This is a genomic window from Actinophytocola sp., assembly GCF_036378875.1.
Taxonomy (GTDB): domain Bacteria; phylum Actinomycetota; class Actinomycetes; order Mycobacteriales; family Pseudonocardiaceae; genus Actinophytocola.
On sequence record NZ_DASUVO010000044.1, the window covers coordinates 1 to 56,637 of the forward strand.

At 69.5% G+C, this 56,637-nt stretch carries 59 protein-coding genes and 1 pseudogene (1 of these 60 only partly in view); 38 read left to right on the plus strand and 22 right to left on the minus strand.

What is annotated here, in order from left to right:
* Positions 1-106: 106 nt before the first annotated feature.
* A complete protein-coding gene (locus VF106_RS10910) occupies positions 107-616 on the plus strand; it encodes a DUF3558 family protein (RefSeq protein ID WP_330839644.1) in 510 nt (169 codons plus the stop codon).
* 327 nt (positions 617-943) lie between these two features.
* On the opposite strand, the gene VF106_RS10915 is transcribed toward VF106_RS10910, so the two are convergent.
* On the minus strand, positions 944-1,933 hold the full coding sequence (locus VF106_RS10915; RefSeq protein ID WP_414638927.1) for an Lrp/AsnC family transcriptional regulator: 990 nt from the start codon (positions 1,931-1,933) through the stop codon (positions 944-946).
* Positions 1,934-2,066: 133 nt separating this feature from the next.
* Between VF106_RS10915 and VF106_RS10920 the strand changes: the two genes are divergently transcribed.
* From VF106_RS10920 to VF106_RS10940, 5 genes are all read left to right on the plus strand, one after another.
* The gene (locus VF106_RS10920) at positions 2,067-3,305 is read left to right on the plus strand and encodes a CehA/McbA family metallohydrolase (protein WP_330839509.1); all 1,239 of its coding nucleotides are present in this window, start codon (positions 2,067-2,069) and stop codon (positions 3,303-3,305) included.
* Positions 3,306-3,400: 95 nt separating this feature from the next.
* Complete coding sequence (locus VF106_RS10925) at positions 3,401-4,801, plus strand: extracellular solute-binding protein (RefSeq protein WP_330839510.1); 1,401 nt, start codon at positions 3,401-3,403, stop codon at positions 4,799-4,801.
* A complete protein-coding gene (locus VF106_RS10930) occupies positions 4,791-5,666 on the plus strand; it encodes a carbohydrate ABC transporter permease (RefSeq protein ID WP_330839511.1) in 876 nt (291 codons plus the stop codon). The genes VF106_RS10925 and VF106_RS10930 overlap by 11 nt, the downstream gene beginning before the upstream one ends.
* Positions 5,663-6,484 (plus strand): carbohydrate ABC transporter permease, encoded by an 822-nt coding sequence (locus VF106_RS10935; protein ID WP_330839512.1) that lies wholly within the window; start codon positions 5,663-5,665, stop codon positions 6,482-6,484. Before VF106_RS10930 ends, VF106_RS10935 begins: the two co-directional genes overlap by 4 nt.
* A complete protein-coding gene (locus tag VF106_RS10940) occupies positions 6,481-7,527 on the plus strand; it encodes an ABC transporter ATP-binding protein (RefSeq protein WP_330839513.1) in 1,047 nt (348 codons plus the stop codon). Before VF106_RS10935 ends, VF106_RS10940 begins: the two co-directional genes overlap by 4 nt.
* On the opposite strand, the gene VF106_RS10945 is transcribed toward VF106_RS10940, so the two are convergent.
* Entirely contained in the window at positions 7,524-8,150 is a 627-nt protein-coding gene (locus VF106_RS10945) for a LysE family translocator (protein WP_330839514.1), read from the minus strand. The two genes, VF106_RS10940 and VF106_RS10945, sit on opposite strands and share 4 nt — an antisense overlap.
* 68 nt (positions 8,151-8,218) lie before the next feature.
* Between VF106_RS10945 and VF106_RS10950 the strand changes: the two genes are divergently transcribed.
* Together VF106_RS10950 and VF106_RS10955 are read left to right on the plus strand one after the other, a co-directional pair.
* Positions 8,219-8,722 carry a DUF6891 domain-containing protein gene (locus VF106_RS10950; protein WP_330839515.1) on the plus strand — a complete coding sequence of 168 codons (504 nt, stop codon included), beginning with the start codon at positions 8,219-8,221 and terminating at the stop codon, positions 8,720-8,722.
* A 31-nt stretch (positions 8,723-8,753) separates the two neighbouring features.
* The gene (locus VF106_RS10955) at positions 8,754-9,305 is read left to right on the plus strand and encodes a DUF6891 domain-containing protein (RefSeq protein WP_330839516.1); all 552 of its coding nucleotides are present in this window, start codon (positions 8,754-8,756) and stop codon (positions 9,303-9,305) included.
* Here VF106_RS10955 and VF106_RS10960 read toward each other — a convergent pair.
* The 3 genes from VF106_RS10960 to VF106_RS10970 all read right to left on the minus strand — a co-directional run bounded on the left by VF106_RS10960 (position 9,298) and on the right by VF106_RS10970 (position 11,028).
* Entirely contained in the window at positions 9,298-9,819 is a 522-nt protein-coding gene (locus VF106_RS10960) for a GNAT family N-acetyltransferase (RefSeq protein ID WP_330839517.1), read from the minus strand. The genes VF106_RS10955 and VF106_RS10960 overlap by 8 nt on opposite strands.
* Before the next feature lie 46 nt (positions 9,820-9,865).
* Positions 9,866-10,291, minus strand: coding sequence for an OsmC family protein (locus VF106_RS10965; RefSeq protein ID WP_330839518.1), 426 nt, complete (start codon positions 10,289-10,291; stop codon positions 9,866-9,868).
* Positions 10,292-10,401: 110 nt separating this feature from the next.
* Complete coding sequence (locus tag VF106_RS10970) at positions 10,402-11,028, minus strand: nucleoside/nucleotide kinase family protein (protein ID WP_330839519.1); 627 nt, start codon at positions 11,026-11,028, stop codon at positions 10,402-10,404.
* A gap of 130 nt (positions 11,029-11,158) precedes the next feature.
* Between VF106_RS10970 and dnaE the strand changes: the two genes are divergently transcribed.
* Positions 11,159-14,749 (plus strand): DNA polymerase III subunit alpha, encoded by a 3,591-nt coding sequence (gene dnaE / locus VF106_RS10975; protein ID WP_330839520.1) that lies wholly within the window; start codon positions 11,159-11,161, stop codon positions 14,747-14,749.
* A 1-nt stretch (position 14,750) separates the two neighbouring features.
* Here dnaE and VF106_RS51130 read toward each other — a convergent pair.
* A pseudogene (locus VF106_RS51130) lies at positions 14,751-15,125 on the minus strand (IS982 family transposase); the annotation flags it as partial.
* Between the two features lie 55 nt (positions 15,126-15,180).
* The gene (locus VF106_RS10985; protein WP_330839521.1) at positions 15,181-16,350 is read right to left on the minus strand and encodes a glycosyltransferase family protein; all 1,170 of its coding nucleotides are present in this window, start codon (positions 16,348-16,350) and stop codon (positions 15,181-15,183) included.
* Positions 16,351-16,506: 156 nt separating this feature from the next.
* On the opposite strand from VF106_RS10985, the gene VF106_RS10990 reads away from it, so the two are divergent.
* Positions 16,507-17,406 carry an NADP-dependent oxidoreductase gene (locus tag VF106_RS10990; RefSeq protein ID WP_330839646.1) on the plus strand — a complete coding sequence of 300 codons (900 nt, stop codon included), beginning with the start codon at positions 16,507-16,509 and terminating at the stop codon, positions 17,404-17,406.
* 424 nt (positions 17,407-17,830) lie between these two features.
* On the plus strand, positions 17,831-19,096 hold the full coding sequence (gene bioA, locus VF106_RS10995; RefSeq protein ID WP_330839522.1) for an adenosylmethionine--8-amino-7-oxononanoate transaminase: 1,266 nt from the start codon (positions 17,831-17,833) through the stop codon (positions 19,094-19,096).
* A gap of 320 nt (positions 19,097-19,416) precedes the next feature.
* Here the strand turns inward: bioA and VF106_RS11000 are convergent, their stop codons facing one another.
* From VF106_RS11000 to VF106_RS11010, 3 genes are all read right to left on the minus strand, one after another.
* Positions 19,417-20,445: a cellulose binding domain-containing protein gene (locus tag VF106_RS11000; RefSeq protein ID WP_330839523.1), complete on the minus strand. Its 1,029-nt coding sequence runs from the start codon at positions 20,443-20,445 to the stop codon at positions 19,417-19,419.
* Positions 20,446-20,456: 11 nt separating this feature from the next.
* Complete coding sequence (locus tag VF106_RS11005; protein WP_330839524.1) at positions 20,457-21,923, minus strand: cellulase family glycosylhydrolase; 1,467 nt, start codon at positions 21,921-21,923, stop codon at positions 20,457-20,459.
* Positions 21,924-22,140: 217 nt separating this feature from the next.
* Positions 22,141-22,425, minus strand: coding sequence for a glutaredoxin family protein (locus VF106_RS11010; protein ID WP_330839525.1), 285 nt, complete (start codon positions 22,423-22,425; stop codon positions 22,141-22,143).
* Between the two features lie 184 nt (positions 22,426-22,609).
* Here VF106_RS11010 and bioD point away from each other — a divergent pair, with 184 nt between their 5' ends.
* The 4 genes from bioD to VF106_RS11030 all read left to right on the plus strand — a co-directional run bounded on the left by bioD (position 22,610) and on the right by VF106_RS11030 (position 25,292).
* On the plus strand, positions 22,610-23,329 hold the full coding sequence (gene bioD / locus VF106_RS11015; protein ID WP_330839526.1) for a dethiobiotin synthase: 720 nt from the start codon (positions 22,610-22,612) through the stop codon (positions 23,327-23,329).
* A 91-nt stretch (positions 23,330-23,420) separates the two neighbouring features.
* Complete coding sequence (gene bioB / locus VF106_RS11020) at positions 23,421-24,443, plus strand: biotin synthase BioB (RefSeq protein WP_330839527.1); 1,023 nt, start codon at positions 23,421-23,423, stop codon at positions 24,441-24,443.
* Positions 24,440-24,637, plus strand: coding sequence for a biotin synthase auxiliary protein BsaP (gene bsaP / locus VF106_RS11025; protein WP_330839528.1), 198 nt, complete (start codon positions 24,440-24,442; stop codon positions 24,635-24,637). Before bioB ends, bsaP begins: the two co-directional genes overlap by 4 nt.
* Before the next feature lie 52 nt (positions 24,638-24,689).
* Positions 24,690-25,292 carry a DUF2567 domain-containing protein gene (locus tag VF106_RS11030; RefSeq protein ID WP_330839529.1) on the plus strand — a complete coding sequence of 201 codons (603 nt, stop codon included), beginning with the start codon at positions 24,690-24,692 and terminating at the stop codon, positions 25,290-25,292.
* A 46-nt stretch (positions 25,293-25,338) separates the two neighbouring features.
* On the opposite strand, the gene VF106_RS11035 is transcribed toward VF106_RS11030, so the two are convergent.
* Complete coding sequence (locus tag VF106_RS11035; RefSeq protein ID WP_330839530.1) at positions 25,339-26,043, minus strand: LON peptidase substrate-binding domain-containing protein; 705 nt, start codon at positions 26,041-26,043, stop codon at positions 25,339-25,341.
* Between the two features lie 67 nt (positions 26,044-26,110).
* Positions 26,111-26,848, minus strand: coding sequence for an NUDIX hydrolase (locus VF106_RS11040; protein WP_330839531.1), 738 nt, complete (start codon positions 26,846-26,848; stop codon positions 26,111-26,113).
* 70 nt (positions 26,849-26,918) lie between these two features.
* On the opposite strand from VF106_RS11040, the gene nadA reads away from it, so the two are divergent.
* From nadA to nadC, 3 genes are all read left to right on the plus strand, one after another.
* Positions 26,919-27,929: a quinolinate synthase NadA gene (gene nadA / locus VF106_RS11045; protein ID WP_330839532.1), complete on the plus strand. Its 1,011-nt coding sequence runs from the start codon at positions 26,919-26,921 to the stop codon at positions 27,927-27,929.
* On the plus strand, positions 27,926-29,536 hold the full coding sequence (locus VF106_RS11050; RefSeq protein WP_330839533.1) for an L-aspartate oxidase: 1,611 nt from the start codon (positions 27,926-27,928) through the stop codon (positions 29,534-29,536). Before nadA ends, VF106_RS11050 begins: the two co-directional genes overlap by 4 nt.
* A 162-nt stretch (positions 29,537-29,698) precedes the next feature.
* The gene (nadC, locus tag VF106_RS11055) at positions 29,699-30,544 is read left to right on the plus strand and encodes a carboxylating nicotinate-nucleotide diphosphorylase (protein ID WP_414638930.1); all 846 of its coding nucleotides are present in this window, start codon (positions 29,699-29,701) and stop codon (positions 30,542-30,544) included.
* Here the strand turns inward: nadC and VF106_RS11060 are convergent.
* Positions 30,541-30,804, minus strand: a complete 264-nt coding sequence (locus VF106_RS11060) for a hypothetical protein (protein ID WP_330839535.1) — start codon at positions 30,802-30,804, stop codon at positions 30,541-30,543. The genes nadC and VF106_RS11060 overlap by 4 nt on opposite strands.
* Positions 30,805-30,809: 5 nt before the next feature.
* The gene (locus VF106_RS11065; protein WP_330839536.1) at positions 30,810-31,382 is read right to left on the minus strand and encodes a TetR/AcrR family transcriptional regulator; all 573 of its coding nucleotides are present in this window, start codon (positions 31,380-31,382) and stop codon (positions 30,810-30,812) included.
* A gap of 50 nt (positions 31,383-31,432) precedes the next feature.
* Here VF106_RS11065 and VF106_RS11070 point away from each other — a divergent pair, with 50 nt between their 5' ends.
* The gene (locus tag VF106_RS11070; protein WP_330839537.1) at positions 31,433-32,740 is read left to right on the plus strand and encodes a cytochrome P450; all 1,308 of its coding nucleotides are present in this window, start codon (positions 31,433-31,435) and stop codon (positions 32,738-32,740) included.
* Between the two features lie 142 nt (positions 32,741-32,882).
* Here VF106_RS11070 and VF106_RS11075 read toward each other — a convergent pair whose 3' ends face one another.
* Positions 32,883-33,647, minus strand: a complete 765-nt coding sequence (locus VF106_RS11075) for a carbon-nitrogen hydrolase family protein (RefSeq protein ID WP_330839538.1) — start codon at positions 33,645-33,647, stop codon at positions 32,883-32,885.
* A gap of 74 nt (positions 33,648-33,721) precedes the next feature.
* Here VF106_RS11075 and VF106_RS11080 point away from each other — a divergent pair, with 74 nt between their 5' ends.
* Positions 33,722-35,251 carry an ABC transporter substrate-binding protein gene (locus tag VF106_RS11080; protein WP_330839539.1) on the plus strand — a complete coding sequence of 510 codons (1,530 nt, stop codon included), beginning with the start codon at positions 33,722-33,724 and terminating at the stop codon, positions 35,249-35,251.
* A gap of 115 nt (positions 35,252-35,366) precedes the next feature.
* The gene (locus VF106_RS11085; RefSeq protein WP_330839540.1) at positions 35,367-36,533 is read left to right on the plus strand and encodes an aminotransferase class V-fold PLP-dependent enzyme; all 1,167 of its coding nucleotides are present in this window, start codon (positions 35,367-35,369) and stop codon (positions 36,531-36,533) included.
* A gap of 33 nt (positions 36,534-36,566) precedes the next feature.
* Here the strand turns inward: VF106_RS11085 and VF106_RS11090 are convergent, their stop codons facing one another.
* Positions 36,567-37,820, minus strand: a complete 1,254-nt coding sequence (locus VF106_RS11090) for a M14 family metallopeptidase (protein WP_330839541.1) — start codon at positions 37,818-37,820, stop codon at positions 36,567-36,569.
* A gap of 189 nt (positions 37,821-38,009) precedes the next feature.
* On the opposite strand from VF106_RS11090, the gene hisD reads away from it, so the two are divergent.
* The 5 genes from hisD to VF106_RS11115 are packed head-to-tail and all read left to right on the plus strand — an operon-like array spanning position 38,010 to position 41,642.
* The gene (gene hisD / locus VF106_RS11095; RefSeq protein ID WP_330839542.1) at positions 38,010-39,332 is read left to right on the plus strand and encodes a histidinol dehydrogenase; all 1,323 of its coding nucleotides are present in this window, start codon (positions 38,010-38,012) and stop codon (positions 39,330-39,332) included.
* The gene (locus tag VF106_RS11100) at positions 39,332-40,459 is read left to right on the plus strand and encodes a histidinol-phosphate transaminase (protein ID WP_330839647.1); all 1,128 of its coding nucleotides are present in this window, start codon (positions 39,332-39,334) and stop codon (positions 40,457-40,459) included. The genes hisD and VF106_RS11100 overlap by 1 nt, the downstream gene beginning before the upstream one ends.
* Positions 40,456-41,055: an imidazoleglycerol-phosphate dehydratase HisB gene (gene hisB / locus VF106_RS11105; RefSeq protein ID WP_330839543.1), complete on the plus strand. Its 600-nt coding sequence runs from the start codon at positions 40,456-40,458 to the stop codon at positions 41,053-41,055. The genes VF106_RS11100 and hisB overlap by 4 nt, the downstream gene beginning before the upstream one ends.
* Positions 41,055-41,213: a CG2302 family histidine operon protein gene (locus VF106_RS11110; RefSeq protein ID WP_330839544.1), complete on the plus strand. Its 159-nt coding sequence runs from the start codon at positions 41,055-41,057 to the stop codon at positions 41,211-41,213. The genes hisB and VF106_RS11110 overlap by 1 nt, the downstream gene beginning before the upstream one ends.
* A 21-nt stretch (positions 41,214-41,234) precedes the next feature.
* Complete coding sequence (locus VF106_RS11115) at positions 41,235-41,642, plus strand: DnaJ family domain-containing protein (protein ID WP_330839545.1); 408 nt, start codon at positions 41,235-41,237, stop codon at positions 41,640-41,642.
* 1,067 nt (positions 41,643-42,709) lie between these two features.
* Here the strand turns inward: VF106_RS11115 and soxR are convergent.
* Positions 42,710-43,171, minus strand: coding sequence for a redox-sensitive transcriptional activator SoxR (soxR, locus tag VF106_RS11120; RefSeq protein WP_330839546.1), 462 nt, complete (start codon positions 43,169-43,171; stop codon positions 42,710-42,712).
* A gap of 86 nt (positions 43,172-43,257) precedes the next feature.
* Here soxR and VF106_RS11125 point away from each other — a divergent pair, with 86 nt between their 5' ends.
* The 6 genes from VF106_RS11125 to priA all read left to right on the plus strand — a co-directional run bounded on the left by VF106_RS11125 (position 43,258) and on the right by priA (position 47,498).
* On the plus strand, positions 43,258-43,932 hold the full coding sequence (locus VF106_RS11125; protein WP_330839547.1) for a thiamine pyrophosphate-binding protein: 675 nt from the start codon (positions 43,258-43,260) through the stop codon (positions 43,930-43,932).
* A complete protein-coding gene (locus tag VF106_RS11130; protein ID WP_330839548.1) occupies positions 43,929-44,810 on the plus strand; it encodes a transketolase family protein in 882 nt (293 codons plus the stop codon). Before VF106_RS11125 ends, VF106_RS11130 begins: the two co-directional genes overlap by 4 nt.
* A gap of 94 nt (positions 44,811-44,904) precedes the next feature.
* Positions 44,905-45,486 (plus strand): polysaccharide lyase family protein, encoded by a 582-nt coding sequence (locus tag VF106_RS11135; RefSeq protein ID WP_330839549.1) that lies wholly within the window; start codon positions 44,905-44,907, stop codon positions 45,484-45,486.
* Positions 45,461-46,102 (plus strand): fibronectin type III domain-containing protein, encoded by a 642-nt coding sequence (locus VF106_RS11140; protein WP_330839550.1) that lies wholly within the window; start codon positions 45,461-45,463, stop codon positions 46,100-46,102. The genes VF106_RS11135 and VF106_RS11140 overlap by 26 nt, the downstream gene beginning before the upstream one ends.
* Before the next feature lie 9 nt (positions 46,103-46,111).
* Positions 46,112-46,741, plus strand: coding sequence for an imidazole glycerol phosphate synthase subunit HisH (gene hisH / locus VF106_RS11145; RefSeq protein WP_330839551.1), 630 nt, complete (start codon positions 46,112-46,114; stop codon positions 46,739-46,741).
* Between the two features lie 13 nt (positions 46,742-46,754).
* Positions 46,755-47,498: a bifunctional 1-(5-phosphoribosyl)-5-((5-phosphoribosylamino)methylideneamino)imidazole-4-carboxamide isomerase/phosphoribosylanthranilate isomerase PriA gene (priA, locus tag VF106_RS11150; RefSeq protein WP_330839552.1), complete on the plus strand. Its 744-nt coding sequence runs from the start codon at positions 46,755-46,757 to the stop codon at positions 47,496-47,498.
* Here the strand turns inward: priA and VF106_RS11155 are convergent.
* From VF106_RS11155 to VF106_RS11170, 4 genes are all read right to left on the minus strand, one after another.
* Positions 47,482-47,862 carry a PPOX class F420-dependent oxidoreductase gene (locus VF106_RS11155; RefSeq protein WP_330839553.1) on the minus strand — a complete coding sequence of 127 codons (381 nt, stop codon included), beginning with the start codon at positions 47,860-47,862 and terminating at the stop codon, positions 47,482-47,484. The genes priA and VF106_RS11155 overlap by 17 nt on opposite strands.
* Before the next feature lie 100 nt (positions 47,863-47,962).
* Positions 47,963-48,697, minus strand: a complete 735-nt coding sequence (locus tag VF106_RS11160) for an ABC transporter permease (RefSeq protein ID WP_330839554.1) — start codon at positions 48,695-48,697, stop codon at positions 47,963-47,965.
* Positions 48,694-49,419 carry an ABC transporter ATP-binding protein gene (locus VF106_RS11165; RefSeq protein ID WP_330839555.1) on the minus strand — a complete coding sequence of 242 codons (726 nt, stop codon included), beginning with the start codon at positions 49,417-49,419 and terminating at the stop codon, positions 48,694-48,696. The genes VF106_RS11160 and VF106_RS11165 overlap by 4 nt, the downstream gene beginning before the upstream one ends.
* An 88-nt stretch (positions 49,420-49,507) precedes the next feature.
* The gene (locus VF106_RS11170; RefSeq protein ID WP_330839556.1) at positions 49,508-50,080 is read right to left on the minus strand and encodes a TetR/AcrR family transcriptional regulator; all 573 of its coding nucleotides are present in this window, start codon (positions 50,078-50,080) and stop codon (positions 49,508-49,510) included.
* A gap of 49 nt (positions 50,081-50,129) precedes the next feature.
* Between VF106_RS11170 and hisF the strand changes: the two genes are divergently transcribed.
* Positions 50,130-50,891 (plus strand): imidazole glycerol phosphate synthase subunit HisF, encoded by a 762-nt coding sequence (hisF, locus tag VF106_RS11175; protein ID WP_330839557.1) that lies wholly within the window; start codon positions 50,130-50,132, stop codon positions 50,889-50,891.
* Entirely contained in the window at positions 50,888-51,226 is a 339-nt protein-coding gene (gene hisI, locus VF106_RS11180; protein ID WP_330839558.1) for a phosphoribosyl-AMP cyclohydrolase, read from the plus strand. Before hisF ends, hisI begins: the two co-directional genes overlap by 4 nt.
* 525 nt (positions 51,227-51,751) lie before the next feature.
* Here hisI and VF106_RS11185 read toward each other — a convergent pair.
* Entirely contained in the window at positions 51,752-52,360 is a 609-nt protein-coding gene (locus tag VF106_RS11185; protein ID WP_330839559.1) for a TetR/AcrR family transcriptional regulator, read from the minus strand.
* A gap of 92 nt (positions 52,361-52,452) precedes the next feature.
* Here VF106_RS11185 and VF106_RS11190 point away from each other — a divergent pair, with 92 nt between their 5' ends.
* From VF106_RS11190 to trpB, 4 genes are all read left to right on the plus strand, one after another.
* The gene (locus tag VF106_RS11190) at positions 52,453-53,994 is read left to right on the plus strand and encodes an anthranilate synthase component I (protein ID WP_330839560.1); all 1,542 of its coding nucleotides are present in this window, start codon (positions 52,453-52,455) and stop codon (positions 53,992-53,994) included.
* A 46-nt stretch (positions 53,995-54,040) separates the two neighbouring features.
* On the plus strand, positions 54,041-54,511 hold the full coding sequence (locus tag VF106_RS11195; protein WP_330839561.1) for a Trp biosynthesis-associated membrane protein: 471 nt from the start codon (positions 54,041-54,043) through the stop codon (positions 54,509-54,511).
* 147 nt (positions 54,512-54,658) lie between these two features.
* On the plus strand, positions 54,659-55,468 hold the full coding sequence (gene trpC, locus VF106_RS11200; RefSeq protein ID WP_330839562.1) for an indole-3-glycerol phosphate synthase TrpC: 810 nt from the start codon (positions 54,659-54,661) through the stop codon (positions 55,466-55,468).
* Positions 55,447-56,637 carry the 5' portion of a tryptophan synthase subunit beta gene (gene trpB / locus VF106_RS11205; RefSeq protein WP_414638932.1) on the plus strand. It continues 87 nt past the right edge of the window, so the window shows 1,191 of its 1,278 coding nt (coding positions 1-1,191); its start codon is at positions 55,447-55,449; its stop codon lies beyond the right edge, outside the window. The genes trpC and trpB overlap by 22 nt, the downstream gene beginning before the upstream one ends.

Sequence of the window (56,637 nt, forward strand, 5' to 3'; positions counted from 1 at the left end):
AGGGGAAGGACCAGTGAGGGCGCGGATCTGGTGCGCCCTCGCGGCGTGCCTCGTCGCGGCTGGGTGCACCTCGGACCCGCCAGACGTCGGCGGCTCCACCAGCACCATGCCGTCAGCGACGCGAAGCACTCCACCGACCACGACCACCACGTTTCCGCCGACACCGCCACCCGCCGAGCCGCCGCCGGTCACCCGCCCCCTCGACCCGAGTGCGTATGCCACCGAAGGCACCGTGTGCGATCTCCTGACCGACCCACAAGCGATCGAGTTGGGCATGCCCAGCCCGGGCGAGTCGCACGCCATCAGCGAGACCTTCCTGGGCTGCAACCGGCTGCACGCACTCGCCGAACGGGAGGTGGAGTACAACCTCTGGCTCGACAATGACCTGTTGGAGGAAGTGTTCAGCAGGAACAAGCGGGGCGACTTCATGGTCGTGGACGTCGCCGGCCAGCCGGCCGTCATCAAGTCGGCAGATCCCGCACAGGTGTGCCATGTGACGGTGGGACTGGCGTCCCGCAAGGGGATCGAGGTCATGGCTACCGACGATCGTGGCAAGGCCTGTGCGCTGGCGATGACGATCGCGGAGCAGATGGTCAGAAACCTCGGCGGAGGCTGAAACTCTCCACATCCATCACGGTTTCGCGTACTTTGACGACAACCCAGCGAGGGGCGGTGGTGGGGATGCCGAGCGGCGGACGGGACAGTGACCGGGACGAGCACTTCCTCGTGGACGGTGTGGCGCCTGCGGTGATCGGGGGTGGTCCACCGGAGTCACCGTTCGAGACGTTGCCGGATCCCGAACCGGAGTCGCGTGATCAGTACCGGCCACAGAGCACGCCGCGTCGACAGGAGCCGCCCACGTCGCCGATTCCGGTTATCCAGCCGCTCCCGCCGGGACAGGACCGGCAGAAGCGCAAGTCGTGGCTCGCGAGGATGTTCGGGCCTAGTTCTCAATGATCCAGGTCAGCGCGCGGGACTCCTCGTCGGGGCGGGGACTCCACCGCACCGACGTGACCTCCGTGTGCTCCGGCACCACGTACACCGTGTGGCCGCCCTGGGTCTCGCCGGGCGGCACGCCGATCCGGTGTGGTGGCCGCGACGAGAGCGACACCGGCGCCTTGGAGATGGTCTTGCCGTCCGGGGTCACCAGCACCAGGTAAAGATCCGGAAGTGACTGGAACGCGACGGTGCCGCGGTTCGTCAACTCGGTGTGCACGACGACCGAGCGCTCACCCTCCTGCAGCCGGTAGCCGGCCGCGGTGAAGAGGTAGTCGGCCGGGTCGACGACCTCCACCAGGGTGATCGACAGCCGCTCGCCCTCGAGGCCCTCCGTCTGCAGTGCGGTGCCGACCTTGCCCTGCCGGACATCCGGCAGCGCGGACTTGACCGTGGGTTGCGTCACGTCCAGCGGTGGCGCGTCGCCGCGGGCCCAGGTCGACGTCTGCGGTGGGCCCCACATGCTCATCGGTGCTTCAACCTGGGGCAACGGCGGGGGTGGCTGCATGGGTGCCGGGAACGGTTGGCTCGGCGGCCCGGTCTGGGCGGGGAACGGTGTGCTCGGCGGTCCGGTGCGCGGCATCACCGGCTGCGGTGCCATCGGCATGGGACCCGACTGGGGTGGCGGTTGGCCGTACGGGTTCGGCACCGGCCCGGACGGTGGGTACGGCCCGGTCGGCGTGCCATGGACTCCGTAGGGCGGCTGGATCCCGTACGGCGGCGAGGTGGCGGCCATCGCGGCGGCCGCTGCCTGGCGGAGGCGTCCTGGGTCGCATTCGACGCCCACGAGCAGGGGTAGGCCGGTCGCCGAGAGCGCGACCAACCGTGAGGCGACCTCCCGCGGGTCCATGCCCACACGGGCGGCCACCTCGTGCACCGCTGCTCTGCCCATCTCGGCAACCACGCCGAGGAGGCGGGCGTCAACCGGATCCGTCACGGCTCGCACGCTACCCCGTTCGCTCGATCATCGCGGCGGAAGCCGCGCCCACCGAACCTATTCTCCCGCGCCAGCGAGGACCGACCGGGCGAGGGTTGGGAACAACACGGGTCGTTACTGGCAGGATCTACCCATGGCCGCGCCGACGATCCACCGAGGCTTCTGGACCCGCGATCTGAGAGCTGACAAGCACTGGCCCCTTCTCCCGTTCGACGTGCCGGAACGCTGTCGTGCCATCGCCGTCGAGCTGGAGTTCGACCCGGACTCCGGCGCCGTCGTCGACCTGGGTTGTGAGGGGGCGAACGGGTGGCGCGGCTGGTCCGGCGGTGCGCGCCGCGGCTACGTGATCACCCCGGCCGCAGCCACCCCCGGCTACGTGCCGGGCGAGTTGGAGCCGGGGGAGTGGCACGTGGTGCTCGGCCTGCACCGGCTCCCGGCGAGCGGGCTCGACGTGACCGTCACCATCCAGACCGACGGTGACGTCGAGCTGCCAGCGCCCCGACCCGCCCCGCCGGTGCCGACCAAACCCCGCCCGCGAGGCCTGCCCTCGGGTGCCGGTCTGCGCTGGGTGGCCGTCGACCTGCACGCCCACACAATGCACTCGGACGGCACGCTGACCGTCGCCGAGCTGGCCGCCGAGGCCGTCGCCGCCGGTCTGGACGCCCTCGCGGTCACCGACCACAACACTGTCAGCCATCACGCCGAGCTGGCCGAGGTTGGACGTAAATACGGTATCGCGCTGATCCCCGGCCAGGAGATCACCACGGAGTTCGGGCACGCCAACGCGTTCGGCGACATCGGCTGGGTCGACTTCCGCGAGCCGGCCGCCAACTGGGTGAAGACCGTGCGCGAGCGCGGCGGACTGCTGTCGATCAACCACCCGCTCAGCGGCGACCACGCGTGGCGGCACCCGTTGCCAGAGCACCCGCCGCTCGCCGAGGTGTGGCACTCCAGCTGGCAGGCCCCGACCTGGGGCGGCCCGCTGGCGTGGTGGCAGGCGTGGGGGACGCAGGCGACCCCGATCGGCGGCAGCGACTGGCACCGCCCGAACGACGGCGTGGCGCTCGGCTCGCCCACCACGTGGGTGGCCGTCGACTCGCACGCGCGCAACGCCGACGAGCTGGTCCCGGCCGTCATGGAGGGTCTGCGTGCCGGCCGCACCGCGGTATCTGCGTCCCGCACGGGCCCGGTCCTCCTGCCGGTCGACGGCAAGGTGATCGCCCTCGACGCCCCGGGCACGCTCGTCATCGGCCAGGAGGCCACGCACAAGGTCCGCTTCGATCGCGACACGTTCGACCCGCCCGGTCAGCACGGCCACGTGCTGTGCGGCCACGACGGCGAGGTGCTCGCGCTGGCCGGCACGCCCCACTGACGCTCGCGCTCACCCACCCCTCGGCGCTAATCTTCGTCCTGTTCGGACCGCTGTTGGTTAAACGCCAACTAACTCGACGACGAGAGGTGCCGAAGATGCGTGCACGCCGCACACTGGCGGTGGCGGCGGCCACCGCCACCACGATGGCGCTGGCCAGCTGCCTCGGGCAGCAGCAGGAGTCGGACGCCGGGCGCAACGCGGACGCCAAGGACGTGACCCTGACGATCACGGCGAACGCGGTGGCCGGCGGCAAGAACGACCTCACCGCGAAGTGGATCAGCGACTGGGTGATCCCGGAGTTCGTCAAGCAGCAGAAGGCCAAGGGCGTCGACGCGACCGTGAAGTTCGACGGCGTCGGCGTCGACGACGGTGAGTACAAGGCCAAGATCGCGCTGGACTTCAACACCGACATCGGCGGGGACGTCGTCGAGGTCGACGGCATCTGGCTCGGCGAGTTCGCGGAAGGCGGTCAGATCCGCCCGCTCGACGACGTCGTCGGCAAAGGCGAGGTCGACGCCTGGGAGGGCTGGAACCAGATCCCGGACGCGGTCGAGGCACTCGGCGAGTTCGAGGGCAGGCGGTACGGCATCCCCGTCGGCACCGACGGCCGGGTGATCTTCTTCAACAAGAACCTGTTCGCCCAGGTCGGCCTCCCCGCCGACTGGCAGCCGACGAGCTGGGACGAGATCACCGCGGCGGCCGTGTCGCTCAAGCAGCTCCCCGGTGTGATCCCGATGCAGCTCAACGCCGGCACCGCGATGACCGAGGCGACCACCATGCAGGGTGTGCTGCCGCTGCTCGCCGGCACGGGCGCCGAGATCCACCAGGACGGCAAGTGGCAGGGCGCCACGAAGGAGGTCACGCAGGTCCTGGACCTCTACCAGCAGGTCTACCGCGGTGGTCTCGCCGACCCGGTGCTCGCGCAGGAAGCCAAGGGCCGCGACAGGTCGTTCGAGCTGTTCGCGCAGAACAAGATCGGCATGCTGTTCGAGAGCGACTACTTCTGGCGCTCGGTCGTCGACCCGACGGTCGGCGTGGCGAAGATGGCGGACCGGGACAGCGCGGTCGGCTGGGCGAAGATCCCCGCGGCGAACCCGGGTGCGGGCGTCGACGGTCAGGACTTCGTCAGCATGTCCGGCGGGTCGATCCGCGTCGTCAACCCGAAGACCGAGTACCCGCAGCAGGCGTGGGAGCTGCTCCAGTTCATGAACTCCGCCGAGGCCACCAAGGCGCGGCTCGGTGACACCGCGCAGATCACACAGCGCGAGGACGTCAACGCCGAGGTGCTCGCGAACGACCCGATGCTGGGCTTCACCGCTGCGGAGGTCCTGCCGATCACCCGGTTCCGGCCGGGGCTCGCGGCCTACCCGAAGGTGTCGAGCGCACTGCAGCAGGCCACCGCCGACATCGTGGCCGGCAAGAGCGCGGAGGAGGCGGCCGCCGCCTACGAGGAAGCGCTGATCGAGGCGGTCGGCGAGAACAACGTTGCGCGCTAGGGATTCCGCTGGGCTGGGCGTGGCGCGGGCGGTCGCCTTTGTGTCGCCCGCGCTACTGCTCATCGGCCTGTTCCTGGTCTTCCCCGCGCTCTGGACCATCTACATAGGACTGACCGACTACACGCTGACGGGTCCGTCGTCGGTGGCGCCGGCGTTCGTCGGGCTGTCGAACTTCATGAACGCCCTGGACGACGCGTTGTTCGGCAACGCGTTGGGGCTGACGCTGGTGTTCGTCGTCGGGTCCGCGGTGCTCGGCCAGAACCTCCTCGGCTTCGCGCTCGCGTGGGTGCTGCGGTCCGCGAAACCCGTGGTGCGCAGGGTGGTCGAGGCGTTCGTGCTGCTGGCGTGGATCCTGCCCAGCGTCGTCGTCGCCTATCTGTGGACCGCGGTGCTCGACCGCGACGGCGGCACCCTGAACGCGTTGCTGGGCAACGAGTCCACGGCGTGGCTGGTCGAGTACCCGATGGCGTCGCTGATCGTGTTCAACACCTGGCGCGGCACGGCGTTCTCGATGATGCTGTACGGCTCGGCGTTGGCCGCGGTGCCGCCATCGCAGCTGGAGACCGCTCGCACCGTCGGCGCCAACGGCTGGCAGACGGTACGGGACGTCGTGTTCCCGCACATCCGCGGCCACGTGCTCACGAACACGCTGCTGATCTCCCTGTGGACGGCCAACGACTTCACGCCGTTCCTGCTGACCGCCGGCGGCCCGAACCACGAGTCGGAGACCCTGCCGATCTTCATCTACCAGCAGGCGATCGCGAGCGGCGAGCTCGGCTACTCGGCGGCCGTCTCGTTCCTGCTGCTGATCGTGAACCTGCTGGTGGCGCTGCTGTACCTGCTGTTGTTGAGGAGGCGGTCGTGACCTTCAAGACGATGCTGCGCCGCTCCCTCTACACCGTGCTGATCGCCGCACTGCTGGCGTTCTTCGCGGTGCCCATGCTGTGGCTCGCGTCCGCGCCGTTCGACAGCGACCCCGGCGTCGGGCTGCGCTGGCCGGACTGGACGCTCGACAACTGGCGCGTCACCTTCTCCCACCCGTACGCCCTCGGCTCACTCGTGAACTCGATCGTGCTGTGCGCGGTGGCCACGATCGTCACGACCGCGCTGGGCACGCTGGCGGCGTACGCGCTGTCCCGCGTGCGCATCCCCGGCCGTGACGCCTTGCTGTACGTGCTGTTGCTGCTGTCCAGCGTGGTCACGGGCACCGCGGCCATGGTGCCGATCTTCGTGCTGATGCTGCAGCTCGGCCTGATCAACTCGCAGTACGCGACCGGGCTGGTGATCGCGGGCGGCCTGCTCCCGGCGGCGATCTTCATTCTCAAGGACTTCATCGACACGGTGCCGCGCTCCTACGAGGAGTCGGCGCGGGTGTTCGGCGCCTCGCCGTGGCAGGTGCTGCGCGACGTCGTGCTGCCGGTCGCCCGGCCGGGCATCGCGACCATCCTGGTGTGGGCGTTCGTGCAGGCGTGGGGCAACTTCCTGCTGCCGTTCCTGCTGCTGCGGGAGGTCGATGCGCAGCCGGCGGCTGTGCTGCTGCGCACGCTGAGGGACGAGGGCGGCAGCGCGAACCTCACGGTGATCCCGGTGTTCTCGTTGCTGTACGCGGTGCCGGTGGTGGCGTTGTACCTGTTTGTCAGCAAGCGGTACGGGTTCCGGTTCCATGGAGGGATCAAGGCGTGATCGAGCTGGCTGGACTGTCCACTGTGTATCCGAACGGGGTGCGTGCGGTGGACGCGCTCGACCTGTCGATCAACGACGGCGAGTTCTTCGCGCTGCTCGGCCCGTCCGGCTGCGGCAAGACCACGCTGCTGCGCACGATCGCGGGCCTGGAACAGTCGTCGTCCGGCACGATCATGTTGGGCGGCAACGACGTCACCCGCGTCGAGGCCGGTAAACGCGGCGTCGCCATGGTGTTCCAGGACTACGCGCTGTTCCCGCACATGACCGTGGCGCAGAACATCGCCTACCCGCTGCGGGTGCGCAGGGCGTCGCGGCAGGCCCAACAGGACGCGGCGGTCTCCACCTCGGCCGACCTCGGCCTGTCGGCGCTGCTGGAACGCCGGCCCGCCCAACTCTCGGGCGGACAACAGCAGCGGGTGGCGCTGGCCAGGGCGATCGCCATGTCGGCGGACGTGCTGCTGCTGGACGAGCCACTGTCCAACCTGGACGCCCGGTTGCGCCTGGAAGCCCGCACGTTCCTCAAGCGCCTGCAACGGGACCTGGGCCTGACCACGGTGTTCGTGACTCACGACCAGGCCGAGGCACTGGCGCTGGCGGACCGCATCGCGGTGATGGCGGAGGGCCGGATCCGCCAGCTGGGCACCCCGAAGGAGGTGTTCCAGCGCCCGGCGGACACGTTCGTGGCGAACTTCATCGGCTCGACACCCATGAACCTGCTGACCGGCACGGTCCGCGACGGCTTCGTCGAGGTGGCCGGCGCCCGCCTGCCCGCGCCCGCCCCGTCCCTGACCGACGGGGCCCCGGTGGTGGCCGGCATCCGCCCGGAGTACCTGCGCCCCGCCACCGAGGGGATCACGGGCACGGTGTCCATCGTGGAGAACCTGGGCGTGACGTCGCTGGTCACGCTCGAATGCCCGGGCGAGGTCCTGGTCGGCCTGACCGTGCCGGAACACGAGGAGCCGGCGGTGGGGTCGACGATGACCGCAGCCCCAGCGCCGGGCCGCCTACTCCTGTACGACGGCGAGACGAACCAGCTGGTCTAACGGTCGGCGACCAGTCGTACCGCCAGTCCGCCGAAGATCGCGGCCGACACCCGGTTCAGCCAGCGCTGCACGGCCGGCCTGCGCAGCAGCAGTGCCGACAGCGTGCCGGCGGCGAACCCCACGGTCGCGTCGACGGAGAAGCCGACCACGATCAGGATCGCGCCCATGACCAGGAACTGGACCGGCACCGCCCAGCCGCCCTCGGTGACGAACTGGGGGAGGAACGCCAGGTAGAACAGCACGACCTTGGGGTTGGACAGGTTGACGAGCACGGCCATCACGTAGGTGCGGCGCAGCGTGCGCGCCCCGAACTTCGCCGGCGCGGTGGTGGCCACGTCCTTCGCCGACCGCAACGCGCTGATCGCCATGTAGACGAGGAAGACCGCCCCGACGATGCGCACCGTGTCCAGTGCGACGGGCGCCGCCTGCAGCACGGCGCCGAGCCCGAGCGCGGCGGCGACCGTGTGCCCGACGATGCCGGTGGACATCCCGGCCGCCGCCACCACACCGGCGGCCCGCCCCCGGGCGATCCCGTTGGCCATGATGAACATCATGTCCGGGCCGGGGACGATACTGATCACGAAAGCGGCGACGGCGAAGGCCAGCACCATCGAAAGATCCATACCGGCCATCCTGGAACAGGCGCACCCGTTCGTCGCTCGGGTTTCCGGATGCTGGAACACTCCCGCGCATGCGCCCGGAGGACTTGGCCAGCGCCCTGGTCGATGGCGGTCTCGACCGCGAGTACGTCGTCGAGACCGTCGTCGAGTCCTTCCGGGACACCGTCTCCGAGGACGAGGTGATCGCGGTCGTCGACCGCCTGGTGACGGAGCGGGATGCCGAACAGGCCGGCTGGCCGGACTCCGGCCCGGTGCTCGACGCGCTCGCGGCACTGTCGGACAAGGGCATCGTGATGCGTGCCGACTTCACCTGCTGCGGCAGCTGTGGTGCGGCCGAGATCGGCGCGGAGGCAGGGGACGACGACCGCGGGTACGTGTTCTTCCACCACCAGGACACGGAGATCGCCGCGACCGGCGGCGGACTGATGCTCTCCTACGGCACCTTCGACGGCACGGACCCGACCGTGGTCGGGCGTGAGGTGGTCGAGGCCGTCGTCGCCGCCGGTGCCGAGGTGAAGTGGAACGGCTCGGCCAGCCGGTTCATCCACGTCACCCCGCTGCGGTGGCGGCGGTGACCGCGACTCCGCGTCGTGGAAGACTCCGCGCGTGCTCGATGCCGAGGAGATCGAAGAGATCGAGGAGTACGTCCGTCCCATCGTCCACGGTGGCTTCTCCGACTGGGACGAGGTGGCCGAGGCCGCGACCGAGGCCTTCGTCGAGGAGGAGGAGCTCCCCGAGGACGACGTCATGGCGGTGGTAGACCGGCTGTGGCGGGCGAGGCTGGCCGAGCAGGCCGGCTGGCCGGCCGAGACCGAGGCGGAGCGAGTGCTGGCGGCACTGGACTCGCTGTCGGCGCGCGGCATCGTGTCGAGGGTGGACTTCACCTGCTGCAACTCCTGCGGCCTTGCCGAGATAGCCGGGCACGCGCACAACGGCGAGCACGGGTACGTGTTCTTCCACGAGCAGGACACGGAAGCCGCCACGCAAGGCGAAGGCCTGTACCTCTCGTACGGCACCTTCGACGGCGCCGACGCGACCACCGTCGGCCAGGAGGTGGTCACGGCCCTGAAGGAGGCCGGTGCACCGACCGTGTGGGACGGCACCACGGGGCAACGCATCCTGGTACACCCGCTCGAGTGGCGGATCCGGATCAGTTGACCGGCAGCTCCGAGCGGAGCATGCGGTACAGCACCTCGTCGCGCCACGCGCCGTCCCGGAAGGTGTAGCCCGCCAGCACCGCCTCGCGCACGAAACCGGCCTTCTCCAGCGACCGCTGCTCGGCCAGGTTCTCGAAGTCGGTCACGGCCTGTATCCGGTTGATCGGCAGGTGCGCGAACAGGTATCGCGCCAGCAGCAGCTGCGCCGCCGTCCCGTGTCCCTTGCCCCGCGCCCACGGCCACAGGCTGATGCCGAACTCGCAGCAGTACACCGAGTACCCCGTCTGCTGCCGGGACCACGAGACGAAACCCAGTGACTCCCCGGCGAGCTCGACCATGAGGACGCTCTTGTCGTCGGCGAGCAACCCGTTCTCCGCGTACCGCCGGCGCCACCTCGTGGGGTCCACGAACCCACCCCAGTTGAACTCCCCGATCGCCGCCGGATCGGCGAACATGTCGTCCAGCGCGTCGAGATCCGGCTCGGTCACCGGACGCAGACGTAACCCCTCGGCCATACCGGCACCGTAGCGCGGGGTGTGACCGAGGGGCTCCGGCCGGGCGTCAGACCAGTTCCGCGTCCAGCGTGATCGTGGTGCCGGTCAGCGCCTTGGAGACCGGGCAGTTCTGCTTGGCGTCCTCGGCGATCCGCGCGAAGTCCTCGGCGGAGATCCCCGGGATGCGCGCCCGCACGGTGAGCTTGATGCCGGTGATGCCCTCGCCCGGCTGGAAGGTCACGTCGGCCTTGGTGTCGACGGCCTCCGGCGGGGTGCCGGCGCCGGCGAGCGCGTGTGAGAAGGCCATCGAGTAGCAGGTCGAGTGGGCCGCCGCGATCAGCTCCTCCGGGCTGGTCTTGCCGTTCGCCTCGTTCGCCCTTGACGCCCACGACGTCTCGTACTTGCCGAGACCGGACGAGTCCAGCGACACGGTGCCGGCGCCCTCGAGCAGCGATCCCTCCCAGTGGGCGTTCGCCGTGCGTGTGGTTGCCATGTATGTCCTCCCTTGTCGAGTGCCGGTCACGAGTCTGCCCCACCGCTCATGTGACCTGGCCACCCCCCGGTTGCATCGCTCAGGCGTTCGATAGAATCGGCGTCGGCGGTTCACTCGTCGAGCAGGGCGGGATGGGCCGGGTCGTCCATGCGCACCGCGAAGTCGGCCTGGTCCAGGGGGTGCACGGTCGAGTGGTACCGCTCGAACACGGGCAGTGCCCACGCCTCCGCCTCCGGCAGGCGGCGGCGCAGGGCGGCGGGGGAGAGCCACAGATGAACAGCACAGTCGACAGGCAGACCGCGGCCGAGCAGCAGCTCGCCGTCCAGTACGAGCACGCCCCCCGGCGGAAGGTCCACATAGTCCGCTCGGGTGGCGCGGTCCGTCGACGTGTTCCAGAACGAGGGCAGGATCCGCCCGGTGCCCCCCGCGTCGAGCGGCTCGAACACCTCTCTGGTCAGTGCTCCGACGTCCAGCCAGCTGTCGTAGCGGGCGTCGGGGTCGGTCCGGCCGTGCTCGAACCGCAGCGACGCCGGCCGGAGAAAGTCCGCGGCCGACACCCGTCGCACCGGGCGACCGCGCGTACGCAGCTCCTCGGCGAGCCGGTCCGCGAGCGTGCCCGGCTCGCTCGGTGGCGCCCCGTCGACCGCGACCCTGGTCCACTCCGCACCCGGCCTTGTGATGATCGTCTCGGCTATCTCGGTGATCAGCAGATCGGGCGAGATGGGGCGGAACCGCATGCGTCCATGATCCCCCGTGTCACAAAATTGTCGGTGCCACGCGGTAGAACGGGACCATGCACAAACCATCGACGACACGCCACCCGGGCTGGCGGTCGGCGGCCACGAGTTCGTCGTAGGGTGATGCCTCGTGGCGGCTGACTCCTTCGTTCATCTGCATGTGCACACCGAGTACTCGATGCTCGACGGCGCCGCTCAGGTCGGACCGTTGTTCGCCGAGGCGCAGCGGCTGGGCATGCCCGCGGTCGGCATGACCGACCACGGCAACATGTACGGGGCCGACCAGTTCTACCAGCAGGCGAAGAAGACCGGCATCAAGCCGATCATCGGCATCGAGGCGTACATCGCGCCAAACAGCCGCTACCACAAGAAGCCGGTCTTCTGGGGCGAGGCGCGTCAGCGCAGCTCCGACGACGAGGGCGTGGGCGGCGACGTCTCGGGTGGCGGCGCGTACACGCACATGACGATGCTCGCCGGCAACGCGACGGGCCTGCGCAACCTGTTCACACTGTCCACACTCGCGTCGACCCAGGGCTACTACCGCAAGCCCCGTATGGACCGCGAGCTGATCGCCGAGAACGCGAGCGGCATCATCGCCACCACCGGCTGCCCGTCCGGCGAGGTGCAGACCCGGCTTCGGCTGGGCCAGCCCGCCGAGGCGCTGCAGGCCGCGTCGGACTACCGCGACATCTTCGGGCACGAGAACTTCTTCCTCGAGCTGATGGACCACGGGCTGCCCATCGAGCGGTCGGTGCGCGAGGGCCTGCTCGACATCGCGAAGAAGCTCGAGCTCAAGCCGATCGCCACCAACGACTCGCACTACGTCACCAAGGACCAGGCCGAGGCGCACTCAGCGCTGCTGTGCGTGCAGTCGGGCAAGACGCTGTCCGACCCGAACCGCTTCAAGTTCGACGGCGACGGCTACTACCTCAAGTCCGCCGCGGAGATGCGCGAGTACTGGGACTCCGAGGTGCCCGGCGCTTCCGACAACACGCTGCTGATCGCGGAGCGGGTCGAGTCGTACGAGGAGGTCTGGGCGTACGCCGACCGGATCCCGGCGTTCGAGGTGCCCGAAGGGGAGGACCAGGCCAGCTGGCTGGCCAAGGAGGTCACGCGCGGCCTGAACTGGCGGTTCCCGGACGGCATCCCGGACGGGTACGTCGAGCGCGCCGAGTTCGAGCTCGGCGTGATCGTCCAGAAGGGCTTCCCCGCGTACTTCCTCGTGGTCGCCGACCTCGTGGCGCACGCGCGCAAGGTGGGCATCCGGGTCGGGCCCGGCCGTGGTTCGGCCGCCGGCTCGCTCGTCGCGTACGCCCTGGGCATCACGAACCTGGACCCGATCCCGCACGGCCTGCTGTTCGAGCGGTTCCTCAACCCGGAGCGCGCGTCGATGCCCGACATCGACATCGACTTCGACGACCGCAGGCGCGGCGAGATGATCGCCTACGCCACCGACAAGTACGGGCACGACAAGGTCGCCCAGGTCATCACGTTCGGCACCATCAAGACGAAGGCCGCGTTGAAGGACGCCGCCCGCGTCCTGCACGGCCAGCCGGGCTTCTCGATCGCCGACCGGATCTCCAAGGCGCTGCCGCCGCCGATCATGGCGAAGGACATCCCGCTGAAGGGCATCGTCGACCCCAAGCACGAGCGCTACGCCGAGGCGGCCGAGGTCCGCACGCTGATCGAGACCGACAACGAGGTCAGCAAGATCTTCGAGACCGCCCGCGGCCTCGAGGGCCTGATCCGCAACGCGGGCGTGCACGCCTGTGCGGTGATCCTCTCCTCGCAACCGCTGATGCAGTCGATCCCGCTGTGGCAGCGTGACGACGGCTCGATCATCACCGGCTGGGACTACCCGTCCTGCGAGGCCATCGGCCTGCTGAAGATGGACTTCCTCGGTCTGCGCAACCTGACGGTCATCGGCGACGCGATCGACAACATCAGGGCCAACCGGGGCGGGGACGTCGACCTCGACACGCTCAGCCTCGACGACAAGAACACCTACAAGCTGCTGTCCCGAGGCGACACGCTCGGCGTGTTCCAGCTGGACGGCGGCCCCATGCGTGACCTGCTGCGGCGCATGCAGCCGACCGGCTTCGAGGACATCGTCGCGGTCGGCGCGCTGTACCGGCCGGGTCCGATGGGCATGAACGCCCACAACGACTACGCCGACCGCAAGAACAAGCGCCAGCAGATCAAGCCGATCCACCCCGAGCTGCAGGAACCGCTCAAGGACATCCTGTCCGAGACGTATGGTCTGATCGTCTACCAAGAGCAGATCATGTTCATCGCCCAGAAGGTCGCGGGCTACTCCATGGGACAGGCGGACGTGCTCCGCAAGGCCATGGGTAAGAAGAAGCAGGAAGTGCTGGACGCCGAGTTCGAGCGCTTCCAGGCCGGCATGAAGGCCAGCGACCTGCGTCCGGGCGGCTTCTCGGACGCGGCGATCAAGGCGCTGTGGGACACGATCCTCCCGTTCGCGGGCTACGCGTTCAACAAGTCGCACGCGGCCGCGTACGGCCTGGTGTCGTACTGGACGGCGTACCTGAAGGCCAACTACCCGTCCGAGTACATGGCCGCGCTGCTCACCTCTGTTGGCGACAACAAGGACAAGTCGGCCGTCTACCTGTCCGAGTGCCGCCGCGCCGGCATCAAGGTGCTGCCGCCGGACGTCAACGAGTCGGGCCTGCGGTTCGCCGCGGTCGGCACCGACATCCGCTTCGGCCTCGGCGCGGTCCGCAACGTCGGCGCCAACGTGGTCGAGTCGATCATCAAGACCCGCGAGGCGAAGGGCGCCTACACGAGCTTCACCGACTTCCTCGACAAGTCGGAGCTGGTGGTCTGCAACAAGCGAGTGATCGAGTCCCTGGTCAAGGCGGGCGCGTTCGACTCGCTGGGCCACACCAGGCTGTCGCTGATCCAGGTGCACGAGGAAGCGGTGGAAGCGGTCGTCGGCCTCAAGCGCCAGGAGGCGATGGGCCAGTTCGACCTGTTCGGCTTCGGCGACGACGACTCGTCCACCCCGTCGAACGACGCCAGCCCGCTGGCCCACCTGAAGTTCACGGCGGAGGAGTGGCCCCGCAAGCAGTTGCTCGCCTACGAGCGGGAGATGCTGGGCCTGTACGTCTCGGCCCACCCGCTGGACGGTGCCGAGCGCCTGCTGCGCAAGCACGCCCCGAAGCCCATCGCGGAGATCCTGGCCGACCCGCCGAAGGAAGGCGAGATCGTCCTGTCGGGCATGATCTCGGCGATGGAACGCCGCGTGAACAAGCAGGGCGAACCGTGGTGCATCTGCACGATCGAGGACCTGGACGCTTCGATCGAGGTCCTGTTCTTCGCGAAGAGCTACTCGGTGTTGTCCCAGGACCTGATCGAGGACGCCGCGGTGGCGGTCAAGGGCCGCGTCAACTGGCGCGAGGACAAGATGTCCGTGTTCGGCTCGGGCCTGATCCCCCTGGACTTCACCGACGCGGACCTGGCAGCGGAGGACGAGATCACCCCGTTCGTCCTGCTGTGCAACCCGGTCAAACTGAACGACGAGGTAGTCGGCGAACTGAAGAACACCCTGTCCGCCCACCGCGGCGACACCCCGGTCCACCTGAGGTTCGCCCACAAGGAGAACGGCGTGACCCTCGCACTGGACGACTACCCGATCAAGGTAACCCCAGCCTTCCTCGGCGAGATCAAGGCAATCCCAGGAGTAGCGGTCGACGCCTGACGGCCGCCTGGACTAGCAGGCGTCGAGCGGTGCGGCTGAACACGCCGGCGGGAGTGCGTCCACCGTGGTCTTCGAGGTCGAGCTGACCTTTCAGTGTCTGGTTGACCGACTCGATCCACGGGCGCACTCCACCGAGGTGGCCGTCGCGGATGAGGTGGTGGTTGTGGTCGAGCAGCGCGGCCAGCACCTCGCGTTCGCCGATCTTGGGGTAAGCCAGACATCACATGATCGGCATCCCGTCTCCAGCGCAGACAAGGTAGAGCTTCAGGCCCCGGTACCAGCGTGAATGCGACCGGCAGCAGCCGTAGCCGGCGTGCCCGGCCAACTCCGGAAGATAGCGGACACGCCCTGCCATTCCGCACTGGATCGGATGTGCCGCACCACGCCCGTGGCCAAGTCCCACTTCACACGATCTTCATGGAATCAATCATCTAGACCGCGAGTGGCCATCCGGTGAGTGCGTACGCGTTGAACCAGGCGAAGATCAGCGTGTACGTGGACACCGCGGCGATCGTCGTGCGTGGTTGGCGGTTGGCCAGTCCTATCGCGACGGGGATCAGCAGCGTGAACCCGGGGAGCAGGAACCGTCCCTTGAGGTAGGTGAGGCCAGCGGTGCCGATGACCACGATCACGACGCCGGCACCGTAGGCGACCAGCGGCCACGGCAATCGGTTCAGCCCGCTGAGCACGGCGAGCGCCACCGCCGTGAGCAGGGCCAGCACGACGATCGACTCGAAGAGCGACTTGCCGGTGGCCAGCGTGTCGCCGACGAACTCCAGAGTCTGGACGCCACCGTCGAACCGCGTGAACCAGCCCTCCCGCTGGATGTCGAACCAGCCGGTCAGCGAACCGGCCTTGTAGGCGACAAGACCCCACCACCCCAGCAGACCGAGTGGGCAGATCACGACACACACGATGGCACGCCAGCGGTCGTTGTTCCGCAACACCGCGATCAGCGCGGCGACGCCGACCACCGCGACCACGACCACCGCCGTGGAGCGGGTCAGCCCGGCGGCGACGGAGCACAGGCCGGCCAGGTACCACCGCTTCTCCAGCACCCCGACCAGCGCCCACGCGGCGCACGCGGTGAACAGCGCCTCGGTGTAGGTCATCGACAGGACGATCGACATCGGCGCGGCACCCCACAGGGCGACCAACACCAGTCCCACGCGTTCGCTGCCGCCCACCAGCCGGCCGATCCGGAAGATCGCCAGCGTCGCCGCGAGACCGGCGAGGAAGCTGACGATCAGCCCGGCCCACTCCACGCCCATGCCCGTGGCCGCCACCGCCCGCACCAGCATGGGAAAGGCGGGGAAGAACCCATAGGGAGTCACCGGGGTGTGCTGGCCTGCGGCGTCCCGGTGCGAGTCCGGGACGCCGTCGAAACCGTGCTCGGCGATCGCGAGGTACCAGTCGCCGTCCCACGAGGTCAGCATCTGGATGATCGACCGGTCGTGGTGGTCGGCCAGGAAGAGCAGCACCAGGTAGCCGGTCGTGCGCACCATGACGTAGACACAGATGGCCATCAGGTAAGGGCTGGCGGTCCGTGCCGGTATGGCGGTCGGAAGTGCGGGTGGTGCGTCCACCACCTTCGTTGTCACGACCACATGGTGGCATTGCCGGGTGGGCGCGCACTGTCCGTATCGCCACATTGGCCGGAAGGCGCCGGTCGCGTGGCTGGATCCTTCCATGTCATGGCATTCCGGCCACTGGTCGCCCCGCGTGAACGGCGCAAGGATTGACGTATGACGAAGACGATGCGGGCGATCAGCGTCCAGCGTGCCGGCGGCCCGGAGGTGCTGACCGAGGTCGAGCTGCCGAGGCCGGAGCCGGGCCCGGTGGAGATCCTGGTGCGGGTGCACGCGGCGGGCGTCAACCCGACGGACTGGAAGTCACGGGCACGAGGCCAGGCGTTCGGCGCCCCGGCTCCGTACGTGCCGGGGTACGACGTGTCGGGAGTGGTCGAGGCGGTCGGCCCGGGCGTGCGGATGTACGCACCGGGCGACGAGGTGTTCGGCATGCCGCTGTTCCCGAAGCCGGCGGGTGCCTACGCGGAGTACGTCGTCGCACCGCCGAGGCATTTCGCGCGCAAGCCGGCAAGCCTGGACCACGTGACGGCGGCGGGCCTGCCGCTGGCCGGCCTGACCGCGTGGCAGTCCCTCGTGGACTTCGCGAACGTCCAACCAGGTCAGCGCGTGCTGATCCACGCGGCCGCCGGCGGCGTCGGTCACCTGGCGGTGCAGATCGCGAAGGCACGGGGCGCCCACGTGATCGGCACGGCAAGCGCCAAGAAACACGACTTCGTCCGGTCACTGGGCGCCGACGAGCTGATCGACTACCGCACGGAGGACTTCACCAAGGCGACAGCCGACCTGGACCTGGTACTGGACACCATCGGCGGCGACTACGGCCCGAGGTCACGCTCACTCCTGCGCCCAACCGGCACCTACATCTCCCTGACCTCCCCGGCGGACGAACATTTCCTACTGGTGGAACCGGACCACGCGGGCATGCTCGCACTGGTAGATCTGATAGAGAAAAACCACCTGGCAGTAACACTGGACACCGTCTTCCCACTAGCAGGCGCCCCGAAAGCCCACGAACACGGCGAAACCGCAACCACAACCGGCAAAATAGTCCTAAAGGTAACGAACTAACCCCCTGCGGCCTCCGGCCCCCGTTTTCCAGCCTACGGCACCCCACCGACATTCCCGACACTCGAACCGGGGGTTGTCCACAAGTGTTCGCGTGTCCAACGCTCCAGGCTCGCGTGTCCAACAAATATGGCCGGTGAGTTGAACAATTCGTGTACGTGACTGTTTTGTTCAACTCACCGGTCCGCACGGTTGGATACGCGGGTTCTGGATGTCGAACTCGCCGGTCCGGATTGTTGGACACGCGGAATTGTCCACAGCCTCCTCGCTGGACGCGGATTTTTGTCGGGGGTGTGCCGTAGGCTGGAAAACGGGGGCCGGAGGCCGCGCCCGTGTCGTCGACCGCGGGCTGGCGGCAGCGGCTGAGCAAGGTGCGGGTAAGTGCCATGTTGCTTCGCTGCTGGTGGCGGCGGGTTAGCCTGCCCGCGTGACCTCGGAGCTCATCGCGCTTGATCGGGCGCATGTCTGGCATCCTTACGGGCCCATGCCCGGCCTCGTCGACCCGCTGGTGGTGGAGTCGGCCGCGGGGGTGCGGCTTCGGCTCGCCGGCGGGCGGGAACTCGTCGACGGCATGTCGTCGTGGTGGGCGGCCATCCACGGGTACCGCAACCCGGTGCTGGACAAGGCGTTGGCGGACCAGGCGGGCCGGATGAGCCACGTCATGTTCGGTGGGCTCACCCACGAACCCGCTGTCCGGCTCGCCACACGGCTCGTCGAGATCACGCCGGGTGAGCTGCGGCACGTGTTCCTCTGCGACTCCGGCTCGGTGTCGGTCGAGGTCGCCGTCAAGATGGCGCTCCAGTACTGGCGTTCACAGGACCGACCGGAAAAGCGGCGGCTGCTGACCTGGCGCGGCGGCTACCACGGTGACACCTTCCACCCGATGAGCGTCTGCGATCCCGACGGCGGGATGCACAGCCTCTGGCAGGGCGTGCTGCCGGCACAGGTGTTCGCCGACGCGCCCCCGGCGACCTTCGAGCACGACTACGTGGCGCACCTGGCCACGATGATCGAGGAGCACGCCGACGAACTGGCCGCCGTGATCGTGGAGCCCGTGGTGCAGGGCGCCGGCGGCATGCGCTTCCATGACCCGCGCTACCTGCACGTGCTCCGCGAGCTGACCCTGGCCAACGACGTCCTGCTGATCTTCGACGAGATCGCGACGGGCTTCGGCCGCACCGGCACACTGTTCGCCGCCGACCAGGCGTCGGTCGCCCCGGACATCATGTGTGTCGGCAAGGCGCTGACCGGCGGCTACCTGTCGATGGGCGCCACGCTGTGCACACCGCTCGTGGCGGACGGTATCTCCCGTGGCTCCGTGCCGGTGCTGGCTCATGGACCGACGTTCATGGGCAACCCCCTTGCCTCGGCGGTGGCGTGTGCCTCGATCGACCTGCTGCTGTCACAGGACTGGCAGAGCACGGTCAAGAAGCTGGAGGACGGCCTCATCACCGGGCTGGAACCCGCCCGCGCGCTGCCGGGCGTCCGGGACGTCCGCGTCCTCGGCGCGATTGGCGTCGTGCAACTAGACCACCAGGTGGACATGGCGGCGGCCACCGAGGCGGCGGTAGGGGCGGGGGTGTGGCTGCGCCCGTTCCGCGACCTCATCTACACGATGCCGCCTTACATCACCGAACCGCCGGACCTGACGCGGATCACGGAAGCCGTACTGGCAGCAGCCCGCGCAGGCTGACGGCCCTGGCCTCCGGCCCCCGTTTTCCAGCCTACAGAACACCCCCGACAAAAAGCCGTCGCCGACAAGCAGGCTGTGGACAATTCCGCGTGTCCAACAAACCTGACCGGCGAGTTCGACATCCAGGACGCGCGTGTCCAACCGTGTGGACCGGTGAGTTGAACAAATCAGGCGATTTGTTCAACTCACCGGTCATATTTGTTGGACACGCGATTCTGGAGCGTTGGACACGCGAACAGTTGTGGACAACCGCAGGCTTGGGTGTCGGGAATGTCGGTGGAGTGCCGTAGGCTGGAAAACGGGGGCCGGAGGCCGCGGGTCTAGTTCACTGTGCAGGTTACTGTTGGTGGGGTGTTCGTGCTGGTTCGGCTTGCTATGAAGCCGAACGCGGCCGAGTTGCCCGGGGCCAGGGTGCCGTTCCAGTTCACGTTTCTCGCGGTGACCGCGGCTCCGCTCTGGGAGACGGTCGCGTTCCACGACTGGCTGATCTGTTGGCCGTTGCCGAAGCTGAACGTGGCCGTCCACGTCGACGTCGCCCTCGTCGTGCCGTTGCGGACGCTCACCTCGCCCTGGAAGCCGTCGCCCCACTCGCTGATCACGCGGTAGGAGGCGGTGCAGGCGCCCGCCGGGGGTGGCGGGTCGTCCGGTGGGGTGGTGCCGCCGATAGCCGTCGCCAGGGCCGGGTACCACTTGTCGGACATCTTCTGGAAGCCCGAGTCGACCGGGTGGACGCCGTCGAAGGTGTCGGTGGTCGCGTTGAAGCCCGTCCACTGGTCGACCACGGTGATCGGCGACTGCGACGTCGTCTTGCCCGCCGCCCAGCCGGGGATCGCGTTGTTCAGCGCGACCACCCGCTGCGCGCAGCCGGTGCAGTTGCTGGGCTGCATCGGGATGATCTGCGCGACGATGATCTTCATGTTCGGGTTGCTCGCCCGCATCTGGTCGACCAGCTTCGAGTACGCGGTGAGGATCTGGGCGGTGGTGATCGTGCCGCCCCACAGGTCGTTGGTGCCCAGGTGCATCAGCACGATGTCGGGCCTGCTCGCGGAAAGCCAGCCCGGCAGCTGGTTCTGGTCCGCGATGCCGACGGCCTGGAAACCGCTGTGCCCCTCGTGGTCACCGTCGTGTGCGACCGCGCAGCCGCCGCCCACCTGGGTGCCCACGAAGTCGATGTTGGTGTACCCGGTCCGCTGTAGACGGTCCCACAGCAGGGCGCGCCAGCAGCCGGGGCCGGCGGTGATGGAGTCACCGAGCGGCATGATCCGGACCGGGGCGGGAGCCGACGCCGCGGACGGCGCCAGCACGAACGTCAGCACCGCGGCGAGGAGGGCGGGCAGTATTCTTCGCATGGTCGTTTCCTTTACGGCGTAACGGAAAGCAGGTGCGCCCGGTAGCCCGCGCCGTAGGTCTGGGTGGGCGTGCCGCTGTAGTCGGTGATGAGCACGTTGCCGCTGCCGCAGCCCCACGGGTTCCACGTCCACGCCGTGTAGCCGAGGCGTTGCTGGTCAAGCCAGGCCATCACCTGGTCGATGTAGTCGTGCGCGCAGGTGTCCTGGCCGATCTCACCGGCATGCACCGGCACCTGCGCGGCAACCGCGCCGATCTCGCTGTTCCAGCAGGAAACCGTGATGCAGGCGTTGAAGTTGTACGAGTGCCACGAGGCCATCAGGTTGCCGGTCGGGTCGTTCGGCTTGTAGGTCAGCCACTGGGACAGGTCGTTGGTCCACCGGATGCCGGCCGTCATGACCACGTTGGTCGCGCCGGTCGCGCGGACCGCGTCGAGCAGGTCCTGCATGCCCGCCACCTCGTAGGTGAACCCGGCGCACGTGCCGCCGTCACGCAGACAACGCCACTCGGCGGTCGGGTTCGCCCAGTTGTCGGCCGCGTCCGGGTAGGGCTCGTTGAACAGGTCGAAGACGACCGCGTTGTTGCCTTTGAAGGCGTTCGCCACCTGGGTCCAGAACGTCGGCGTGTACTGCATGCTCGGCATCGGCTTCTGGCAGGTCGCGTTGACGTCCGCGCAGGCCGAGATGTTGCCGGTGTACTGGCCGTGCGTCCAGTGCAGGTCGAGGATCGGGTTGATCCCGTTCGCCACCAGCAGCGTCACGTAGTCCTTGACGGCCTGTTGGTAGGCGGCGCCGCTCGGCGAGCCGGACAGACCGAGCCAGCAGTCCTCGTTCAGCGGGATCCGCACGGCACGGACGTTCCAGGCCTTCATCGCGTTCACCGACGCCTGGTCCACCGGGCCGCTGTCCCACATGCCCTTGCCCTGCACGCAGGCGAACTCTCCGCTGGCCCGGTTGACGCCGAGCAGCCGGTAGGTCGCCCCGCTCGCGGTGACCAGCTTGTTCCCGGAAACCCGCAGTGCCGGCGCCGCGCCGCCCGGCCCCGGCGGCGGCTCGGTCGGTGGCGGGGTGCCGGTGCAGGCGGCGCCGTTCACCGCGAAGTCCACCGGCGCCGTGTTCGTGCCGCTGTAGGAGAAGTTTGCGCCGGCCTTGACGTTGCCGTTCGCCGCGATGGTGCCGTTCCACGCCGCGTTGGTGACGGTGACCTGCCGGCCGGACTGCGACCACACCCCGCTCCAGCCCTGCTGCAGCGTCTGGTTGCCGGTGTAGGAGTAGGTCAGTGTCCAGCCGGACGCGGCGGACGCGCTGAGGTTGTTGACGGTGACGGTGACACCGAACCCGGCGCCCCAGTCGTTGGCCGCGTAGTCGACGCGGCAGGCGAACGCCGGGGCCGCGCTGACCGGAGAAGCCGCCGTCACCGGCAGGATGACGCTCGCGACCGCTGCCACGGCGGTGCACGCCACGCGGAACTTACCCAACATCGGCACTCCCTTGTGCAGGCGACGTCCAGGCGATGTGTCCTGGGAGCGCTCCCAGGGCACGGTTAGAAACGTTCGCTGGTGGAGGTCGAAACTGTCAATGGAGCAGCGCCGCGGTAACCGCAATTCACTCGTTCAGATGGAATGGACCACTAGATTGGCGCATTCAGCACCCGTGTGGTGACACAATGTAATAACTCGTCTGGGAACGCTCCCAGCTCTAGCGGCAGCCGGACCGGCCACGCGGCCGCCCATGCGCCGCCAGGGCCTCGGCCAGCTCCACGTTCGTCGGCTCCACCAGCACGGTCCCTTCCGGGGTGACGACCACCGGAATGTTGGTGCGTCCACCCGCGATCTCCGCCGCCCGTGTCCGCATCGCCGGGTCGGCGTCCGTGTCGAACTCGACGAACGGGACGTCGTGGCGGCGCAGCCACGACTTCGTCCGTCGGCAGTCGGCGCACCAGTCGGCGCCGAAGACCTGTGTCCGCTCGATCGCATGGCTCATCGGGTCGAGTGCCTCCTTGCCCACGACGCTCGTTACCGTTTTTCCGAGCATTCGCCTCTACTGGTTGGCGTCTGACCGCGCTCGCGCGTCACAGGTCCCCCGACCCGCCCGACAGTTCGGCTGACCCTACCGAGCGTGGGGCGGCTTGGGTTGCGGCAAACGGGTGGGACTAACCTGACGGTCCGTGAGTTTCATGGTGCTCACAGGTACCGGAACGGGTGTCGGCAAGACCGTCGTGGTCGCCGCCATCGCCGCGCTCTCGCTCGCGAAAAGACGCAGCGTGGCGGTGCTGAAACCAGCCCAGACCGGCCTCGCACCCGGCGAGCCGGGCGACGTCGACGAGGTCACGCGCCTCGCCGGCGACGACGTGACGACCTGGGAGCTTGCGCGCTTTCCCGACCCGCTCGCGCCCGCGACGGCCGCCCGCCGGGCCGGCATCATGCCTGTCACGCCGAAACAGGCCGCCGCGGCCGCGGTCGAGCTGTCCCGCGGGCACGACCTGGTCCTCGTCGAGGGTGCGGGCGGTCTACTCGTGTGGATGGACGACCACGGCGGCACCCTCGCCGACGTCGCGTGGTCGGCTGGCGCGCCCGTGCTGGTCGTCGCCAACGCGGGCCTCGGCACCCTCAACGAGACCGCGCTCACCACGGAAGCGTTGCGGCGCAGGGGAATCGAGTGCGCCGGCGTGGTGGTGGGGTCCTGGCCGGCCGAGCCCGACCTTGCCGCCCGGTGCAACCTCGACGACCTGCCCGTGGTGGCGGGCGCGCCGCTGGTCGGCGCCATCCCGGAAGGGGCCGGGGACCTCAGCCGCGCGAAGTTCCTGGACATGGCCATCCGCTCGCTCGGCCCGTCGCTGGGCGGCGAGTTCGACCCCATCGGTTTCGCCGCGGAACACGCCGCCTAGAGCATCGCTCGAGCGTGAGAAACATCGCGTGTCCACATCGGCCACGTACGGCAGACTGGGTCGGAAAACGCTCGACGCAGAGGGAGACACCGTGACGGCAGCTGCAGAACGGACGACGACTGACCCACTCGCCGCCGCCCGGGAGCAGGTGCTGATGCGGGGTGTCGGGCTCGACGAGCGGCAGCTCCTCGAGATCCTGCGTCTCGAGGACGACCGGATCCCGGAGCTGCTGGCGCTCGCCCACGACGTGCGCATGCGCTGGTGCGGTCCCGAGGTCGAGGTCGAGGGCATCGTGAGCCTCAAGACCGGCGGCTGCCCGGAGGACTGCCACTTCTGCTCGCAGTCCGGCCAGTTCCCGTCGCCGGTGCGGTCGGCGTGGCTCGACATCCCGGGGCTGGTGAAGGCCGCCAGGGAGACCGCGGCGACCGGCGCCAGCGAGTTCTGCATCGTCGCCGCCGTGCGTGGCCCGGACAAGCGCCTGCTGTCCCAGGTGCGGGACGGCATCAAGGCCATCCGCGAGGATGGCAACGACATCCAGATCGCCTGCTCGCTCGGCATGCTCACGCAGGCGCAGGTCGACGAGCTCGTCGAGATGGGTGTGCACCGCTACAACCACAACCTCGAGACGGCCCGCTCGCACTTCCCCAGCGTGGTGACCACCCATTCGTGGGAGGAGCGGTGGGAGACGTTGCTCATGGTGCGGGACGCGGGCATGGAGGTGTGCTGCGGCGGCATCATCGGCATGGGTGAGACGGTCGAGCAGCGGGCCGAGTTCGCGGCACAGCTGGGTGAGCTGAACCCGCACGAGGTGCCGATGAACTTCCTCATCCCGCAGCCGGGCACGCCGTACGAGAAGTACGAGATCGTCGAGGGCAAGGACGCGCTGCGCACCATCGCCGCGTTCCGGCTCGCGCTGCCCCGCACGATCCTGCGTTTCGCCGGCGGCCGCGAGCTGACACTGGGTGACCTCGGCGCCGAGCAGGGCATGCTGGGCGGCATCAACGCGATCATCGTCGGCAACTACCTGACCAATCTCGGCAGGCCCGCGCAGCAGGACCTGGACATGCTGGCGGACCTGAAGATGCCGGTCAAAGCGCTGAGTGAGCACCTGTGAGGTATTGCGTTCACTGCGGGAAGCCGGAGGGTGAAGGCGATCACCCACGGTGTGCTGGGCCACAGGCCGCGCTCGACCCGCCGCGGTTCTGCCCCGAGTGTGCGCGGCGGATGATCGTGCAGGTCACACCGGCCGGCTGGTCCGCGCGATGCAGCCGACACGGTGAGCGGTCCTCGGTCGACGCCGAGTACTAGTCTTTCCGTTACGGGCCGTGTCACGGCGTGGTGGACTAGTGGGAGGTTCGGAGTGTCGGAACAACCGGTCGGGGAGCAGGCCGCGCCGCACCGGGAGCCCGAGTACCCGATCTTCCCGCCGCCGCAGACGTGGCACCCGCCCGTGGCGAAGGTGGTCGTCAAGCGTGACCTGGTGCCGGCGGTGAGCGTGCTGTCCACGGTCGCGGTGCTGGGGCTGGCGGTCGGCTGGCTGTGGTCGATGCTCGCCCCGCCGCAGCAGAAGGTGATCACGCAGACCGGCGTGGCCGTACCGCCGATCGACTACAGCTACCACAAGTTCGACGACCTGGTGATCTTCATGCTCCTCGCACTCGGGGCTGGCGTGGTCAGCGGCGTCGCGACCTGGTACCTGCGGGAACGTCGCGGTCCCGTGATCATGGTGGCGGCGACCGCAGGCGGTGCGCTCGGTGGCTGGCTCGCGAAGTCGGTGGGCGTCGCGTGGGCGGAGGGCCGCTTCCCGGTGCCGCAGAGCGTGAAACCCCTGGACATCGTGCAGGTCGCGCCGGTGATCGAGTCGTGGTGGGTCCTGCTGCTGTGGCCGCTGACGACGGCGCTCGCGTACGGCATCCTGGCCGCGATGAACGGGATGGACGACCTGGGCCGCCGCCTGGGCTGAGGCGGGTACCACGCGAGGTGTTCGACGCGGCAAAGCCTGCGGCTCTTTAGTTCTCGATCGCCTGTTGGTTCAGTTCGGCTGGGGGAGCGGGAACCGCGCGCAGCGTGGCGAGGATGCCCGCCTCCCGGCTGATCAGGCGCGTCACCAGGCGCAGGCGGTGCAGCGGGCGGGTCTCCTCGAGGATGCGTTGTCGATCCTCCAGTGGTAACAGGCAGTCCGTGGACAGCAGGTGTGCGAGGGCAGCCACGTCGACGTCCTCGTCCGGTTCCACCCAGTCGCCGCGGCGCCACGCGGACTCGCAGTACCGGCGGTAGGCGGCGCGGGCCGCTGCCGCGAGCGAGCCGACCGTGTCGGTCGCCGGTGGCTGACCCAGGATCGTCGGCGGGGTGTCGGGCACCCACGCGACCGTGCCCATCAGGTACGGCGCAGCCACACAGTCCAGGTCCAGCAGCCGGAACCGTCGTTCGCCGACCGTCACGATGTCGAAGCGACCATCCGGTAGTCGGGACGCCTGCCGCAACACCGCTGTGCACCCGATCGGGTGAAGTTGGTCCAGGGAGGTCACCTCGACGGTCGCGGAGGGGGTCAGTGCGACGACGCCGAACCGCTTTTCCGGCACCGTTCCGGTCATCAGGTCGACGGTCAGCTGTCGGTACCTCGGCTCGAAGATGTGCAACGGCAGCGGCACCCCGGGCAGCAGCACCGTGCGCAGCGGAAAGAGCGGCAACGGGATGGCTGACGTCTGGGACACGGACCTAAGGCTAGGTCGCCACACCGCCGCGCGCTTGGTGCGCGCGCATCGGTGCGAACGATCCGGCCTAGGAAACCGCACTTTCCGTGTCGTCGCCGGCAGGGTTTCGCGCGGTTCCCGGCGGGCGCAGTACCGCGAACGGGTCCGTCACTTCGATCCCTCGTTGGGTGAACCGGAACAGCGCGGCCGGACGACCACCGGCCTTGCCCGGTGGCGCGGTGTCACCGGTGGGCTCGAGCAGGCCGCGCCGGGACAACACGCGTTGGAGGTTGGTCGCCGAGACGCGGTACCCGAGCGCGGCCGAGTACAACGACCGCAGCGCGGAGATGGTGAACATCGGCGGCGCGAGCGCGAACCCCAGGTTCGTGTACGACAGCTTGGCGCGCAGCCGGTCCCGCGCGCGACGGACGATGGACTCGTGGTCGAACGCGGTTCGGGGGAGCGCGGCCAGCGGGTGCCACGCGGTGTCCGACGGCAGTGCCGGGTCGACGTCCGACGGCACCAGCCCGAGGAACGCCGAGGCGATGACGCGCTCGCCCGGCACCCGGTCCGGTGTGCTGAACACCGCGAGCTGCTCGACATGTGACAACTGCCGCACGTCGACCTTTTCCTCCAGCTGACGCCGGATCGACGTCTCCACATCCTCGTCCGGACCGAGCCGCCCGCCCGGCAGTGACCATCGGTGCGCGTGCGGCTCCTGCCCGCGTTCCCAGAGCAGGACCTGGAGTGATCCCGCTCGCACCTGGAGCACCGCGGCCAGTACTTCGTGGACAGCCCCGGTTAACGCGGTGGTAGCATTAGCCATGTTTTCGATCCTAAGGCGAAAACCTCGGGAGAGGAAACCGACAGGCGGACCGTAGCCCACGGAGGAACAAGTGGCCGCAACGTTGGAGCAAGACTTAACGCCGTATTCCGGAGTTGAGCCGGACGCCGCGTGGCGCGACGAGGTACGCAGGCTCGCGAGGGAACGCGACGCCGTGCTGCTCGCGCACAACTACCAGCTGCCGGAGATCCAGGACATCGCCGACCACACCGGCGACTCGCTGGCGCTGAGCCGGATCGCCGCCGCCAGCGACGCGTCCACGATCGTCTTCTGTGGCGTCCACTTCATGGCCGAGACCGCCAAGATCCTGAGCCCGGACAAGACCGTCCTCATCCCGGACGCGCGGGCCGGCTGCTCGCTCGCCGACTCCATCGACGCCGCCGCGCTGCGCGCGTGGAAGGCCGAGCACCCGGGCGCGGTCGTCGTGTCCTACGTGAACACGACCGCAGAGGTGAAGGCCGAGACCGACATCTGCTGCACGTCCTCCAACGCGGTCGACGTGGTCCGCTCGATCCCCGAGGACCGCGAGGTGCTGTTCCTGCCGGACCAGTTCCTCGGCGCGCACGTCAAGCGTGAGACCGGCCGCGAGAACCTGCACATCTGGGCCGGCGAGTGTCACGTCCACGCCGGCATCAACGGACCGGAGCTGGCCGCGCGGGCCGCCGCCAACCCGGACGCGGACCTGTTCGTCCACCCCGAATGCGGCTGCGCGACCTCCGCGCTCTACCTCGCCGGCGAGGGCGTGGTCCCGAAGGACCAGGTCAAGATCCTGTCCACCGGCGACATGGTGACCGAGGCGCGTGCCACGAAGGCCAGCACGGTCCTCGTCGCCACCGAGGTCGGCATGCTGCACCAGCTGCGCCGGGCCGCCCCCGAGATCGACTTCCGCGCCGTGAACGACCGCGCGTCCTGCCGGTACATGAAGATGATCACGGCGGCCGCTCTCCTGCGGTCGTTGCGCGAGGGCAAGGACGAGGTGCATGTCGACGCCGACACCGCCGCCCGCGCGCGGGGCGCTGTCCAGCGGATGATCGAGATCGGCAAGTCCGGTGGTGGCGAGTGACCGCCGGGCCATGCTGGGAGGCGCACGCCGACCTGGTGGTGGTCGGTACCGGCGTCGCAGGGCTGACCGCCGCGCTGCGGGCCCGTGAGCTGGGCCTGAACGTGCTGGTGGTGACCAAGGAGGCCGCGGACGGCGGCAACACGCGCTGGGCGCAGGGTGGCGTCGCGGTCGTGCTGGGGGACATCGAGTCTGACTCGATCGCCCGGCACGTCGACGACACGCTCGTCGCGGGCGTCGGCCTGTGCGATGTGGTGGCGACGTCGCGGATCATCGGCGCCGGCCCGGCCTCGGTCGCCCGGCTCCGGGAACGTGGCGCGGTGTTCGACGCAGACGGCGACCGGTTGGCCCGTACCCGCGAGGGCGGGCACACCGCGTTCCGTGTGGTGCACGCCGGCGGTGACGCGACCGGCGCCGAGGTCGAGCGGGCGCTGCTGGCGGCGTCCCGCGACGATCTGGTCCCGGTGCTGGAGCACCACACCGCGGTCGACACGCTGCGCACCCCGGCCGGCGAGGTCGCGGGGCTGCTGGTGCTCGACGGTGAGGGCAGACCGGGAATCCTTGTGGCGCCGGCGGTTCTGCTCGCGACCGGTGGGCTCGGCCAGCTGTACCAGGCGACGTCGAACCCGGCCGTCGCGACCGCCGACGGGGTCGCGATCGCGCTGCGGTCCGGCGCGCCGGTCGCGGACCTGGAGTTCGTGCAGTTCCACCCCACCGTGCTGTACACGGGCGCCGGCGCCCGAGGGCGCTGCCCGCTGGTCACCGAGGCCGTGCGGGGTGAGGGTGCGGTGCTGGTCGACGCGCGGGGCTCGCGTGTGATGGTCGGCGTGCACCCGCAGGAGGACCTGGCACCGAGGGACGTGGTGTCGGCGGCGATCACCCGCCGGGCGGCCGAACTCGGCGACGACCACGTGTACCTGGACGCGACGCACCTGTCGGCGGCGGAGTTCCGGCGGCGCTTCCCGACCGTGCTGGCCGCTTGCCTCACGGTTGGCGTCGACCCGTCGGTCGCGCCGATTCCCGTTGCCCCGGCGGCACATTTCTCGTGTGGCGGCGTCGTGACCACAGTGGACGGTCGGACGCCGGTGCCTGGTCTGTACGCGGCCGGCGAGGTCGCGCGGACCGGCCTGCACGGCGCGAACCGGTTGGCGTCCAACAGTTTGCTGGAGGGCCTGGTCGTCGGGGGGCGTGCCGCGGAGTCGGTGGCGGCGGACCTGGCGCTGGGTGTGCCGGCGGAGCGGCGCCTGGCGGCGTGCCCACCGGTGCCGGTGGCGCCGGTCGCGGACCGGGACACGCTGCAGCGGGTGATGAGCCGGTACGCGGCCATCGGCCGGGACGCGGAGGGTCTCGCGGTGGTCGGCTCGGTGCTCGACGTGTCCGCGGTGGACCGTCCACTGGAGACACGCGAGCTGGTCGAGGACGCGGCGCTCACGCTGACCGCCAGGGCCCTGATCGCGGCCGCTGCCGAGCGCGAGGAGTCCCGCGGTTGCCACGTCCGCGACGACTTCCCCGACACGGCAAGGGAATGGACGAGCAGCCTGACGGTGCGGCTGACGCCGTCCGGCCAACCGATGATCGCGGAACCCGTACTCGCGAGGGGAGCAGCGTGAGCGGAGCTTGCGGAGCGAACCATGGACACCACGCCGACGAACGGCGTCACCGAGCCTGCGAGGGGATGGCGTGAGCGGCGTGAGCGGAGCTTGCGGAGCGAACCATGGACACCACGCCGACGAACGGCGTCACCGAGCCTGCGAGGGGATGGCGTGAGCGGCGTGATCGATACCGAAGACCTGTGGCGCGTGGTCAGGACGGCGCTGGACGAAGACCTGCGCTACGGCCCTGACGCGACCACCGCGGCGACCGTTCCCGCGGATGCCGTGGCCACCGCGACCATCTCACCTCGCGCGTTCGGCACGCTGGCCGGTCTGCCAGCTGTGCGGGCGGTGTTCGACGAGGTGATCGGCGACTACGAACTGCTGTCCACAATGGAGGACGGGGCGCGGGTCCGTCCCGGCGACGACGCGCTCGTCGTGCGTGCTCCGGTCCGCGCCCTGCTGACCGCGGAGCGCACCGCGCTGAACCTCCTGTGCCACCTGTCGGGTGTGGCGACGGCGACCGCGGCGTGGGTGGACGCCGTGGCGGGCACCGGCGTGGCGATCCGCGACTCCCGCAAGACGTTGCCAGGCCTGCGACTGCTGGAGAAGTACGCGGTTCGCTGCGGTGGCGGCGTCAACCACCGCCTGGGTCTCGGCGACGCGGTCCTGATCAAGGACAATCACGTGGCGGCTGCCGGTTCCGTCGTCGCGGCACTGCGGGCGGCACGCGCACAGGCGCCGGAGCTGCCGTGCGAGGTGGAGGTCGACACCCTCGACCAGCTCGACGAGGCATTGGCCGAGAAGGCGGAACTGGTGCTGCTGGACAACTTCACGCCGGAGCACTGTGTGACGGCGGTCCGCCGGGTCGCCGATCTGGGCGCCCCGACGAAGCTGGAGGTGTCCGGCGGGCTGAAGCTCGCCGACGCCCGCGTGTACGCGGAGACGGGAGTCGACTATCTGTCGGTCGGCGCGCTGACGCATTCGGCACCGGCTCTCGACCTGGGGCTGGACCTGGTGACCTAGCGGGCGGCTCGCGCGGCCGCGCAGGCGGTGGCGACATCCAGGTCGACGACGACCGCGTCGTCCGCCCAGCGACCGCGTTCCGAGATCGCGAGGCCGATCGGAGCCAATGTCGCGTGGGTCTCGTCGGCGGGCTCGTCCCGTTCCGAGGCGGACACCGCGGCCTCGGCCACGGCGCGGGGCAACCGCACGGCGACCCGGTCGACCCGGGCGTCGACCGGCCTCCCGATCGAGACAAACACCTTCGATTCGTACTGATCCATGTCGTTCACTCCGACAGTTTTCGTAGGTCGGCCAGTCCACGTAGCAGGTCAGGGCCGTGCGGTGTGGCGGCGGGATCCAGCAGCCACTGCATCGACAACCCGTCGCAGACGGCCATCATCCAGCTGGCCACCGCGGTGCAGCGCGGGTCCTCCGGGTCGGTGTCCAGCGCACGGCCCACGATCTCGGCGACCCGTGCGCGCACGCCCCGGTACATGCCCGCGAGTTGTTCCCGCAGTTCCGGGTCCCGTTCCGCCTGAGCCACGGCTTCGACGAACGAGACCAGCAGGGCCCGCCGCCCGTTGAGGCCATCCAGCAACGCGACCCAGGTGCGGTGTGCTCGTTCGAGGGGCGACGCCGCCGGGTCCGCCAGCGCGATCGTCGTCAGCTGTGCCGCCCACTCCTCGAACACGGTCCCCAGGGCCGCGTTCAGCAGCCCTGCCTTCGAGCCGAAGTGGTATCCGATGGAGGCCAGGTTCGTACCCGACGCTGCGACGAGGTCCCGCGCCGTGATGTGCGCGTACCCCTTGTCCTCCAAGAGTTGTCGCGCCGCGGCGAGCAGCTGGTCCCGATGGCTCACCGGTTGATCGTACTTGTGAGCGCCATCTATACGGGCGTATAACTTTTGGCATGGCCACGGTCGAGGCAACCCCAGGAACCACCCTGCCACCCGGCTCGAGACTGCCACGACTCGTTCAGACCGCCCTGTTCCTCAGCGCACGCCGGCGCATCCTCGCGCGCTGGCACCGCCGGTACGGGGACGTCTTCCTGATCCGGGTGGCCGGTGGGCGCACCGTCGTCACGTTGACCCTCCCCGAGCACATCCGGCAGGTGTTCGCCGGGGCGGCGACGATCTTCCACGCCGGCGAGGGCAACGGGATGCTGGCGCCGGTCATGGGGCACAACTCGGTGCTGGTCACCGACGAGGACGTCCACCTGCGCGCCCGCAAGCTGCTCATGCCGGCGTTCAATGGGGCCGCGCTGCGTGGTTACCGCGACATGATGACCGAGCTGGCCGTCGAGAACGTCTCGAACTGGCCAACGAACACGCCGTTCCCCGTGCACCCTCGGATGAACGCGGTGACGCTCGAGATCATCCTGCGGGTCGTCTTCGGCCTGTCCGACGGCCCGCGTCTGGCGGAGCTGCGGCCACGGCTGCGCCGCATCTCGGAGATCGGCCCGCTGACCGTGCTGGGCTGGAGCTATCCGCGGCTGAGCCGGTTCGGCCCGCTTCGCCGCAACTGGGAGAACCTGCAGGCCGTGGACCGCCTGCTGTACGCGGAGATCGCGGACCGGCGCGCGAGCGGCGACCTGTCCGAACGCGGCGACGTGCTGTCCCGTCTGCTCACCGAGGCCGGCGAGGAGCTGACCGACGGCGAGCTGCGCGACCACATGATCACGCTGCTGCTGGCCGGCCACGAGACCACCGCGACCGCGCTGGCCTGGGCCTTTCACGAGCTGGCGCGGCGTCCCGCGATCCTGCGGGCGGCCCGCCAGGCGGCCGACGACGGTGACGACGCGTACCTCGAAGCCGTGGCGAAGGAGGCCATGCGCCGCCGCCCGGTGATCCAGAACGTGGCCCGCAAGCTGACCGAGCCCACCGAGATCGCCGGCTACCGCCTGCCGGCCGGCACCGTCGTGGCCCCGAGCATCACCCTCGTCCACCGCGACGCGGAAGCACACCCGTCCCCGCGGGAGTTCCGGCCGGAACGGTTCCTCGGCAAGCAACCGGAGCCGGGCACGTGGATCCCGTTCGGCGGAGGTGTGCGCCGCTGCATCGGCGCGGGCTTCTCCTTACAGGAAGCGGTCGCGGTCCTGCGCGAGGCCCTGCTCCGCTACGACATCCACCCGGCCGAAGCACGACCGGAACGCACGAAGCCCCGCAACATCACGCTGATCCCGGCACAGGGCGCCCGCATCATCGCGACCCCACGCTGAACCCTCGCGTGTCCAACACTCCGGACGAGCGTGTCCAACAGTCCAGACGCGTGAGTTCAACAAATCGGAGTTACGCGATTTGTTGAACTCACCGGTCCATATCGTTGGACACGCGGGTCCTGGGCGTTGGACACGCGCTCGGTCAGAGGCGGCGGTTTGCCAGTACCGGGATGTTTGCGCGGGTTTTCGTGACCAGGTCCAGGTCGAGGTCCACCACCAGCAGCTCCGGGTCCGGGCCGGCGGAGACGAGTACCGATCCGTCCGGGGCGGCGACCAGGCTGTGCCCGACGCCGGTCGGTGCCGTCGTCGGCACCCCGGGGTCGGCCTGTCCACACGCGACGACCCAGCACGTCGAGTCCAGCGCCCGTGCGCGCACCAGAAGCTCCCACTGCGCGATCTTCCCCGGCCCGGCGCCCCACGACGCGCCCAGCAAGATCACCGAGGCGCCTCGGTCGGCCAACCCCGTGAACACGCCGGGGAACCGGATGTCGTAGCAGGTGGCCAGACCAACCTCGTTCAGCACCACGAGCTCGGCGCCCGGCGCCACCGTCCGGGACTCCTGGAAACCGAAGGCGTCGTACAGGTGGATCTTGTCGTACCCCACGTGCTGGTCACGCCCCGTCGCCAGCAGCGTGTTGAACACCCGCCCGTCCGGCGCGGGCGTGAACATCCCTGCCACCACCAACACGCCGTGCGCCGAGGCGATCTCCCGCACGGCGGAGGCCCACGGCCCGTCGAGCGACTCCGCCAGCGGGCCCAGTGACGTGCCGAAACACGCCATCGTGGCCTCGGGGAACAGAACCACGGAGGCGCCGTCCGCGGCGGCGGCCTTCACCTGTTCCTCGACGAGCGTCAGGTTCGAAGCCGGTGAAGGAGAGGATGTGATCTGGCTCAGGGCGACACGCACAGCGACGACCTCCGGCAGTGAGAAAACGCTATCCCTCCACGCGAGGATAGGCCGCCCGACTAGGGTCGAGCCTCGTGCCCAACAAGTCGCGTCTTTTACTGCCGCTGCTCGCGGTCGCACTGCTGGGCGCCTGCACCGGTGACCCGGCACCCCCGGCCTCAGGCGACCCGGACGGCACCTCTTTGGTGATCGCCGTCGCCGCCGAACCGGCCGACCTCAGCCCGCTCGCGGGGTACGCCGAGCACGGCGCCGCGAAGCTCTACGACGGACTCGTCGAGTACCAGTCCAACCTCGCCCTGCGCCCGGCGCTGGCGGTTCGACTGCCGGAGCCGGCCTCGGACGGACTGTCGTGGACCGTCGCGCTGCGGTCGAACGTCACGTTCAGCGACGGTTCCCCGTTGGAGGCGGAGGATGTCGTCGCCACGTACCGCGCGCTGCTCGATCCGGCACGCGACTCGCCGGCGCGGCAACGGTTCTCGATGCTCAAGAACGTCACGGCGGTCGACGTGGCGACCGTGCGCTTCGACCTCTCCGCCCCGTACGCGCCGTTCCCCGAACTGCTCACGCTCGGCATCGTGTCCAGCGAGTCCGTCGACACGGAGAGCCCGGTCGGCACCGGCCCGTACGTGCTGGAGTCGTGGACGCGCGGCAGCAGCCTGGTTCTCGCGGCCAACGAGTCCTACTGGGACGACGCGCCGGCCATCACCAAGGTCACCGTCGAGTTCATCCCCGACGACGAGACCCGCGCCGAACGGCTCCGCGAGGGCAAGCTTGACGGCGCCGCGCTGCCGCCCGCGCTGGCCACGACGTTCGAGGACACCGACGGCACACTGGTCGTCGCCCACAGCGCCGCGGACGTCCGTGCGGTCGTCCTGCCCACCGACAACCCCGTGACCGGTGACCCCGACCTGCGGCTCGCCATGAACTACGCGGTCGACCGCGAAACCATGGTCAAGAACGCGCTCGCCGGTAAGGGCCGCGTGGCGTACACGCCGATGCCGGAGGTGCTCGCCGAGTTCGTCGAACCGGACGCGACCTACTCCCACGACCTCACCCGCGCGCTCGACACGCTGTCCACCAGCGGCTGGCTCCCCGGCGACGCCGGTGTGCGCACGAAGAACGGCACGACCGCGACGTTCCCCCTGCGGTACCGGACCGGCGACACGGTCGCCGCCGCGCTGGCCGAGGCGTTCGCGACCAACATGTCCGCGATCGGCGTGCAGGTCACCCCCGAGCCGACCACCGACGAGGCCGCTCTCACCGCGGGCCCGGCGATCGTGAGCTTCGGCGACCCGTTCGACCCGGACACCGCGCTGTATCCGGTCCTGCGGTCCGGCACCGAAGTCGGCGGCTACCGCAACGAGACCGTGGACGCCACGCTGGACACCGGCCGCGCCGCGACCGACCCGGCCGAGCGGACCACCGCGTACCGGAAACTGCAGCGGACGTGGCTGACCGCGCCAGGCATGGTGGTGCTCGCCGCCCCCAACCACACTTACGTCATAGGCGAAAGCTGGGACGGCTACCAGCCGGTGGTGGACGCGTCGAGCGCGGACTTCACCTGGGGCGCGTGGTGGAACTTGGAGGACTGGACGCCGCGATGAGCGGAGCTTGCGGAGCGAATCATGGGTACTCAGGACGGCGCCGAGCCCGCGGAGGGCGCCGGTGGAGCGGAGCCTGCGGAGCGTTCCGGCGCCGCGAAGCGAGGGAGGCGCCGTCATGATCGATCTCGATGCCGTTCGTGCGGACACTCCGGGGTGTCACCGGGGTGTGTTCCTCGACAGTGCCGGCTCGTCGCTGCCGCCGGTGCAGGTGCTGGACGAGGTGATCAACCACCTGCACCGCGAGGCCGAGGTCGGCGGCTACGTGGCGGTCGAGGAACGCGAGGAGGACCTCGAAGCCGGTTACGCGGTGCTCGCCTCGCTGTTGGGTTGTGAGCCGGACGAGGTCGCCTTCACCGACAGCGCGACACGGTCCTGGCTGGCCGTGTTCGACGCGATCCCACTGGCCGAGGGCGACCGCATCCTGTCCACGGAGGCGGAGTACGCGGGCAACGCCGTCCCGTTGCTGCGCCGCGCTGAGGAGGTCGGCGCGACCGTCGAACCGGTCCCGTCCGACGCCAACGGCGCGGTCGACGTGGCGGCCCTGCGCGAGATGCTGGACGAGCGGGTGAAGCTGGTCTCGCTCGTGCACGTCCCCATGAACGGCGGCCTGGTGAACCCGGTGACGCCGGTCGTCGAGGCGGCGCATGCCGTCGGGGCGCTGGTCATGCTGGACGCGTGCCAGTCGGCAGGCCAGGTCCAGCTCGCCGGCCTCGACGCGGACGTCATCACGGGCACCGGCCGCAAGTGGCTGCGCGGCCCGCGCGGCACCGGGTTCCTCGCGGTACGGCGCCGGGTCCGCGAGCGGTTGCGGCCACGGCAGGTCGACCTGCACAGCGGCACCTGGGTGGCGCCTGACCGGTACGAGCTGCGGTCGGACGCGCGGGTGTTCGAGCTGTGGGAGACGAACTACGCAGACCGCCTCGGGCTCATCGCGGCCGTCCGGTACGCGTTGTCCCTTGGCATCGACAACATCGTCGCGGCCGTCCAGGAACGGGCGGAACACCTGCGCAAGGGCCTGGCGGAGCTGCCCGGCGTGACGGTGCACGACCTCGGCAGGGAACGCTGCGGGCTGGTGACGTTCTCGGTGGCGGGCCTGCCGGCGGCGGAGGTCCGCGCGCGCCTCCGCGACCGGCGCGTCACGGTGTCCCTGGCCGGGGTGACGTCGACCCAGTACGACATGACCCGCCGCGGCCTGGACCAGATCATCCGCGCCTCGCCGCACTACTTCATGACCCCGTCCCAACTGGACGAGGCGGTCGCCGCGGTGGCCGACCTGTCCTGAGGGGCACCGCGCGGGTGCCCCTCAGGGGCCTGGTCAGGTCGCGTTCGTCAGCAGGATGTCCACCGCGCCGTCGTTGCGGGACGTCTGCTCGGCGATGACCTCGTCCGGCGGGTAGAACCCGTCGAGGCCACCGCTCGACGGGTACATCTCGAAGCAGTACGACAGGACCTTGTGCTGGCCCCACATCCAGTCGTTGATGTCACCGTCGGTGATGTACAGACCGGACGACTGATCGGGGGTGTACCCGTTCGAGGCCGCCATCTGCTGCCCGATCGACTTGAAGTGGTCGTACTCCGCCTGTGTCATGCCTTCGGTCACCGTGTCGAAGGTGTGCCCGAACGGCCACAGCACAAGCTCGGAGAAGGTGTGGAAGTCGATGTGGCCCTTGATCTGCTGCACGCCGCCGACCACACGCGAGTCCACGAACGCCTGCAGCGCCGCCACCTCGGGCGCCGACCGGGCCGACGGTCCTCGGTAGTCCTCAGCGGACGGTGAGGTGCTCGACCCGTCGCAGCAGCCCCACTTGTAGGAGAAGTTGCGGTTGGGGTCCGTGCCGACCGTTCCGTTGCTGTTGGGCTGGCGGTTCTTGCGCCAGCCCTGGTACTCACCGCCGGAGATGTCGTAGACCGAGCCGTCCGGGTTCAGCGACGGCACCACGTAGATCTCGCGGCTGTTCACGAACTCGCTGGCGCCCGACGTGAGCCGGTCCACGATGTGCAGGCACATCTCGGTGGTGAGGTGCTCGCGGGCGTGCATGTTGCAGGTGAACAGGACTTCGGGCTCGTCCTCGTCGGCCGCCGCGTTGTCGCTGATCTTGATGATCGGGATGTCCCGGCCCTCGTACGAGTCGCCCAGGCTGGACAGCGCCGTGGTGTCCGGGTGCGCGGACGCGGCGGCCTGGAGCGCGGCCACCATCTCGTCGTAGGTGTGGTAGCCCTCGTCACCGGCGGGGAAGTCCGCGGCCGCCGCCCGGGACACGCCGCCGCTTCGCCGCGCCAGCATGGCCAGCCAGTCGCCGGCCAGGTCCAGCGTGAGCCCCTTCGCCCGCAGCGCGTCGGCCTGCGCCGGGCTCGCCACGACCTCCATCGTGCCGTCCCGCGCGCCGAGGACGTCCACGCCACTGCGGGCGACCGCCGTGCGGGACGTCGCGGTGTCGGCACCGCGAACCTGGTAGAGGCCCTGGTCAGGTGCGGTTGGTTCCTGTGCGCCGGCCGGCTGGCCGGCGACGAGTGCCAGGACGGTCGCCACGCCGGCGGCCGCCGCGAACACGCGACGCAAGGTGTGCAATGTCGCCTCCCCGAAGGCTCGGTGATGATCGCCCGAGCCTTCGTCAGGCGTCGCATCGCGACAACCCGTCATTGGTCGGGAACCGTGCGTCAGAATTGGATCACCCGACGATGGGTGTGGGCCGTTCGGGCGCAGGTGGCACCGCTTACTCTTGACCTGTCACCGTCGTCGTACCCGGAAAGGTTCCCGATGCTGAGCCGCACCGACCTGCGTGGTCGAGTCCTGTCGCCGGCCGAGTTGCGCGCGCTGCTGCCGCGCGCCGAGGTGGACGTGGACGCGGTGCTGCATCATGTCCGTCCGCTGGTCGACGACGTGCGCGCCCGTGGTGTCGAGGCCGCGCTCGAGCTGTCCGAACGGTTCGACGGCGTCCGCCCGTCGGCGGTCCGCGTGCCGTTGCGTGAGCTGACCTCCGGCCTCGCCTACCTCGACCGTGGCGTCCGGGAGGCACTCGAGGAGAGCATCGAGCGGGCCCGCAAGGTGCACGCCGAGCAGCGCCGCACCGACGTGACCACCCAGGTCGTGCCGGGCGGCACGGTCACCGAGCGCTGGGTGCCGGTCCGCCGGGTCGGCCTGTACGTGCCGGGCGGGCTCGCGGTGTACCCGTCGAGCGTCGTGATGAACGTGGTGCCGGCGCAGACCGCCGGTGTCGAGTCGCTGGTGGTGTGCAGCCCGCCGCAGCCCGAGTTCGGTGGGCTGCCGCATCCGACCATCCTCGCCGCCGCCGAACTGCTCGGCGTGACCGAGGTGTGGGCGGTCGGTGGCGCGCAGGCCGTGGCGCTGATGGCCTACGGCGGCACGGACACCGACGGCAAGCCCCTCGAACCGGTCGACATGATCACCGGGCCGGGCAACGTCTACCTGACCGCCGCCAAACGTTTGCTGCGCGGCCTGGTCGGTATCGACGCGGAGGCGGGGCCGACCGAGATCGCGATCCTCGCCGACGAGTCCGCGGACCCCGCGCACGTGGCCGCCGACCTGATCAGCCAGGCCGAACACGACACCCTGGCCGCGAGCGTGCTGGTCACCTCGTCGGTCGAGCTGGCCGACGAGGTCGACGCCGAGCTGGTCCGCCAGGTCAAGGCCACCAAGCACACCGATCGCATCTCGACCGCGTTGCAGGGCAAGCAGTCCGGCTGCGTCCTGGTGTCCGACGTGGACGCCGGGCTGTCCGTCGTGGACGCCTACGCGGCCGAACACCTCGAGGTGCAGACGTTCGACGCGGCCGCGATCGCCGCGCGGGTCCGGGCCGCCGGCGCGATCTTCGTCGGCGCGCACAGCCCGGTTTCGCTCGGCGACTACTGCGCCGGCTCCAACCACGTGCTGCCCACCGGCGGCTGCGCGCGGCACTCGTCCGGCCTGTCGGTGCAGACGTTCCTCCGTGGCATCCACGTCGTGGACTACTCGGCGGACGCGTTGCGTGCCGTGGCCGACAAGGTCGTGGCGCTGGCCAACGCCGAGGACCTGCCGGCACACGGGCAGGCGGTCACGGCGCGTTTCGGAGGTACGGCGTGATCTCGGAACGCGGCTTGCGGAGTGACCACGTTCTCGGCTCTTCCGTGTCCCTGTCGGATCTGCCGTTACGTGATGACCTGCGTGGTCGCACGCCCTACGGCGCGCCGCAGCTGGACGTCGAATATCGGCTCAACACCAACGAGAACCCCTACCCGCCGCCACCCGCGCTTGTCGCGGACGTGACGCAGGCGGTCGCGGAGGCGGCCGCCTCGCTGCACCGCTACCCGGACCGGGACGCGACGGCGCTGCGGACCGACCTCGCGGCGTACCTCTCGGCGTCGACCGGGGTGCCGCTGACCGTCGAGAACCTGTGGGCAGCCAACGGTTCCAACGAGATCCTGCAGCAGATCCTCCAGGCGTTCGGCGGTCCCGGCCGCACGGCGCTTGGGTTCGAGCCGTCGTACTCGATGCACCCGATCATCGCGGCCGGCACGCGTACCGAGTGGGCGCCGACCCCACGCCGCGCGGACTTCACGCTCGACACCGCGGCAGCAGCCGACGTGCTCGCCGCGCACCGGCCCGACATCGCGTTCGTGACGAGTCCGAACAACCCGACGGGCGGCTCCATCCCGCTCGACGAGCTGCGGGCGCTGATCGAGGCGGCGCCTGGCTTGATCGTGGTCGACGAGGCGTACGCGGAGTTCTCGTCGCAGGCGAGCGCGGTGGGCCTGCTCGCGGACTATCCGGCGAAGTTGATCGTGTCTCGCACGATGAGCAAGGCGTTCGCGTTCGCCGGCGGCCGCCTCGGCTATCTGGCGGCGGCGCCGGCCATGGTCGACGCGCTGCTGCTGGTACGGCTGCCCTACCACCTGTCGACGGTGACGCAGGCAGCGGCCCGCGCGGCACTGCGGCACGCCGAGGACACACTCGCCTCCGTGCACAAGCTGTCCGACGAACGCGACCGCGTGATGGAGTCGTTGCGGGACCTGGGTTTCTCGGTCGTGCCGAGCGACGCCAACTTCGTCCTCTTCGGACAGTTCGCGGACGCGCCGGCGACCTGGCGGTCCTATCTGGACCAAGGGGTCCTGATCCGCGACGTCGGTATCCCAGGACACCTGCGGGTGAGCATCGGCACGCCGGCGGAGAACGACGCGTTCCTCGCCGCCAGTAAGGAGATCGTCAGGTGAACCGGATCGGTCGGGTGGAGCGGACCACCAAGGAGTCGTCGGTGGTCGTGGAGATCGACCTGGACGGCTCGGGCAAGGTGGATGTGTCCACCGGCGTCCCGTTCTACGACCACATGCTGACCGCGTTCGGCGCCCACGGCATGTTCGACCTGACGGTGCAGGCGAAGGGCGACGTCGAGATCGACGCCCACCACACGGTCGAGGACGTGGCCATCGTGCTCGGCGAGGCCGTCGGCAAGGCCCTGGGCGACAAGCGTGGCATCCGCCGTTTCGGTGACGCATGGATCCCGATGGACGAGTGCCTGGCCCACGCCGCGGTCGACGTGTCCGGCCGGCCGTACTGCGTGCTGACGGGCGAGCCGGAGCTGCTGACGGGTTTCGTGGTGGGCAACAACTACCCGACCGTCCTCAACCGACACGTGTTCGAGTCGCTGGCCTTCCACGCCAGGATCGCGTTGCACGTCCGCGTCATCCACGGCCGCGACCCGCACCACATCACGGAAGCCCAGTACAAGGCGGTGGCCCGCGCACTGCGTGCCGCCTCGGAGGCCGACCCGCGCCAACACGGCATCCCGAGCACGAAGGGCACCCTCTAGTGTCCAAGGAAGTGGTCGTCATCGGCCTGATCGCGGTAGCCGGGTTCCTCGTGGGCGGCGTGTACTCGACGTACAAGACCGCGAAGGTCCTGGCCGTGGTCCTGGGCATCTGCGCGGCGGTGGCGGTGGGTGGCGCGATCATCTGGATGGTGTCCTGACCGCAGGCGCATCATGGAGGCATGACCGACAGGAAGCCACCAGGGATGCCGGTCGAGCACTGGGTCGACCGCCAGATCCGCCTGGCCCAGGAACGCGGCGAGATGGACAACCTCCCGGGCGCCGGCAAGCCACTGCCGAAACGCCAGGGCGGCGCCGTCGAGTGGGTGCTACAGAAGCTCCGCGACGAGAACCACGACACGAGCGTGTTGCTACCGCCGTCGCTCGCCATCCCGAAAGAGGTGGCGGCACTACCCGAACGCCTGGCCAAGCTCCGCGACGAGCGTGAGGTCCGCACAAGCGTGGCGGACCTCAACAAACGCATCCTCGCCGCCCACCGCGGTCCACAAGTGGGCCCACCACTACGCATGGGCCCACTGGATGTGGAAGAGGTAATCCGAGAGTGGCGAGCTAACCGAGCCCAAAGCTGACCGCCCCTGTTGCCCTCCGGCCCCACCCGTCGGCAAACAAGACGACGAGGTCAGCTACTCGACGGCTTGTCCGGACAGCCAGCTTCGGTCCAGGTCGCGATCAAGTCCCGGCTGACGACGGTGAGCGATCCGTCGAGGAGCCGATCTCATGGCTGCATCCGTGCTCGTGGGGCAGGACCTCATCCAACGTGACCGCACCGAAGCTGGCCCAGTCGGACTGGGTGTCCGTGTCGAGGCTGAACTGTTGACGTCCACATAGCGAATACTCAGGTCTTCTTCGTGCTTCCAGCAGTGGTGGCGGAAGCCAAGTTGCAGCCACTCCTCGCCAGCGGTTGCTCCGCGCAGCAGCGTGTCGGGCGAGAGGTCCTTGACACACCGCCGGCTGAAGAAGTCGTAATGATCCGGATCGGCAGCGAACGCCCGCGCGCCACGCGGAAGAGCGCCGGCCAGCGTGGGCAACAGACCAAGATATGCATCAGGGTCAAGGAGGTTGCCGGTCGCGGTCGCTTCCACCCTGACGTGTTTCATTCGCTGTTCAACCTCTCCGCTGACGCGACCACAGCGCACCGACTCCAGTGGGACTACTGAGGACCCAGACCGCGCGCCTCGCCTGCGGGCTCCCGCCTACCTCCACCGGTTCGGCCCACCGAGCCTCAGGCGCCAGGAACGCCGGTTGTCCGGGATAGCCAGATCGTCGCACGCCGGTCAGTCGTGCAGCCACCAGGTCCAACGGCTCCGACCCGCGTGTTCAATTGAGTTGAACAAAGTCAGTCGGGTGCTTGAACTGTTGAACTCGGCGGTCGGCATTGTTGGACACGCGGGTCCTGAGTGTTGGACACGCGGATGCCGGGCGTTGGACACGCGGGCTTGTCCACAGGCGGTGGTGCGCGGTGCCCGAAACCGTCGGTGCACGTTGGTAGCGTGGAAATCGGGGGACCCCCTGGCGCACGAATGGACCATTCGCGCGGGTTCGGTGGGTGAAACCGTTCCCCGTTGCCGTTCTCACCCGCTTGACTGTCGGGGGTCGCCCGTACGCTGGAAACCGGGGGCCGGAGGCCGCCGGGGGCTCAGATTCCGCCCTCGGTGGCCGCTTTCAACCGCGGCGCCCCTGGCCCGTACGCCGCGAGCAGGTCCTCCTTGTTGATCAGGTGGCACGACTTCAGCGACAGGCACCCGCACCCGATGCATGCCGTCAGCCGGTCACGCAGCCGCTGCATCGCGTCGATCCGGGCGTCCAACTCGCCGCGCCACACGTTCGACAGTCGCGCCCAGTCGGCCTTCGTCGGGGTGCGGCCCTCCGGCAGCGTCGCGAGCGCGTCGCGGATCTCCTCGAGGCTCAGCCCGACTCGCTGGGCGGTGCGGATGAACGCGAGCCGCCGCAGTACGGCACGTGGGTATTTCCGCTGGTTACCGGCGGTGCGCTCGGACTGGATCAGCCCGCGTTCCTCGTAGAACCGCAGCGCCGTGTGTGGCACGCCGCTGCGCCGCGAGACCTCGCCGATCGTCAGGTGGTCGGGCAGTTTCGACACAGGTCCCGACACTACTCGCGACCTCCACCTAGGTCGAGGTACTCGGGCTTGACCTCCAGTGTGCTCGAAGTCGCATTCTCGTCCGCATGACGACGACCGCTCTCGACCTCGCCGGCCTGTTCCGGCGCATGACCGGCGACGAGAAGCACGAATGGGCCGCCGCGTCCACATTGGACGTTCTGTGGGTGCTCTACGACCGCGTGCTCGACATCTCGCCGGCCACCGTCGACGACCCCGACCGCGACCGGTTCCTGCTCTCCAAGGGCCACGGCCCGATGGCGTACTACGCCGTCCTCGCGGCCAAGGGGTTCCTCGACCCCGCCACCCTCGACGACTGGACCACCTTCGCTTCGCCGCTCGGCCAGCACCCGGACCGCACGCTGGTGTCCGGCGTCGAGATCGGCAGCGGCTCCCTCGGCCACGGCCTCGCGCTCGCCGTCGGCACCGCGCTCGGCCTGCGTGCGCAGAACCGCCACAAGCCACGGGTTTACGTGCTCGTCGGCGACGGCGAGCTGGACGAGGGCAGCAACCACGAGGCCATCGCGCTCGCGAGCCGGCTCCACCTCGACCGAATGACCGCCATCGCCATCGACAACGGCTCCGCGAGCCACGGCTGGCCGGGCGGCATCGCCAGCCGGTTCGCCGTCGAGGGCTGGCACGCGACCACCGTGGACGGTCGCGACCACGACGCCCTGCACGCCGCGCTGACCGCACGCCACGACGGTCCGAAGGCCGTGGTGGCAACGATTCGGGAGGGATGACGATGCGACAGACCTTTGTGGACACCGTGACCGCCGCGCTCGACGACGACCCACGGCTCGCGGTCGTCACGGCCGACATCTCCGCCGCCGCGTTCGCGCCGGCCCGCGCCCGTCACCCGCACCGCGTGCTGAACGTCGGCATCCGCGAGCAGGCGATGGTCGGCGTGGCCGGGGGACTGGCGCTCACCGGTATGCGGCCGGTCGTGCACAGCTACACGCCGTTCCTCGTCGAGCGCCCGTTCGAGCAGATCAAGCTCGACCTCGGGCACCAGGACGTCGGCGCCGTGCTCGTCAGCATCGGCGGCTCCTACGACGACCCGGTGTGGGGCCGCACACACCAGGGCCCCGGCGATGTCGCGCTCCTCGACACCCTGCCCGGCTGGACCGTGCACGTTCCCGGCCACCCGGACGAGGTCGCCGCGCTCCTGCCGGCGGCGCTGACTGGCGACGACCGCGTCTACCTGCGGCTTTCCACCAGGCAGAACAGTCACGCGCACCCCACGACCGGCGGGTTCACCGTGGTGCGTGCTGGCGGTCGCGGCACGGTCGTCGCGGTCGGCCCCGTGCTCGACAACGTGCTCGCCGCCACCGCCGACCTGGACGTCACCGTGCTGTACGCCTCGACGGTCCGCCCGTTCGACCGCCACGGCCTGCGGGCCGCGGGTCACACGGACGTCGTGCTCGTCGAGTCCTACCTGGCCGGCACGTCCGCCCATGAGGTGACCGCCGCGTTCGACGACGTGGGACTCCGGCTGCGTGCGCTCGGAGTCCGCCGCGACATCGAGGTGCGCGCGTACGGAACGGCAGAGGAGCACGATGCGGTCCACGGCCTCGATCCGCAGGGGATCGCCGCCGCCGTCCGCGAATTCATCCGATGATTGATCGTTCTGGTCTAGACCAAAGCGCGATCTTGGCGTACCGTGGCCGGGTGGCCACGGTTAGTTAACCTGCCTTCCTGATCGGGGTACGCCAATGAAACTTCTCCCCAGCCTGGGCGCGGCCGTCGCGCTCATGCTCGCCTCGGCACTGCCCGCCGCCGCCCAGGTCGAGTCGGGCACCTGGACGTCCTACGCGCCGACCTTCAGCGTCCAGGAGCGCGGCTGCGGCGACGTCAACAACTTGACTTTCACATTGACCTGCTCGACATCGAGTGGTGACCAGCGCGCCGAGCGCCGGTACGCCACCTACTCGAGCGGCACGCGACAGTTCCAGGGCTTCTTCCGGATCACCAGCCAGACCGGCACCCGCATCAGTCTCAAGCAGACGTTCCACGGCGGCGCGTACTTCATGCTCGCCGTCGAGCGCGGCGGCCGGCTCTACGCGGTCCACGGCGGCGACACGATCGCCACCGGCGCGACCGTGGGCACCACGGTCCGGGTGAACACCGTCCACGTCGTGGGCGGCGAACATCGGACCTATATCAACGGCTCGCGCAAGCACACCGTCGACAGCGAGGGCGGCGACTTCTACGACAAGTTCGGCGCCTACCGCACGAACAGCGGCGCCGGGCCGATCACGGTGGTGTGGAGTGACATTCGCTTCTGGCGCAAGTAGGGCGGCGGTACTGCTCTGCGTCGCGGCGGGTTGCTCGCCGGCCGCCACGCAGAGCATCCAGTTGTCCAGCGAACTGACGGGCGACGACGTCACCCTGACGTGGGAGGGTCAGCGGGGTGACGTCGTCGTCGAGTTCGCCACCGAGGTCGACGGCCGGTACACGGTGCTCGACTTCCTACCGAGGTCGCGGCACCGCTACCTGCACCCGGACCTGATGCCGGCGACCACCTTCTACTACCGCGTTCGCCCGATCGAAGGTCCCGCGTCCGATGCGGTTTCCGCCGTGCCGGCAACGGATCGTGTCGAGGGCGAGGACTGGCTGGTGCCCCGGACGGTGCCGGACCCGCTCGCCGCGCCGTCGCCCGGTGGCACGCCGTCGAACCTCCGCGTCGATTCTGTCGGTGCGGACGCGCGGCGACTCATGTGGACGGACAACTCGACCGACGAGGCCGGGTTCCTCATCGAACGCGAGGCCGGCGGTGAGTTCGAGGTCGCGTTCGTGGTCGACCCGGACGTCAACTACGCCGGCCTGACCGGCGAGACCTCCGACACCTTTCGAGTGCGCGCGTTCCACTATGGGGAAATGTCGAACGTCGTGTCGGAGCTGACCCCGTAACCTTGAGGGGTGGCAAAAGTCGTCGTACTGGATTACGGATCAGGCAACCTGAGGTCGGCCGAGCGCGCGCTGCGCCGGGTCGGCGCGGACGTCGAGGTGACCAGCGACCGCCATGCGGCCCTGGAGTGCGACGGCCTGGTCGTGCCCGGTGTCGGCGCGTTCGCCGCGTGCATGGACGGACTGCGCTCGGTGGCCGGGGAGCGGATCATCGGCCAGCGCCTGGCCGGCGGCCGGCCGGTGCTCGGCGTGTGCGTCGGCATGCAGATCCTGTTCGAACTGGGCATCGAGCACGGCGTGCGCACCGAGGGCTGTGGCGAGTGGCCTGGCACCGTCGAGCGGCTGGACGCCGAGATCGTGCCGCACATGGGATGGAACACGGTCCGCGCGCCGGCGGACTCGGTGCTGTTCGACGGTCTCGACGGGTCGACGCGGTTCTACTTCGTGCACTCGTACGCGGTCCGTCAGTGGGAGCTGGCGCCGGAGCCACCCATGCCGGCCCCGAAGGTGACATGGGCGACGCACGGCTGTGATTTCGTGGCCGCGGCTGAGAACGGTGCGTTGTCGGCGACCCAGTTCCACCCGGAGAAGTCCGGCGACGCGGGTGCTCACCTGCTCACGAACTGGTTGAAGAACCTCTAGGTACGCTGCGCGCGTGACGTTCACGCTCCTACCGGCAGTCGATGTGCGCGACGGCAGTGCCGTTCGCCTGTTCCAGGGTCGGTCCGGCACCGAGACCGGCTACGGCGATCCGCTGGACGCGGCGCTGGCCTGGCAGGAGGCAGGCGCGGAGTGGGTCCACCTCGTCGACCTGGACGCGGCCTTCGGCACGGGCGACAACCGCGCCCAACTGGCGGAGATCGTGACCCGGCTCGACGTTCAGGTCGAACTGACCGGCGGCATCCGCGACGACGCGTCCCTGGAGGCCGCGCTGGCCACCGGCTGCGCACGGGTGAACCTGGGCACCGCCGCGGTCACCAACCCTGCGTGGTGCACCGAGGTGATCGCGTCGTACGGCGAGCGCGTCGCGGTGGGCCTGGACGTACGCGCCGACGATTCGGGCGGTTGGCGGGTGGCCACGAAGGGCTGGACCGAGGACGGTGGCGACCTGTGGACGGTGCTGGCTCGGCTGGAGCAGGACGGCTGTGCCCGGTACGTGGTCACGGACGTCAGCAAGGACGGCACGCTGAAGGGCCCCAACCTCGAGCTGCTACGCGAGGTGTGCGAGCGCGCGAAGGCCCCGGTGGTGGCCTCCGGCGGCGTGTCCAGCCTCGACGACCTGCGAGCACTGTCCGCCCTGGCCCCGCTTGGCGTGGAGGGCGCGATCATCGGCAAGGCGCTGTACGCGGGTGCCTTCACGCTGCCGGAGGCGCTGGCGGCGGTCACTGATCAAGCGTGATCGCCAGGCAGACGGTGCCATCCTTGCCACGGAAGAGCTTGCTTGACCCGATCACCACCCGCCCGGCGACGCCGTACTTCTTCCGCAGCACCTGACGCCCCCGCTCGGTGTCGTCGTGGTCCAGGATCCGCGCGGTCCCCTTGAGGGTTTCCCCGCGCGGCTTCCCCCGCGCGTCACACGCGGTCAGCTCGACCACCGGGTTGTTCCGCACCCGCTTCACCTTGCCGGCCGAGGCCTGCGTCCAGACGATCAGTTCATTCCCGTCCCGCCCGACCCACACCGGCGTTGGCACCGGCGTTCCGTCCTTCCGGAACGTGGTGACCAGGAGATAGCTCCCGCGGCCGAGCCGCTCGAGATCCGACATATCCGGAACAGTACCCACGGGTAACTGTGACGGCTCTCAGCGCAGACCCGCGAGATCCAGGTCCACCGTGAACGAATCCGGAGTGGACGAGGCTGTGCGGTCAGGGAGTGCGGCGCCGAAGTGTCGCGGCGCCCAGGATCAGGGCCAGAACGCCGCTACCAGCGACGATTACGAGATTCCGCGTGAGTACCCCATCGAGTTCATTCGAACGTGTGACTGATTCGAGCGCGTCGACGGCATACGATAGTGGCATCACGTTCGACAACCACTCCAGCACCGGGGTCATCGACTCCCTCGGTGCGAACAATCCACAGAGGAGGACCTGGGGCATCACGATCGCCGGCATGAACTGCACTGCCTGGAACTCGGTGCGGGCGAACGCGCTCGCGAACAAGCCGAGTGCGGTGCCGAGCAGTGCGTCCAGCGCGGCGATCAGCATGAGCAACCACACCGAGCCGTCGATCTCCAAACCCAGCCAGGTCAAGGAAATCCCGGTGGCCACCAACACCTGGAGCACCGCGACCACGCCGAACGCGATCGCGTAGCCGAACAGCAGGTCGAACTTGCCGATCGGCAACGTCATCAGGCGTTCGAGGGTCGCCGTCGTGCGTTCACGCAGGGTGGTGATCGACGTGACGATGAACATGATCGCGAACGGGAACACGGCGAGCAACGCGGGCGCGGCCGCGCTGAACGCCTGCTCCGTGTTGAACACGAACCGAAGGAGGACCATCAGCAGCGAAGGAACCAACACCATCATCGCGACCGTGCGGTGGTCGTGTCGCAGCTGGGTGAGGATGCGCCGGGCGGTGGCCAGCGCGAACGTCATGTTCATGCGAGTGCCTCCTGTTGGCGGACAAGCGTGAGGAACGCCTGCTCGAGATCGTGCGCGCCTGTGGTCGTGCGCAGGGCTTGGGGTGTGTCGTCGGCGAGGATCCCGCCGTCGCGCATGAGCAGCAGCCGCTCGCACCGGGCGGCCTCGTCCATCACGTGGCTGGACACGAGCAACGTGACACCGCGATCGGCCAGCGTGCGGAAGAGCGTCCACAGCTCCTCGCGCAGGACAGGATCGAGTCCGACGGTCGGCTCGTCGAGCACGAGCAGCTCTGGTCGCCCCAGCAGTGCGACCGCGAGGCTCGCGCGGCTGAGCTGCCCGCCGGACAGTTCGCCGACGATGTGGTGGGCATGCGTGCCAAGGCCGACCTCGTCGATCACGCGAGCCACGTCACCTGCCGGCGCGCGTAGAACCGAAGCGAAGTAGCGCAGGGACTCGCTGACCGTGAGATCCGCGTAGACGGACGGATTCTGTGTGGCGTAACCGATCTTGTCGCGCAACCGGGGACTGCCGGCGGGCTCGCCGAGCACGGTGACGGTGCCGGCCTCCACGATCTGCACCCCGACAACGGACCGCATGAGCGTCGTCTTGCCACAACCACTGGGCCCGAGGAGCCCGGTAATAGATCCGCGAGGAACCGCGAAGCTGACGTCGCGCAGCACAGTGCGCGCTCCTCGCCGCACAAACAGGCCATCCACGATGATGGCGCTGGAATTAGCCATGCGTTTAATTCTGCGCCTGTTGAACTCTCGAGTCAACCCGGAAAGGAGTCGCACATGCTCTGTCGAGGTGCCCGGCCGACCGCGGTGGTCAGGGGGTGAGGTAGCCCTGGATGACCGGTCCGATCAGGTCGACCACCTCGTCGTCGGTGGCTGAGGCCATCGGCTCGGCGGACAGGACGTAGCGAACCATCGCGAGGCCGAGCATCTGGGAGGCGGCGGCGGTCAACCGCAGGAGCGGGAGGTCGAGAGCGGCGGCCATCTTCGTCAGCACGGCGGTCTCGAGGAACGTTCGCAGCTGCCTGGCGACCTCCGGACTGGTCGCGACCGAGCGAAGCAGCGCCAGGAACGGGGCGCGGGTCTCCGGCTCGCGCCACAGGCCGAGGAAGAGCCGCACGACGCGCTCGCCCGCCCGCTCGCGGGGTCCGTCCAGGATGGTCTCCACCAGCGCGGACGGGTTGAACGGCAGGTTGAGCGCCGCGACGAACACCTGGTCCTTCGAGCCGAAGTAGTGGTGCACGAGCGCGGGGTTCACGCCGGCCTCGGCGGCGATGCCGCGGATCGTGGCACCGCCGTAGCCGCGTGCGGCGAACTGGTTGCGGGCCGCCGCCAGGATGTCCTCCTTGGTCTGGGTCTGCCCCGGTCGCCGGCCGGTCCGCGCCACATCCGCTCCTCTCTTCGACCGCAAGTATCCGCCACGTAGGCTCGACGGCATGTCAGTAGCGGTCCGGGTGATCCCCTGTCTGGACGTCGACGCCGGGCGCGTCGTCAAAGGTGTCAACTTCACCAACCTGATCGACGCGGGCGATCCGGTCGAGTTGGCGCGTGCCTACGACGCCGAGGGCGCGGACGAGCTGACGTTCCTGGACGTCACGGCGTCCTCGCATGACCGGGAGACCACCTTCGACGTGGTGCGCCGCACCGCCGAGCAGGTGTTCATCCCGCTGACGGTCGGCGGTGGCGTGCGTGAGGTGTCCGATGTGGACCGGCTGCTGCGGGCAGGCGCCGACAAGGTGTCGATCAACACTGCGGCGATCCTGCGGCCGGAGCTGCTTTCCGAGGCGTCGCAACGGTTCGGGGCGCAGTGCATCGTGCTGTCGGTCGACGCGCGCCGGGCGCCGGGCACGCTGTCCGGCTTCGAGGTGACCACGCACGGCGGCCGGAAGGGCACGGGCATCGACGCCGTCGAGTGGGCCGCACGCGGGCAGGAACTCGGGGTGGGGGAGATCCTGCTGAACTCCATGGACGCCGACGGCACCAGGGCCGGCTTCGACCTCGAACTGATCCGCATGGTGCGCGCCGAGGTGGACGTGCCGCTGATCGCCTCGGGTGGCGCCGGTGACGTGGCACATTTCCCGCCGGCAGTGGCCGCCGGTGCCGACGCGGTGCTCGCCGCCAGCGTCTTCCACTTTGGACAACTACGCATCAGCGAGGTCAAGAACGCGTTGCGGGAAGCGGAAGTGGTCGTCCGATGACCACTTTGGACCCCAAGATCGCCGACCGGCTCAAGCGCAACGCCGATGGTCTGGTGTGCGCGGTCACGCAACGCCGAGGCACCGGCGAGGTGCTGATGGTCGCGTGGATGAACGACGAGGCGCTGGCACTCACACTGGAGACCCGCCGAGCCACGTACTTCTCGCGCAGCCGGGGCAAACTGTGGGTGAAGGGCGAGACCTCGGGACACACCCAGCAGGTACACGAGGTCCGCCTCGACTGCGACGGCGACACCATCCTGCTGGTCGTCGACCAGGAAGGCGCGGCCTGCCACACAGGCGCATCAACGTGCTTCGACGAGGACCGCCTGCTCTGACGGGACCCCGACGGACCGGACCGGCGAGCACACAGGCCCGGCCGGTGCGAGGTATGCCACGCGCAGGAAAGAGGCCGAGCACAGGTCAACGCGCGCCGGACGACGGGCACGCCCCCCCGGATTCGAGGTGACCACGCACGGCGGCCGGAAGGGCACGGGCATCAGACGCCAGCGAACACCGAGCGGATTCAGGCCCCCGGCAAGGTAGGCAGGCGCACGAGTGTCCCATTCGCTCGAACTCGCGTGAGAAAGTTGTCCACAGGGGGCCGCGACCTGGGGTTTTGTCTTTGTCGGTTGGTACGATGGCCTCGGGGTGGCCCCCCGGGTATGGGTGGGGGATGCCTGCGCAACCATCTGTGTTGGCGTTGATCATGAAACCGCTCAAGCGATGTCGGGGCCGCGACATTCGCTGGCCAGGACGACATCACTGAGGCAGTGGCGCTGCGCTCGGCGGGGGAAGCAGACGGATCGGATGGGGCTACTCCCTGGGGGCCGTTCAGTGACCCTGCCGGAAAGCCCAGCCACCTAGTCGATCTTTCCGGTGATGTAGCGCTGGAACGTGGGCGCGATGGCGGCGACCATGGTGTCGATGTCGGCTGACGCGAGGGGTTCGAACTTCACCACGTAGCGGACCATGCCCATGCCGACGATCTGGGTGCCGACCAGGGTTGCCCGGAACTCGTGGTTGTCCGGCGCCAGCTTGGCGATGACGTGCGTGAAGACGTGCTTGAAGAAGAAGTCCTTCAGTGCCCTCGCCGCCTCCTCGTGACTGGTGACGCTGCGCATGAGCGCGGTGAAGATCCCGCCCCTGGAGTTGTCCCAGATGGTCAGGAAGTTACGCACGATGGCTTCGCCGATGTCGTCCGCCTCGACGGCTAGCAGGCGTTCGACGACGTCCTTCGGGTTGAACGGCAGCTTGAGCACCGCCTCGGCGAAGAGGCCTTCCTTGCCGCCGAACCAGTGGTTGACCATCGCGGCGTCGACGCCTGCTCGGGTGGCGATCGCGCGCACCGTGGCGCCGTCGTAGCCCTGTTCCACGAACACCTCGCGGGCGGCGTTGACCAGCGCCTCCCGCGTGTCCGCCCCGCCGGGACGGCGCCCTCGCCGCCGGGTCGCTTGCGTCTTCTCCGTCACACCACCATCATGCGCGAGGCAGCAAAATTTTTCAACGTTAGATGAATTCAGGGGGTGCCGGCCGACCAGGACCGGACCGGCAGAATGGACGAATGGTCAGTGTGATCGAAGCCGCCGCGCCCGCCGTCGGGCTCGGGGTGGTCAGCCCGTCGCGGGAGGAGTTCCGGCAGCTCGCGGTGGACCGGCGGGTCATCCCCGTCGTGCGGCGCGTGCTCGCGGACGCCGAGACGCCCGTCGGGGTCTACCGCAAGCTGGCCGCTGGCCGGCCCGGGACCTTCCTCTTCGAGTCGGCCGAGAACGGGCGCTCCTGGTCGCGCTGGTCGTTCGTCGGGGTCCGTTCCGCCGCCGCGCTGACCGAGCAGAACGGCGAGGCCGTCTGGACCGGCACGCCGCCGGTAGGGCTCCCGCAGGGCGGTGACCCCATGGCCGCGCTCCGCGAAACGGTGCAGCGCCTGCACACCGACCCCCTGCCCGGCCTCCCGCCGCTGACCGGCGGCATGGTCGGCTTCATCGGCTACGACTCGGTCCGCCGCCTGGAACGCCTGCCGGACCTGACCACGGACGACCTGCACCTGCCAGAACTGGTAATGCTCCTCGCCACCGACCTGGCGGCACTGGACCATCACGAGGGCACGATCACCCTCATCTCCAACGCGGTGAACTGGGACGACAGCCCCGAACGGGTGGACGCGGCCTACGACAACGCCCTCCGCAGCCTCGACGAGATGACCCGCGCGCTGCACGCACCGGCGCCGGCGACGGTGGCCGTCTACGAGCGGCCGAAGCCCGAGTACGTGCGCCGGCGGACCCGGGAGGAGCACGTCGCGGCTATCGAGGTCGCCAAAGAGGCCATTCGCGCGGGTGAGGCCTTCCAGGTCGTCCTCTCCCAACGGTTCGAGATGACCACCGACGCCGACCCGCTCGACGTCTACCGCGTGCTGCGGGCCACCAACCCCAGCCCGTACATGTACCTGCTGCGCCTCGACGGCTTCGACATCGTGGGCTCCAGTCCCGAGTCGCTGGTCACCGTGCGCGACGGGCAGGCCACGACTCACCCGATCGCGGGAACTCGGTGGCGTGGCGCGGATCCCGACGAGGACGCACTGCTCGAGAAGGACCTCCTCGCCGACGACAAGGAGCGGGCCGAGCACCTCATGCTCGTCGACCTGGGGCGCAACGACCTCGGTCGCGTCTGCAAGCCGGGGTCGGTGCACGTCGTCGACTTCTTCCGCATCGAGCGCTACAGCCACGTCATGCACATCGTGTCCACCGTTACGGGTGAACTTGCCGAGGGCAGGACCGCCTACGACGCCGTCGCAGCGTGCTTCCCCGCCGGCACACTGTCCGGCGCGCCGAAACCTCGTGCGATGGAGCTGATCGAGGAGTTGGAACCCACCCGCCGCGGCCTGTACGGCGGCGTGGTCGGCTATCTCGACTTCGCCGGCGACGCCGACACCGCCATCGCCATCCGGACCGCGCTCATGCGTGACGGCACGGCCTACGTCCAGGCCGGCGGCGGAATCGTGGCCGACTCCAACCCGCTGGCTGAGGACGACGAGTGCGTCAACAAGGCCGGCGCGGTGCTCGCCGCGATCGCCACCGCCGCGACCATGCGCCCGGCAGCGGATGGCTGAACGTTCCCTGGTGCGGCAGGAAGAAGCCGAAAGGAGGCGGCCCCCCGTGAAGACCCGGCGTCCACTGTGGATTCTCGCGGTGTTGCTGCTCGGCACGGCGGCCGCGCTGTGGGGCGCCACCGGGATCAGCTGGGTGGACACGGGCAGTGCCGGTGGCACCGGTGGGCCCAGCTTCACCGCGATTGCCCTGCTCGCCCTGGCCAGCCTCGCCGGCGTGTTCGCGGTCGGCGGCTGGACGCGCCGCCTTCTCGGCGCGATCGTCGTGGTCGCGGGAGGTTTCGTGTGCTGGCGCGCCGTGTCGACGGCCGGTGAGTTCAACCTGTTCACCGGGCGGGGACTCGCGTTGCTCGGCGGCGTGTTGTTCGTCGCCGCCGGCGCGTTGATCGTCCGGTACGCCCGCGACCTGCCGACCATGGGCAGCCGGTACCAACTCGCTAACACCGAGCGCAGGTCCGGCGACAGTGACAAGGACATGTGGGACGACCTGTCCCACGGCGAGGATCCCACCAGGGAATGAGCCCCGAACCCGAACCCCTGCAAAGTGCCGCAAAGGGACGGGGTTAGCATCCCTTGAGCGGGAAGGGGCAGGGCTGGTGACGGATAGCACGAGCGATTCATCGGAGTCGGCCACTCTGAAGCCGGGACCGACCAGCGAGCGTGGCCAGTGAGTGTCCTCGAGTCGATCATCGAAGGTGTCCGGGCCGACCTCGCGGTGCGCGAGGCCGCGCTGCCGTTCGACGTCGTGAAGGAGCGCGCCACCAAGGCGCCGCCGCCACGGGACGCCATCTCGGCACTGCGTGGCGTCGACATCAGCGTCATCGCGGAGATCAAGCGGCGCAGCCCGTCGAAGGGTGAGCTGGCGACGATCGCCGACCCGGCGACACTGGCCAAGGACTACGCCGACGCGGGTGCGCGAGTGATCAGCGTGCTTACCGAGCAGCGCAGGTTCGGCGGCTCGCTCGACGACTTCGACGCGGTCCGCGCGGTCGTCGACGTCCCCTTGCTGCGCAAGGACTTCACGGTCTCGACCTACCAGGTGCACGAGGCGCGCATGCACGGCGCCGACATCGTGCTGCTGATCGTCGCGGCACTCGACCAGCCGACGCTGGTCGGACTGCTCGACCGGGTCGAGTCACTCGGCATGACCGCGCTGGTCGAGGTGCACTCGGCCGAGGAGGCCGACAGGGCGCTCGAGGCAGGCGCGTCCGTGATCGGCATCAACGCGCGTGACCTGCACACCCTCGAGGTCGACCGCGAGGTGTTCGGCCGGCTCGCGCCGGGTCTGCCGTTCGAGACCATCAAGATCGCCGAGTCCGGCATCCGCGGGCCGGGTGACCTGATGACCCACGCCGGCGCTGGCGCCGACGCGGTTCTCGTCGGCGAGAGCCTGGTGTCCGCCCCGGACCCGAAGGCGGCGCTGGTCCAGCTGGTCACCGCCGGGTCGCACCCGGCGTGCCCCAGGCCGAGCCGGTGACGGAGACGAAGACCGAGGCTGAGACACAGGTAGTGACCGACAAGAAGCCCCACGAGCACGACGAAGCACACGACCCGGACGAGCGTGGCCACTTCGGCCCGTACGGCGGCCGGTTCCTGCCCGAGGCCCTGATCGCGGCCATGGACGAGCTGGCCGCCGTCTACGAGAAGGCCAGGGTCGACCCCGACTTCCTCGACGAGTTCAACCGGCTGCTCCGCGACTACGCCGGCCGCCCGTCGCTGCTCACCGAGGCCCCGAGGTTCGCAGAGCACGCCGGTGGCGCACGGATCTTCCTCAAGCGCGAGGACCTCAACCACACCGGCTCACACAAGATCAACAATGTGCTGGGCCAGGCGTTGCTCACCAAGCGGATGGGCAAGAAGCGGGTCATCGCCGAGACCGGCGCCGGCCAGCACGGCGTGGCCACCGCCACCGCCTGCGCGCTGCTCGGCCTCGACTGCGTCGTCTACATGGGCGAGGTCGACACGAAGCGACAGGCGCTGAACGTGGCCCGCATGCGGCTGCTCGGCGCCGAGGTCATCCCGGTGACCACCGGCTCCCGCACGCTCAAGGACGCCATCAACGAGGCGCTGCGCGACTGGGTGGCGAACGTCGACAGCACGCACTACCTGCTGGGCACGGCGGCCGGCGGGCACCCGTTCCCGATGATGGTGCGGAACTTCCACAAGGTCATCGGCCAGGAGGCCCGCGAGCAGGTCCTGGAGAAGGCGGGCCGGCTGCCGGACGCCGTCACCGCGTGTGTCGGCGGCGGCTCCAACGCGATCGGCATCTTCCACGGTTTCATCGACGACCCGTCCGTGCGGCTCGTTGGCTACGAGCCGGGCGGCCACGGCATCTCCTCCGGCGAGCACGGCGCCACGCTCAGCGAGGGCACACCAGGCATGCTGCACGGCGCGATGTCCTACCTGCTGCAGGACGAGGACGGCCAGACCGTCGAGGCGTACTCGATCTCGGCCGGCCTGGACTACCCGGGCGTCGGGCCGGAGCACGCGTGGCTCAAGGACACCGGCCGCGCCGAGTACCACCCGGTCACCGACGACGAGGCCATGGCGGCGTTCCAGCTGCTCTCCCGCACCGAGGGCATCATCCCGGCCATCGAGTCGGCGCACGCGCTGGCCGGCACGCTGAAGCTCGGCCAGGAGCTGGGC

Coding starts and splice junctions, on each gene's coding strand:
- VF106_RS11160 (WP_330839554.1), bottom strand. CDS start 48,697: ATGAACATGACGTTCGCGCTGGCCACCGCCCGGCGCATCCTCACCCAG.
- VF106_RS11040 (WP_330839531.1), bottom strand. CDS start 26,848: ATGGCTAATGCTACCACCGCGTTAACCGGGGCTGTCCACGAAGTACTG.
- VF106_RS10925 (WP_330839510.1), top strand. CDS start 3,401: ATGCGTGCACGCCGCACACTGGCGGTGGCGGCGGCCACCGCCACCACG.
- VF106_RS10920 (WP_330839509.1), top strand. CDS start 2,067: ATGGCCGCGCCGACGATCCACCGAGGCTTCTGGACCCGCGATCTGAGA.
- VF106_RS10970 (WP_330839519.1), bottom strand. CDS start 11,028: ATGCGGTTCCGCCCCATCTCGCCCGATCTGCTGATCACCGAGATAGCC.
- VF106_RS10910 (WP_330839644.1), top strand. CDS start 107: ATGCCGTCAGCGACGCGAAGCACTCCACCGACCACGACCACCACGTTT.
- VF106_RS10965 (WP_330839518.1), bottom strand. CDS start 10,291: ATGGCAACCACACGCACGGCGAACGCCCACTGGGAGGGATCGCTGCTC.
- VF106_RS11085 (WP_330839540.1), top strand. CDS start 35,367: ATGATCGATCTCGATGCCGTTCGTGCGGACACTCCGGGGTGTCACCGG.
- VF106_RS11010 (WP_330839525.1), bottom strand. CDS start 22,425: ATGAGCCATGCGATCGAGCGGACACAGGTCTTCGGCGCCGACTGGTGC.
- VF106_RS11125 (WP_330839547.1), top strand. CDS start 43,258: ATGACGACGACCGCTCTCGACCTCGCCGGCCTGTTCCGGCGCATGACC.
- VF106_RS10990 (WP_330839646.1), top strand. CDS start 16,507: ATGCGGGCGATCAGCGTCCAGCGTGCCGGCGGCCCGGAGGTGCTGACC.
- VF106_RS11155 (WP_330839553.1), bottom strand. CDS start 47,862: ATGTCGGATCTCGAGCGGCTCGGCCGCGGGAGCTATCTCCTGGTCACC.
- VF106_RS11115 (WP_330839545.1), top strand. CDS start 41,235: ATGACCGACAGGAAGCCACCAGGGATGCCGGTCGAGCACTGGGTCGAC.
- VF106_RS10960 (WP_330839517.1), bottom strand. CDS start 9,819: ATGGCCGAGGGGTTACGTCTGCGTCCGGTGACCGAGCCGGATCTCGAC.
- VF106_RS11000 (WP_330839523.1), bottom strand. CDS start 20,445: ATGCGAAGAATACTGCCCGCCCTCCTCGCCGCGGTGCTGACGTTCGTG.
- VF106_RS11135 (WP_330839549.1), top strand. CDS start 44,905: ATGAAACTTCTCCCCAGCCTGGGCGCGGCCGTCGCGCTCATGCTCGCC.
- VF106_RS11190 (WP_330839560.1), top strand. CDS start 52,453: ATGGTCAGTGTGATCGAAGCCGCCGCGCCCGCCGTCGGGCTCGGGGTG.
- hisD (WP_330839542.1), top strand. CDS start 38,010: ATGCTGAGCCGCACCGACCTGCGTGGTCGAGTCCTGTCGCCGGCCGAG.
- VF106_RS11070 (WP_330839537.1), top strand. CDS start 31,433: ATGGCCACGGTCGAGGCAACCCCAGGAACCACCCTGCCACCCGGCTCG.
- hisF (WP_330839557.1), top strand. CDS start 50,130: ATGTCAGTAGCGGTCCGGGTGATCCCCTGTCTGGACGTCGACGCCGGG.
- VF106_RS11005 (WP_330839524.1), bottom strand. CDS start 21,923: ATGTTGGGTAAGTTCCGCGTGGCGTGCACCGCCGTGGCAGCGGTCGCG.
- hisI (WP_330839558.1), top strand. CDS start 50,888: ATGACCACTTTGGACCCCAAGATCGCCGACCGGCTCAAGCGCAACGCC.
- VF106_RS11165 (WP_330839555.1), bottom strand. CDS start 49,419: ATGGCTAATTCCAGCGCCATCATCGTGGATGGCCTGTTTGTGCGGCGA.
- VF106_RS11060 (WP_330839535.1), bottom strand. CDS start 30,804: ATGGATCAGTACGAATCGAAGGTGTTTGTCTCGATCGGGAGGCCGGTC.
- VF106_RS10945 (WP_330839514.1), bottom strand. CDS start 8,150: ATGGATCTTTCGATGGTGCTGGCCTTCGCCGTCGCCGCTTTCGTGATC.
- VF106_RS10950 (WP_330839515.1), top strand. CDS start 8,219: ATGCGCCCGGAGGACTTGGCCAGCGCCCTGGTCGATGGCGGTCTCGAC.
- VF106_RS11130 (WP_330839548.1), top strand. CDS start 43,929: ATGACGATGCGACAGACCTTTGTGGACACCGTGACCGCCGCGCTCGAC.